We start from the raw sequence: 56,752 nt of genomic DNA on the forward strand, positions 1-56,752 counted from the left end.
ACGTCGGTGTGTTCATGAAGGCGTCCAACGCCATCTACGACGTTCCCGAGGGTCGGCCGGTGTGGAAGACGCTCCCGATCCGGATCGCCATCACGCTGGTCACCGGGGTGCTGTTGGTCGTGTCGGCGTTGATGGTCGTCTTCACCGGACGCCTGGCCGAGCAGATCGGTAAGGCGTTGGGCATCGGCTCGTCGGCCGTCACGGTGTGGAACGTCGCCAAGTGGCCGATCCTGGTTCTGATCATCAGCCTGCTTTTCGCCATCCTCTACTGGGCCTCACCCAACGCCAGACACGGCGGATTCCGGTGGGTCAGCCCCGGCGGCCTGCTCGCGGTGGTGATCTGGCTGGTCGCCTCCGGCGGATTCGCGTTCTACGTCGCGAACTTCGGCTCCTACAACAAGACGTACGGCAGCCTGGCCGCCGTGATCGTCTTCCTGATCTGGCTGTGGATCAGCAACATCGCGATCCTGCTCGGCGCCGAGTTCGACGCGGAGCTGCAACGCAGCCGCGCCATCCAGGCGGGCCACTCCGAGACCGACGAGCCCTACGTGGAGCTGCGCGACACCCGCAAGCTCAAGCGGGGCTGACAACCCGTCGAGCGATCGGAAGTTTCGGAGACGCTCGGCAACAAACCAAGACGTAAATGCGCTTGATCGGTACGCGCGGATCCCACCTAGTGGCCGGAAGTTTCCGGAACTCGTTGACGCCCCCGAAACCCCGCTGCAATACTCCGAATCCATCCCGATCGATGCAAGGGAGCAAGCGAAGGAGGACGCAAGCGGATGAACGACACCCCCACGAGACCGGCAGGACGCGGCCGAATGCGGCTGCTCGTCGGCACCACGTGCGCCGTGGTGCTGGCCGTCGTGAGCACGGCGATGGCCACGAGCGCGTACGCGGAGGCCGACCGAACCGTCAGCTCGAACACGACCGGTACGCACAACGGGTTCTTCTTTTCGTTCTGGAAGGACAGCGGCAACGCGAGCATGACGCTGCGCGCCGACGGCCGGTATTCCAGCCAATGGGGTAGCGGCACCAACAACTGGGTCGGCGGCAAGGGTTGGGCCACCGGCAGCCGGCGGACGGTCACCTATTCAGGCAGCTACAACCCGAACGGCAACAGCTACCTCGCCCTGTACGGGTGGACGCGCAACCCGCTCATCGAGTACTACGTCGTCGAGAACTTCGGCACCTACAACCCGAGCACGGGCGCCACCCGGGTCGGGTCCGTGACCACCGACGGCGGCACCTACGACCTCTACCGCACCCAGCGGGTCAACCAGCCGTCGATCGACGGCACCGCCACGTTCTACCAGTACTGGAGCGTTCGCCAGCAGAAGCGGACCGGCGGCACGATCACCACCGCCAACCACTTCGACGCCTGGGCCCGGGCCGGCCTCAACCTGGGCAGCAACTTCAGCTACCAGATCATGGCCACCGAGGGCTACCAGAGCAGCGGCAGCTCCGACATCACCGTCCGGGAAGGTAGCGGCGGCGGCACCACCACCCCGCCGCCGCAGGGCGGCAACTGCACCGCGACCCTGTCCGCCGGCCAGCAGTGGGGCGACCGGTTCAACCTCAACGTCGCGGTCAGCGGCGCCAGCAACTGGGTCGTCACCCTCAACCTCAACGGCGGCCAGACCCTGCAGAACAGCTGGAACGCCTCGGTCAGCGGCACGAGCGGCACGATCACCGCCAGACCGAACGGCAATGGCAACAACTTCGGCATCACCGTCATGGCCAACGGCAACTGGACCTGGCCGACGGTCACCTGTCGAACCGGCTAGCCCGGGCACCCCGCCAGGGTGTGCTTGACGGATCGCCCTCCTTCCGGTCAACCCCCGCGGAGGAGGGCGGTCCGGTGTGGAGCGTGCGGGGGCCACGGCGGTGTGCCGCCGAGCGCGCAACCGCGGCGGAAGCCGGTCAAAGCTCCGGTCTGTTGTCCAGGCAGCAGCGGACGAAGTCCTGGACGACCGGGTTGGTGTCCGCGGCGGGCGGCCAAGCGACGCCGACCTGGCTTGGGCTGACGCCGGTAACGGGCCGGTAGATGACACCGGGGCGCGCGTAGTAGCGCGCCGCGGATTCCGGAGCCAGGGCGATGCCGTGGCCGTTGGCGATGGCGGTCAGCCAGTCGTCGGGTTGACCGCTCCCGGTGACGGCTCCGATCCGGACCGGATGTCCCTCCCGCTCGTCGGCGGCCAGCCACCAGTCGCGCCACCAGCCGGTTTCGGCGGGCGCGGCCACGAACGGCTCGTCCCACAGATCCCGGAAATCGATCTGGTCGCGCGCGGCCAGCGGGTGGTTGGCGGGCAACGCCACCCAGCGAGGCTCGGTGAACAGCGCTTCGACGCGCAGGCTGTGCTGACCGGGAAAGGGCAGCCGCAGCAGGGCGACATCGGTCTCGCCCGCGGCCAGTCCGGCGGTGGGGTCGGTCCAGGCGGCGGCGCGCATCTCCACCTGCCAGTCCGGCCGGCTGTGGGCGAAGGCCGCGATGATCTGCTGGGTGGCCTCGTTGGCGGCGCCGGCCAGAAATCCCACCCGCAGCACCCGAGCGGCGCGACCGGCGGCGGTTCTGGCCTCCCGCAGCGCCTGGTCGACGCCGGCCAGCACGGCCGGTGCCCGGTCAGCGAGTGCCTGGCCGGCCGCGGTGAGCACCATCCCCGTCCGGGACCGGGTGAACAGCGGCACCCCGAGCTGGTCCTCCAACTGCCTGATCTGCTTCGTCAGCGCCGGCTGAGACACGAACAGCCGGTTCGCCGCGCGGGTGAGGTTCCCTTCTTCGGCGACGACGGCGAAGGAGCGCAGCAGCCGGGTGTCGAGGTCCATGCCAACAGGTTATTGAAGCGTGTATTGGACGCGCGGCAGGACCACGGCGAGGCTTGGAACGTAAGGACGATGCAGACGTACGAAAGGATCGAAAGGGTGTTCGTCGCTTACGTGATCGTCACCGTCGCCGCGCTGGTGGCCAACGCCTTCGTCGCGGTCGCCGACCTCGCGCGGGCCAGGTTCGTCCTGGCGAACATGGCGGAGGTCGGCGTACCGCGGACCTGGTTGACCCCGCTCGGGCTCCTCAAGGGCGCCGCGGCGGCCGGGCTCCTGCTCGGAGTCGTCGGGCTGCGACCCCTCGGTATCGCGGCCGCGGTCGGGCTCACCCTGTTCTTCGCCGGCGCGCTCGCGACCCACATCCGTGCCCGCGTTTACCACAACATCGCGATCCCGGGAGCGTTCTTCGCGCTGGCACTGGCATCGGCCGCGCTGGCCATCGCCGACCGCTGACGCCGGACCGACCTCTCACCCCGCCGGCTTCTCGGCATGGCCGCCGAAACCCTTCCGCATCGCGGAGAGGATCTGGTTCGCGAACTGGTCGCGTTCGCGGGACTCGAAGCGGGAGAACAGCGCGGTGGTGAGGGTCGGCGCCGGAACGCCCTCCTCGACCGCCGCGATGGCCGTCCAGCGCCCTTCACCGGAGTCGGAGACCCGGCCGGAGAACTCCTGCAAGGTCGGTGAGCGCAGGAGCGCCTGGGCGGTCAGGTCGAGCAACCAGGAACCGATGACGCTGCCTCGGCGCCAGACCTCGGCCACTTCGGTCAGGTCGATGTCGTACCGGTAGAACTCGGCGTGCTCGAGCGGCGCGGTCTCCGCGTCCGCGTCACGCCGAACCGCGCCGGCGTCGGCGTTCCGCAGGATGTTGAGGCCCTCGGCGTAGGCGGCCATCAGGCCGTACTCGATACCGTTGTGGACCATCTTGACGAAGTGGCCGGCACCGGTCGGCCCACAGTGCAGGTAGCCGTGTTCGGACGGGACGGGCTCGCCTTCGCGGCCGGGCGTGCGCGCGGCCGCCTCCACCCCTGGGGCGATGGACTCGAAGATCGGCCGCAGCCGGTCGACGACCGGTTGCTCACCGCCGATCATCAGGCAGTAGCCGCGGTCCAGGCCCCACACCCCGCCGCTGGTGCCGACGTCGACGTAGTGGATGCCGGAGGGCGCCAGCGACTTGGCGCGGGCGACGTCGTCCCGGTAGTACGAGTTGCCGCCGTCGATGATGACGTCGTCCGCGTCGAGGCGGGTCGACAGGTCGGCCACCGTGTTGCTCGTGATGTTGCCGGCCGGGACCATGATCCACACCGCCCGGGGCCGGGGCAGTTTGGCGGCCAGGTCGTCCAGCGAAACGGCGGCGACCGCGCCTTCCGACTCGAGGCTGCTGGCTCGCGACGGGTCCACATCGAACACGACGCACTCGTGGCCGGCGCGCAGGAGTCGACGAACGATGTTGGCGCCCATCCGGCCCAGGCCGACCATTCCCAGTCGCATCTTCGACTCTCCTCTCCCCCGACCAGTCAACACCTCCGCTCTGGAAGGCGGCTCGGGTTCGGCAAACATCGGGTCCGTCCGGTTCGCGCCTCAGCCCGCGTCCGGATCGACGGTGGCCGCGTTCCCGGTGAACTGCCAGGTGCCCGCCGCGTTCGCCGGCATCGGCCTGGCGAACAGGTGGCCTTGGGCATACGGGCAGCCGACGTCGAGCAGCAGGCGTCGGCAGGCCGGGTTGTGAACGCCCTCGGCGACCAGGCCGAGCCGGAGCTCCCCGGCGAGGCCGGCGACGGCCTCGACCAGCACACGGGTTCGCGGAGACTTCGGGTCGGTCAGGAAGGAGCTGTCGATCTTGATCAGGTCGAGGGCGGTCTGCCGCAGGTAGGACAGGGAGGCGTAGCCGGTGCCGTAGTCGTCGATCGCCACGCGTACGCCCTCGGTGCGCAGGTCGTCGAGGTCTGCCCAGGCCCGCTCGTTCTCGCCGACCAACTCTCCCTCGGTGATCTCCAGGACCAGCCGGTCCGGCGTCACCCCGGCGTGCGCCAGCTGTCGGGTGACCCGCTCGCCGAAGTCCGGCAGTCGCAGTTGACGCGGTGCCACGTTGACCGCGACGTACCGGTCCGCCCCGGAGGGGCGGTTGAGCCTTGGTACGTCCTGCAGCGCCCGGGCCAGCGCCCAGTCGCCGATCTCGGCGACGAGCCCGGTCGACTCGGCGACCTGGAGGATCTCCTCGGCGGAGATCGGCGGCCCGCCGTCCCGCAGCCGCAGCAGTGCCTCGAAACCGGTCGGCTCGGCCGTGGCGGTGTCCACGATCGGCTGGTAGTGCAGTGCGAGCGTGTTCGACGCCAACGCCCGCGTCAGGCGGTCCCGTAGGCCCAGGTGTTGCCGGGTGGGTGCCGGCATGCCCGGCCGGAACTGACGCCAGCGGCCCTTCCCCGCCGCCTTCGCGCTGTAGAGGGCGCTGTCGGCCTGCCGCAGCAGCACGTCGGGGTCGCTGCTGTTCGCGACGTACGCGAGCCCGATGCTGGCCTGCGCGTCGACGCGGATGCCGCCCACGACGGCCGGTTCGGCCAGGGTGTCCGAGATGCGCTGGGTGATCGCCCGCGCCCGCCCCGCGTCCACGTCGCGCAGCAGCACCCCGAACTCGTCACCACCGAGCCGGGCGACCAGGCCCGCATCGCCCACGCACGCCTCGATCCGGCGGGCGATCAGGACCAGCAGGCCGTCACCGATCTGGTGCCCGAACGTGTCGTTGACGGCCTTGAAGTCGTCGAGATCGACGAAGAGCGTGGCCCGTCCACCGGTGCTGCGGCGGCCGTCACGCATGTCCTCGCGGAACCGCTTGGGGTTGGCCAGTCCGGTCAGCGGATCCTGGTTGGCGCGGCGTTCCAGATCGCGGCGCAACGCCCGCTCCTGTGTGACGTCCCGCAGCGTCGTCACCACTCCCCTGACGGTGGGGTCGGCGGTCAGGTCGCGCCGATATACCTGCACCACCGACGTACCCACGCCCGGGCGGTCGACGACTCCCTCGGCGCCGTCCTCGAGGCTGCCCCACCCCGCCCGGTCCGCCTCGGCGGGCGTGACCAACCGGTCGAACCGCTCGCCGCGTACGTCGTGACCGAACATCCGGGTCGCGGACGGGCTGACGTACTCGATGCGGTCGTCGTGGCTGATCATGATCACGTCAGTGCTCGTGGTCACGATGCTGCGGAAGTACCGCTCCCGCTCGCTCTCCCGGAGCCGGCGGAGCAGGTCGATCCGGTCCAGGGCCAACGCCGCCTGGTCGAGGATCGCCTGAAGTGCCTGGTAGTACTCGTCGAGCAGGGCAACCGGCGCGGTCACCACGGCCACTCCCCCGGCGGTCGCCACGCCCTCGTCCGCCGCGTCCGAGGCGACCGCCGCTGCGCTGTCGAGCGGGTAGACGAGTTCGCCGGGTTCCGCGCGGGGATCATCCGTCGCCCGGGCCCGCACCTCCGGCGTCACGCCGCGGCGCCCGTCACGGACGAGTTGGACGTCGCTCACGGTGCCGTCGGGCAGCATCTCCCGCACGGCGGCCCGGACCGAGCCGCGTACCTGCCCTTCGTCGGTGGCGATGGCGAGCTTGCGCAGGGTCTTGCGAACCACCGACGTCACGCCCGCGCGGCGGCGGCTGGCGTGCGCGTAGAGCACCACCCTGGCCAGGATCAGCGCGGCGATGACGACCGCGACGATCCCGATCAGGATTCCGGTCTGTACGTTTCCCCGGCTCGCTTCGACGAGCAGCGCGGTGGGCGCTGCCACGAGCCCGATCGAGATCACGCAGATTCCGACCAGCCCGAGCCGCCGACCGGCCCGCCGGGCGTCGTGGGCGGTCTCCCGCATCGGCAGCAGTGCCGCGACACCGCACGCGGCCACGGAGACCAGCAACAGGAAGGCACCGGGTGCCGACAATCCCCACGTCCCGAGCACGCGGGCGCGGATGTAGAGCAGGTCGGCGAACAGGAACACCGCCGTGCCGACACCGATCAACAGGATCGCCGGGCTGCGGCCCACGGCGATGAGGGCACCGATGGCGGCGGCGACCACCGCGACGTAGCCGACCACGGTGGAGACGGCGACGGTCGTGGCCAACGTGCCCGCTTCGGGCGCGTCGATCGCGGGGCGCAACACCAGGATCCAGGCGACGAGCGAGCCGGCCAACGTGAACACCGAGACGTCGAGGACGAGCAACGGGTTGCGGGTGGCGGAGGTCGGCTGCGCCAGCCACAGCACGCCGACCGTCAGCGGCAGGTACGCGCTGAGGAAGATGACGTCCGGGACGTTCGGGAAATCGCCCGACCGGATGACGCCGGTGGTGGCGGTGGCGGTGAACGCGTCGCCGGCGGTCAGTAGTGCCGCGGCCAGAGCGATCAACAGCCAGGCGCCACCGCGGCGCACGGTACCGCGCCGCACCGCGACGACGATGGCAAGCACGCTGGCGCCGCCGACGATCGCCACCGCGACCGTCCGGGTCGGCCCGAAGACGAACAGGACCGGGGCGACCACCGCGATGATCGCAAGATAGACCCCACGCCAGGGAGTGAGGTGCGCCACGACGGCGCCCATCCAGGCGGGAGAGCGCCCTGACAGACGCCGCGCGGCAGTCACGACGTGGGGGTACCCATCGGCTTCGCCGCCAAACGGACAAGGACGGCTAATCGGTCGTATAGGGCCTCCCACCTGCGCGTCTTGCTCGACCGATCGGTGGAGTCGCTACGTCGGATGAACGAGCGGCAAGGTCCACCGCCGCCCCAGCGGATCGGGCGATCCGCCGATTCGCCCCCGCTGCGATGCTGAGCTCCGGCGGGGGAACGATGACACGGAGGCGAATCGGCATGAGTGGTGTGCTGCGGCGTGATGCGACCAGCAGCGCGGGTGCCGACGGGCACGTGACCGAGCCTGACGACCGCCTGCCGGTGCTGGTCTGGATCATCGCCGCGGCGTTCGTCGGCGTCGAGTTGGCCTTCAGCGCCGGCTACGGCTTCCAGCAGGACGAGCTCTACTTCATCCAGGCCGGCCGCCACCTCGCGTTCGGCTACGTCGACCAGCCTCCGGTCGCCCCGCTGCTGACCCGGTTGGTCACGATGATCGGCGGCATCGACCCGACGGCCGTACGGACGCTCCCGGCGCTCGCGGGCGGCGCGATCGTCGTGCTGGCCGCCCGGCAGGCCGCGATCCTCGGCGCCGGACGCGTCGGTCGCGTGCTCGCGGCACTGTGCCTGGCCAGCGCGCCGGTGCTGCTCGGCGCGGTCCACATCGGAAACACGACGCCACCGGCGCTGCTGGCCTGGACGCTGGTCGTGCTGTGCGTGACCACCGCGATCGGGCGCGACCGGCCACGCTGGTGGCTCGGCGCCGGCCTCGCCGCCGGCCTCGGACTGCAGACCAACAACCTGGTCGCGCTGCTGTTGCTGGCCCTCGCCGTCGGCCTGCTGGTCACCGGCCGCGCCGACGTCCTGGCCACACGCTGGCCGTGGCTGGGCGGCGCGGTCGCCGCGATCATCTGGGCGCCGAATGTGATGTGGCAGGCGACGCATGGCTGGCCACAGTTCGAGATGGCCGCATCACTGCACCGGGAGAACACGTCCCAGGCCGCCTACCTGGGTGGGCTGCCGGCGCAGATCCTCTATGGTGGCCTGCTCACCGCCCCGGTGCTGATCGCCGGCGTCGTGTGGCTGTGGCGCAGCCCGCGGATGCGCTACCTCGCGGTCACCGTCACCGTGGTAGCCGTGTACGTCCTGGCGTGGGTGCCGGGAAAGCCCTACTACACCTCGGGTCTGCTGCCGGCCGTGCTGGCGGCGGGGTCGGTGGCGACCGAGCGCTGGTTCGCCCGGGGTCGGCGACCGTTCGGCCGGCGTACGCTCGTCGTCGGCGCGATTCTGGTCGCGACCGTGGTCGAGCTGCCCACGTTGCTGCCCGTCTGGCCGGTGCGTGACCTGCACGCGCACACGACCAGCGGCGACCTGGCCGACACGGTCGGCTGGCCGCAGCTGGCCCAGTTCGTCGCGACCGAGAACGCCACCCTCGCCGCTTCCGGCACGCCACCGACGTCGATCTTCACCGGGAACTACGCCGAAGCGGCGGCGCTCGACGTCCTCGGCCCGGCCGGCCTACCTCCGGTGCTGTCGGGGCACAACGCGTACGGCATGTGGGGACCCGGTTCGGCCTCCGACGCGAGGGTGCTCGCGGTCGACGCCGCCGACGAGCTCCGGCCCTACTTCGGCAATTGCGCGAAGGTCGACACCTTTGTCGCGCCGTACGATGTGGACACCGACTTCAACCATCTCGACCTGAGCCTCTGCTCCGGCCCGACAACCGACTGGGCCGGACTGTGGCCCCACCTGACGCACGACGACTGATCGGAGCGGCCGGAACCGGCCTGGTAAGGGAGAACCCCCAGGCGGAATCGGGAGTTTCCCGCATAGTCGCGTCGAGTGCGGGAGGGATAGCGTGCTGACGCATCGGGCCGTGGGTGCCCGGAGCACCGCGATCCGGCGGGGGGTCAGATGAATGCGTTGACGCGCGCGCTGAGCGGCGTGCTGGCCGTGGCTCTCGCGTCCTATGCCAGCCTGGGCTCATCACAGGCGTCAGCGGGACCCACCCACAGAGCCGCGGTCCAGCGGGTACTGGACCGGTTGACCGGCGAGGACGGCGGGCCTGGCGCACTCGCGGAAATACGTGATCGCACCGGCGTCACCAAGCTGACCAGCGGGCTGGCGGACCTCCGCACAGGTGCCCCGATGACCGACGACGTCAGGTTCCGCATCGGCAGCATGACCAAGCCGTTCGTCGCGACGGTCGTCCTCCAACTCGTCGGGGAACACCGCGTCGCGCTCGATGCCCCGCTGGAGCGCTACCTGCCCGCTGTCGTCCGCGGGAACGGCAACGACGGCCGGCGCGTCACCGTACGGAACCTGCTCCAGCACACCAGCGGGCTGCCCGACTACCTGACCTACCTGACGCCGCCGGACATCCTGGCCGACCGCTACGCCCATCACGACCCGACCGAGCTGCTCGGAATCGCGCTGGCGCATCCGCGGCTGTTCGAGCCGGGCGCGAAGGGCAGGTGGAGTTACTCCAACACGAACTACCTGCTGGCCGCGATGCTGATCGAGAAGGTGACCGGCCACGCGTACGGCGCGGAGATCAAGCGGCGCATCATCGTGCCCCTCGAACTGGACTCCACCTCGGTTCCCGGAGACGCGTTCGATATCCCCGAGCCGCACCCGCGTGGCTACGCGCGACCCGCCCCCGGCGCCGAGCCGATCGACGTGACCGAATTCAACCCGTCGGTCGCCGCCGGATCCGGCGACATGATCTCCGATGCCACCGACGTGTCGCGGTTCCTCGACGCACTCCTGCGCGGGCGGCTGCTGCACCCGGCACAACTGGCCGAGATGACGCATACCAGGAAAACCGGACTTGCGGACCACAGCTCGTACGGGCTGGGCCTGTTCGCCTGGCCCCTGCCGTGCGGTGGGGTCTACTGGGGACACCCGGGCGACGTCCTCGGGTTCCAGACGACGACCGGCATCACCACAGGCGGCCGGCAGGCCACGGTCATGGTGAACCTCGACCCGGGCGGCACGGACGCACAGGACGCCGACATACAGGCCGCGGTCACGACCGCCTTGTGCGCGCCGACAAGGTCGTGACCGAGGCTACCCGCCACGGCCACTGTCACGGGCGCACGGCGAGCGCGAGGACCTCGTCGAGGGCCAGGCTCGCGCCCTCGGTGGTCAGTCGGCGATAGGGGTCCGTGCCCGATGAGCCCGAGCAGCTCGTCCGGTTTCGCGAACGTCCGGTAGGAGACGCCGCTGCGGGTGCTGCCCCGCGTCGTCAGCTGACCTTTAAGCTCACGTGCCATGACTCGCACCACCCCGCCGCGGCCCGTGGACCTCACGGAGCTCTTCCCGCAGTTGCGTGACCACTCGGCGACGGCCACGCGACTGCATCCTCGGCCGGGCACGCCCACGACCGGCGATAGTTCGGTGGGCGGCCCACTGCTGTGGTCCGCCGACGAGCCGTGGCCGGTATGTATGGACGGCGACGCCCACTACGTCGACACACTCATGACACCGGCGACGGTCCGCCGCAGCCGGGAGATCTACACGGCGGCGCAGGCGCGGGCCGCTGCCACCGGCACCCCCTATGAGCTGACCGACGAGGAACGGGCGCAGGTCCCGGCCTACGACTTCTCCGAGCCACACACCCTGTTGCTTCAGCCGATCCCGCTGGTCCCGGTCGCGCAGCTCTACCAGCGGGACATACCCGACTTCGTCGGACCGGACGGCGCCGACGTGCTGCAGGTGCTGTGGTGCCCGCTGGACCACCCGGAAGACGGCTACAACCCCAGGGTGCGGCTGATTTGGCGACGCAGCACAGATGTCACCACGCCGCTGGAACAAGCCCCGGAGCCGCCCGTGGTCAACGACTCGTACCTACCGGTGTCCTGTGTGGTGCACCCGGAACGCGTCCGTGAGTACCAGTACGGCGATCTGTTGCCCGACGAGCTCGGCGAGCGGATAACCGCCTGGGAGCAAGCCCAGGAACGGACGGAGGACGACCACATCGCGCGCGACTACCAGTCCGACCTGTCGCTGGCACCCGGATGGAAGGTAGCTGGCTTCGCGAGCTGGTCGCTGAGCGATCCGCAGCCGATGAACTGCACCGAGTGCGGCAGAGCGATGACGCTGCTGTTGACCGCCGACTCCGGCGAGTGGGACGGCACCGAATGCAGTTGGCGCCCCGTCGAGGAGCCGGCGGACGCCTCACCGGACCCTACCGGCGTCACGATCGGCCGTGGCTATGCCCTTTACGTGTTCCGCTGCCCCGCCTCCTTTGACCATCCACCCGCCACAGCCATGCAGTGATCGTCGGGCCGCCCACGCTAAGAACGGCGATCTGGGCGCGACGACACCAGCACGACGAGTCCGAGCGCGGCGAGCAGTCCACAGATGACGAGGGCGGATCGGTAGCCGAGCGCCTGGGCGGTGGCGCCGGCCAGCACGCCGGATACGAGCGATCCGATGGTGAGCGTGTTGGCGAACAGCGTGGTCGCGCGTCCGGTGGCGTGCGGCGCGAGATCCTGGACGTACGTGATACCAAGCGTTCCCACCGTCGCGATGGCGACACCGCGAGCGAGTTGGGTGGCGATGAGCGTCGGCATGCTGGAGCTCACCGCCACGAGGAGAAAGTAGACGCCGAACAGTGCCATGCCGACCAGGATCACCGGACGCTTGGGGAATCGTGCGGGTAGCAGCATGATGCCCAGTGCGGCGGGAATCTCGATCAGCGCGCATACGGTGAACAGCAGGCCGACGTCGCCCGCACCCTGGTGCAGGGTTCTGGTGACATAGAGCGGCAGGACGACCGAGCCGGACAGCATGGCGGTGTGGAACAGGGTGAAGCTCCCGGCCGCCACGAGCATGGTCCGGCTGATTCCCTTTCCGTCCGCCTCCGCGTCGACTGGTTGCTCGGTGCGTGGTGTCCGGCCGATCAGCAGGAGCGGCACCGCGACCAACGAGAACGCGGCGGCGGTGAAGAGCAGCAGCCCGTCGTAGCCCTGGCGGGACAGCACAGCGGCGCCGATCATGGGTCCGACGGCCCAGGCCAGGGACCACACCGACCGCAGCGCGGGCGTTCCTCGGCGTGCGATGGACGTGTCCTCGCGGTCCAGATGGGTCCGGGCCAAGCTGAACAGTTGCGGGAATGCGGCCAGCCCAGCACCGAGAAGCCCGACTCCGATCAACAGCACCATCGGGTAGTCCGTGGTGGCCGTCAGCGCCAGATATCCGGCTGCCGGGGCCGCCACCGCGACGACGGCGGGCCACCGGCTCGCCGAGCGGTCATAACGGCGGCCGAGCCAGCTGCTCACCACCAGCCCGCTGACGGAAATGAGCGAGAGGAAGGCGCCGACCTGTAACGGCGACAAACCGGCCTCATTCGCGGCGAAGAGCACCAGGTAGGGTCCGACCACCGAATCGGCTATTCCGAGCAGTAGCACGCTGACCAGTAGGGGCGGGAAGGCCGAGCGCTGATCGATGCGGGTCGTAGAGGCCATGCGGATGTCGCTACCCGCCACCGCCGCGGCGTAAGCGTCGTTCGGTCCAGCCAGCGGTCGATGACAGGGCGGTTCAGCGCGTCGAATGCTGCGGTGTGTAGCGTCGCAGGACCGGGCGCTCCACGGCGCCGATCAACGCGTAGAGGCCGACCGAGACCACGACCACGAGCACGGCGCCGGCCCACAGGGTGCCGAAGCGCGAACTGCTGTAGGCCACGACGAGCAGGCTGCCCAGGCCCTTGCCGGTCGCCAGCCATTCGGCCAGGGTCGCGCCGCCGATCGCCGCGGGCACGGCGATCCGGGCCGAGGCGAACAGGGCCGGCAGGGCGTACTGGATGCGCACCTTGGTCACCGTGTGGAACGCGGAGCCGCCCATCGAGGTGACCACCTCACACGCCGGCGTGGGTGCGGCGCGCAGCCCGACCGTGAGGTTGACCAGGGTCGGGAAGAAGACGACGAGCGCGACGATGACCGTCACGCCCACCAGGCCCCGGCCGAAGACCAGGGCGATCAGCGGCGCCATGGCCACCAGCGGGACCGAGCGCATGACGACCGCGACCGGCATCATCGTCTGTTCGACGGCGCGCACGGTCACCACGACGATGGCCATCAGCACCGCCACCGCGGTGCCCACCAGATAGCCGACCGCCGCGTCGACCAGCGTGACCTTCAGCGCCGCCAGCAACTCGTCGCGGTGCGCGCCGGCGTCCGCGTCGGAGAAGGCGTAGTGGAAGACGTCGGCCGGTGTCTTGGCGAAATAGCCGTTGAGGTCGAACAGCCGCAGCAGGGCGTACCAGCCGAGCAGGGTGACCGCCACCGACGCCAGCAGGAAACCGGTGGTCTCCAGCGCCCGGGCAAGACGGCCGGACCTCCGGGTGGAGGTGTCACCGGTGCCCACGTCGAGCAGCCGGCCCGCCCACGGTGTCAGCAGCCGGGCGATCACCGACGTGGCGGCGTAGAGCAGGCCGGCCAGCGCGGAGATGACCAGCGCGATCCCCCACGTGCGGGCCACTTCGAACGACGACTGGGCCTGCACGAGCGCGACGCCCAGACCTTGGCTGGCACCGAGATACTCGCCGATGATGGCGCCGAGCAGCGCGGCCGGCGCGGCGATGCGCAGCCCCGCGAACAGGCTCGGCAGAGCCGCGCGGATCCGGACCAGCCACAGCGTCTGCCAGGCCGACCCACCGTAGGCACGCACCAGGTCCACGGCCGTCGCGTCACTGGATCGCAGGCCGACGACGGTGGCGACGAGCGTCGTGAAGAACACCGACAGCGCGGCGAGTGTCTCCTTGGGCGCGTCGCCGGGCAGCACGACGACGAGGATCGGGGCGATGGCCACGAGCGGGACGCAGTAGCTCGCGATCGCCAGCCGCAGCAGCACCCGCTCGACGGCCGGCAGGCGGACGAAGAGCACCGCGAGCACGATCGCGGCGAGGTTGCCCCACAGGTAGCCGACCATGGCCTCGCGCAGTGTCACGCCGATGTTCGACGCCAGGGCGGAGCGGTCGTCCCAGATCTGACCGACCACGTCGACCGGCGACGGGATGGCCCGCAGGTCGGCGAGGAGGCCCGACAGCGCGAACCAGACGACCAACACCAGGGCCAGGCCGACGGCGCCGGGCAGCACACGCTTGATCACAACTCGGCATCCTCTGTGGACTGTGCGAAGAGCAGCTCACTCAGCCGGTCACAGAGCGTGTGGAACTCGGCGCTGCGCAGGATCTCCGGGGTCCGCGGCCGCGGCAGGTCGACCTCGACCGTGGCGATGACCCGCCCGGGCCGCCGCGCCATGACCACGACCTGATCGGAGAGGAAGACGGCCTCCGCGATGGAGTGGGTCACCAGCAGCGTCGTCGTCGCCCGTTCCATCCAGATCCGCTGGAGTTCGAGGTTGAGCCGCTGCCGCGTCATCTCGTCGAGCGCGCCGAACGGCTCGTCGAGCATCAACACATCAGGATTGATCGCGAGGGTACGCGCGATCGCCACCCGTTGCCGCATCCCGCCGGAGAGCTGGCCCGGCCGCGCCTTCTCGAAGCCGTCGAGCCCGACGAGCCTGATCAGGTCCCGGATCTGCGCCGGATCCGCCGACCGGCCGGCGATCTGGAACGGCAGCCGGATGTTGGCCTCGACGCTGCGCCACGGCAGCAACGCCGAGTCCTGGAACGCGACACCGACCCGGTGCTCGCGACGCAGCCGGTCCGGGGCCTGGTCGTGCACGAGCACCTGACCCGCGGTGGCGGTCTCCAGGCCGGCGAAGATCCGCAGGAGGGTCGACTTGCCACAGCCCGACGGGCCCAGCAGCGCGGTGAACGAGCCACCGGCCGTGGCCAGGTCGACGTTGTCGAGCGCCTGGACGGTCGACCGGCCGAGCCGGAACGACTTCGTCACGCCCGCGGCGACGAACCCCGGCGCCGTCGTCACGACGCCAGTCATCCGCGCGCCGCCGTCGCCTCGGCGACCAGCCAGTCGCGGTAGGTGGTGTCGCGGTCCGGAACCTCGTTGTGCACGAGCGCGCCCGTCTCGAGGAAGTGCAGCAGGTCGCGGCCCATCTCCTGACCGCGCCGGGTGTGCATGTCCAGCGCGTGGTCCGGGATCACCGGCAACCGCTGCCCGCTGTCGACGACCCGCGCGGCCCAGTTGGCGAGTTCGTCGGAGGTGCGGTCCTTGGTGGCGGTGACGAGCAGGCGGATGGCGTGCACGGCGAAGAGGAACCGGTCACCCCGCCCACGCGGTACGCGCGTGTGCATGCGGTAGACCGAGTCGACGACGACCGGCTCGAGGAACGATCCCGAGCCGACGTCTTCGACCGAGATGACCTGGAGCCGGTGCCAGAGGCACTCCTCCAGTTCCGCGCTGGTGGCGTACATCTCGTAGGCGAGCAGGGTCGCCTCCTCCAACTCGCCGCGCCGGACGGCCTTCTGGAACGCTGAGATGACCTCGTCGGCGGGCAGGTCATGCAGGGTCCGGACCCGCGTCCAGGGGTCGAAGGCTTCGGTCGTCATCGGTTACACCGTCGCCTTTCCCTGGAAGACGTCCGCCAGGATCGTGGTGTCGAACAGCTCGTCGGCGGAGGTGGTGATGCCCACCGAACCCATCGTCTTGATGTTGGACTCGATGCCTTCCTTCGACATCGTCAGCAGCCCGTTGGTCTTCGTCTCCGGCGTGGCGATGAGCGGCACGAACGACTGCGCGGTCAGCAGCTGCTCGTCGGCGTTGAGCTGCAGGCTCTTGCCGTACTTCTCGACCGCGAGCTTGGCGCCGCGGGCCGGATCCGCGACCGCGTCCTGCCAGCCCTGCACGCTCGCGCGCAACACGTTGACCAGCAGCGCCCGCTTCTTCTTGTCGGCGAGCGTCTCCTCGCTGACGACGAAGGCGTCGGCCCAGAGCCCGTACCCGAAATCCGCCAGCAGGAAGGCCTCGGTCTCGACACCCTGCCGCTTGAGCTGGATGGGCTGCGACGTCAGGAAGGACGCGAAGGCGTCGACGTCGCCGTTGACCAGCGGAGCCGGGTCGAACTGGACCGGCACGTAGGTGACGGACTTGGGGTCGACGCCGTTGGCCTTGAAGAACGCGTTGTAGATCTCGGTGCCGGACTGCTGCACGCCGAGCCGCTTGCCGACCAGGTCCTGCGGGGTGCGGATCGGGTTCTTGGCCAGCGACATCACGGCGGACGGGTTCTTCTGCAGGGTCGCGCCGACGACCTTCAGCGGTGCGCCTTCCTTGCGCGCCCGGGCGATGGTGTCCACCGAGTCGAGCCCGACGAACGCCTTGCCGCTGGCGACCAGCGGGCCGACGGACACCGACGGTCCGCCCGGGACGATGGTGGTCTTCAGCCCCGCCTTCGTGAAGTAGCCGCCGTCGTCGGCGATGTAGATGCCCATGTTCTCCACGTTGGCGAGCCAGCCGAGCTGGAACGTCACCGGGCTGATCTCGGTGGAGCCGCCCGCGCTCGGTTCGTCGCTGGAGCAGGCGGCGAGTGCGCCGCCGGAGACGGCCGCGAGCGCCCCGCCACCGAGGATCCGCGCGGTCACGGTCAGAAAATCACGGCGAGTGGTCATCAATGTCCAATCACGAGAGGGGTTTTCGGGTGGCCGTGGCCGGCCGAGCGGTCGAACCACGTACCAGAAGCCTGGTTTCCAGGACGATCCGGCGCGGCGTCGCGTCTCCGCGGTCGCGCAGCCGGTTCAACAGCAGCCGCATCGCCAGCGAGCCCTGCTCTTCCATCGGGCGCTCGACGACCGTGAGCGGCGGCATCAACAGCGCGGCGAGGTCGAGGTCGTCGAACCCGACGATGGAGACCTGGTCGGGAACGCGGGCGCCGATGTCGTGCAGCGCGCGCAGGGCGCCCACGGTCATCAGGTTGTTGGTGACGAAGATGGCGGTGGGCGGGTGCTCGAGGGCGAGCAGCCGCAGCACGGCCTGATAGCCGCCCTGCTCGCGGAAGTCGCCCACTTCCTCGAGGATCTCGGCCGGCTCGACGCCCCGCGACGTCAGCGTTTCGATGAAGGTTTCGCGGCGTTGCCGCCCGGGGGTCGAGCGCATGGTGCCGTTGACGATGGCGATCCGCCGGTGCCCGAGGTCGAGCAGATGCTCGGCCGCCCGCCGGCTGCCGCCGACATTGTCGACCAGGACCGCGTCGAACATCGCGGAACCGCCGATCTCACGGTCGAGGAAGACGATCGGCAGGCCGGCCCGGTGTGCGCGCAACGGCGCCTCGTCGGACTCGACGGTCGGCGCCAGGATGACCCCGTCGACGCGGCCGACGAGGTCCGCGAGGACGGCGGCCTCCCGGTCGACGTTCTCGTCGGTGTTGGACAGGAACAGGTGGTATTCGTCCTGCCGGGCCACCGCTTCGGCGCCCTTGACCACGGCCGCGAAGAACGGGTTGGTCACGTCGGGGACCACGACCGCGATCGACCGGGTACGCCCGGAGCGCAGGCTGCGCGCCACCGGACTCGGTCGGTAGGCGAGGTCGGCCACGGCCGTCCGGATCGTGTCGGCCGCGCGGACCGGCTGGCCGGCGAGAAACCGCGAGACCGTGGTGACCGAGACGCCGGCCCGTCGCGCCACGTCGCCTATCGTCGCCTCGGACATCGCTGGTCACAGCCCCTGGAATCGAATTCTGGTATCGATTGCACTGGACCGTAGATCCGTGCGAGCATCCCGTCAAGCAGCCAGGAAGAGGAACCGCGCAGCATGAGCAGTGTCGAGCGGGCGAGCATCGTGGTCATCGGCAGCACCATGATGGACATGATTTCGTACATGCCACGCATTCCGGACGCCGGCGAGACGCTGTTCGGCGACCGCTTCGCCCTGGGTTTCGGCGGCAAGGGCGCCAACCAGGCGGTGATGGCCCGGCGACTCGGCGCTGACGTCTGGATGGTCGCCTGCCTCGGCACCGACGTCTTCGGCGACATGACGGTCGACAACTTCCACGCGGCCGGCATCGACACGACCTACGTGACCCGCACGCCGGAGGCCAGTTCCGGGGTCGCGCCGATCTGGGTCGGGGCCGACGGCCAGAACCGGATCGTCTGTGTCGCCGGAGCGAACGCCCGGATGACCGAGGAGCAGGCGGAGAACGCGGTCTCGTCGATCCCCCGCGTCGACGTCGTCGTCGGTCAGTTCGAGGTGCCACAGGGCGTCACCGCGGCCGGCTTCCGGGTGGCCAAGGAACGCGGTGCCGTCACGGTGCTCAATCCCGCGCCCGCGGCCGAGGTCAGCGCCGAACTGCTGGCGGTCACCGACTGGCTGATCCCCAACGAGGTCGAGTTCGGGTCGCTGACCCGCGGCTGGGCGGTCGACGCGAGCCCGACGGACGAGGCCATCATCACGATGGCGAAACGCTTCGACGTCAGCGTCGTGGCAACCCTCGGCGAGGCCGGTGCGGCCATCGCGGGCGGTGCCGGTCCGGTCCTGCGGATCACCCCGCCACCGACGACCGTGGTCGACACCACCGGGGCGGGCGACGCGTTCGTCGGGGCCTTCTCGTACGGCTTGGCGGCCGGCCGAACGCCCGTCGCCGCGGCCCGCCTGGGATGCGCGTGCGCCACGTCGAGCGTCTCCCGCACCGGCACCCAGTCGTCGTTCCCGCAGGGCACCGACCTCGACACCGCGCTCGCCTGGGCCAGGGGCTGAGCCAGCCGCGACCGGAGCGGCGCGACTGAGCCGGGGCACGGGTCACGCCGCGGTGGTCGGTGGGGTTGGCGAGTTCACCGGCAGCAGCTCGAAGTGGACGGTGCGGCCGGTCGTGCGGCGTCCCAGCCGGTGGGTCAGCGGCACGAGGACCCCGTGCAGCAACGGATACTTGGCCCGCAGCGCGCGGGCCGCGGCGACATTGTCCGCGCCGGTCAGCCGGTGGGCCACGGCGTGCACCGCCGGCCCGGTCGGCACGCCGCGGATGGTCGACGGCGCGACCAGGACGGCCGGGTTGTTCCGGATGCGGCGGGTCTTCCAGGCCTTCCCGTAGCTGCGTACGAACGCGCGTTCGCCTGCCACGACGATGCTGACCGGCGTCGTGACCGCCGTGCCGGCCCGACGGTACGTGGTCAGCGCGACCGTCTTCTGCCTGACGAACGGCGCCCAGGCCGGCGCGGGCGAGCCGTCGACCCGGCCCAGCACCCAGCCCAGCTGACGCCACCGTTCCAGCAGGGCGACGGCGGCCAGCACGGCGGCGACCGCGACCAGCACGGTCTGACCGGTCGCGCCGCCGAGGTTTCGGTCGGCGATGTGCGACGCCGTGTGCGCGACGCCGCCGGCCAGGTAGCCACCGAGTGCCACCGTGAAGCCGTCGGCCCATACGAGCGCGAGCAGCAGCGCCGCCCCGAGGCCGAGCTGGAACGCCCCCGCGTCGTGCACGAAGTGCTCGCTGGGCGGGAAGTTCACGAACGACGCGAACGAACCGGGAGCGATCAGCCCCCAGAAGCCCGCGGCGAGGGTGAGTAGCGCCAGGAGAACGGTGATGACCCGAATCATGCGTCTCATACCCGGTGGACGGGGCAGAGCCCGGGCATGTGACGCCGATAGTTGTGAGCCGCGCTACGACAGCGGCTCTTCCGTGGGGACACCGCGGCGGACGGCCGCGAACAGCGGTGGGGAATACCAACCCGATCCGCCGCCGAACCAGCGCTCCAGCGACGGGGTGGGCGGGCGCACGCCGCCGAGAACGTAGAGCGCGACCGCGAGCAACGTACCACCGCCGGATAGGCCGAGGCAGATCCACAGCGCGGTGCGGATCCCCGATGTCGGGCTCGATCCGACGGTCACGGAGATGTAGACGAGGATCGGCGCGATCATGAACGCCGCCACCGCGCGCAGCAGTTCGATGATGGCGAACACCCGCTGGAGGGCGGCGTTGCGCAGCGAGAAGCCGGCGATGAACAGCGCCGGGGTGACCGAGGCGCCGACGCCGATGCCGACCAGCCCCGTCCCGATCAGCGTGACGATGGTGCTCGGTGGGAGGGCACCGGCGATCAGCGCGATTCCCGCACTGAGACACAGGAGGCCGGCCAGCGCGAAATAGTGCAACGCCCGGGTGGTGAACAGCGCCGCGAACAGGATCGCGGTGATCACCGCTCCGCCGAACTCGGGCAGGTACAGCAGTCCCAGCTTGAGGGCCGAGTAGCGGTCCTGGAGCAGGATGCTGGTCAACGTGACCGCGGAGACCGAGGCGGCCGCCGCGGACATCGCGACCACGACGCCGGCCACCGGCATCGTGGTCGTCAGCGGGCGCAGGATGAGCAGCGGGCGCTTGGAGTGGTATTGCTGCACCAGCAGGAACATGATCACGATCACGCCCCCGATCAGGGGGCCCAGCGTCTTGGCTTCGATGGTGCGGTGGGTCAGCAGCTGCGCGGCGCCGTAGAACGCCGCGACGCAGCCGATCGCGGCCAGGCCCACCGCGACCGGGGAGCGGGTCGAGGTGAGGTCCGCCGGCGGCGAGTCCTCGAAGGTCAGCACCACCAGCAGCAGAGCTACGACGGCGATGCCCGCGATCACCCAGAAGAGCGGCCGCCAGGCGTTGGCATCGGCCTGGACGCCACCGATCAGCGGACCCAACGCGACCGCTCCGAAGATCGACAGGTTGAGGATCACCGCCGTTATCCGCAACTTGGACGGCGGGAACCCGGTGACCAGCGGCGGCACGGCCGCGATGAGCAGGAGGCTGGTGCACAGGCCCTGCAGCACGTGTCCGGAGATGAACATGACCGGCCCGTTGGCGGCCGCGGCGAGGATCGACCCGATCACGAGTACGACGGCGTAGATGATCAGCATCCGGCGCTGCGGTAGGTGCTGGGCGAGCTGAACCGACAGCACCGTGCCCATCGCGTAGCCGGCGTTGGCAAGGCCCAGCGCGAGGTTGACCTCTTCGGTGGTCATGTGGAGCTGCGCGGAGATGATCCCGGTGAGCGGACCCAGCGCCGCCGAGAGCACCAGGTAGGGAATCAGCGCGAGGACCACCATCGTCGCCACCGCGGCGTAGTAGCCCGCCAACGGACCGCGCGCCGGTCTCAAGGGAGCCTCGACCACTCCGGGTGCTTCGGCGCTCATCGTGTTCTCCTCCCCACCACGGCGAACGTACCGCGCATATGGTGATAGGCAGGTCGAAATAACGATCAAACACCACAAAACTGGTCTGGCGTACGCGAACCGCACTCGGGTGGGCACCAGCCCGAGGCGATCATCATGGCTGTGACGTGGTGGTGCGACGGTGCCGGCCAGTTTCCCGGGCGGTCGGCGAGCGCGGGTGCGGGATCGGGAGCCGGCCACCAGCACCGCCCCGCCCACCTGTTGTGCCGCATCAGGTCATGTCGAGGATGATGCCCTTCAGTTCGTTGAGGGTTTCGATCCGGTAGCGCGCCCGCGAGAAGTCCTGTGCTTTCGTGAATTCGTTGTGGACAATGGCACAGTCGATGCCGGCGGCCACGGCCGAGTTCAGCCCCCGGGCCGAATCCTCGACGACCAGCGTCTCTTCTCTGCTGGCGCCCAGGCGCTTGAGGCCGGTCAGATACGGTTCCGGGTGCGGCTTGGCGAACTGATAGTCCTCGCGCACCAGAACGAAATCCATGAACTGTCTTATGGTGCGCTTTTCATGGATGAGGTCGAAGTCCGCGCGTTTGGCGGTCGTCACGATGGCCATGCGGGCGTATGTGGACAGCTCGGCAAGGGTTTCGACGACGCCTTCGATCTCGATGGCCGCTGTTCTGAGATAGTCCCGGTAGTAGTCGTCGCGGACCACGCGCTGCCTGCTGATGGTCTGCTCGTCGATGCCGGCCGCCCGGGCTTGGGCCCAGGTGCCCAATCCCCGGCTCATGTCGCGGAGGTATCGAGCCTTGTCCAGCGTCAGACCAATGTCCGCGAGGGCCCGCTCCCCCGCTTTGTAATACCAGAATTCGGTATCCACCAGCACACCGTCGTGATCGAAGAGGATGTGCTTCTTCACCGGCCGGCCACCCCCTCTCGGTCGAGAACCTACTGATCACCGTCGCGTCGACCGCGTGTCAGCGGCGTGTCAGGCCGGCGACCGCACCGTGTCAGCGCGGACGGCGACGGTGGACGCCATCAACGGTTCGGCGACGCCACTCCGGCGAGATCGAACCCGGTCGGTTAAGGAGATCATGATGGCACCTGGTAGTAGCGGCTTCTCGAAGGCGGGGCTGGGCCGGCTCAGCGACGTCCTGAACCGGCACGTCGACTCCGGCCGGATTCCCGGCCTGGTGGCCCTGGTCAGCCGCGGCGACGAAACACACGTCGAGACGATCGGGACGATGCGCCACGACGGCGGCGCCCCGATGCGCCGGGACACGATCTTCCGGATGGCCTCCACGTCCAAGCCGGTCACGATGGCGGCGGCGATGGTCCTGCTCGACGAGTGCCGGCTGCGGCTGGACGAACCGGTCGAGCCGTGGCTGCCGGAACTGGCCGACCCTCGGGTGCTCACCCGGATCGACGCCGCCTTGGACGACACCGTGCCGGCGCGGCGCCCGATCACCGTGCGGGACGTGCTGACCTCCACGTTCGGGCTCGGCATGGACATGACCTCGCTCGGCACGCCGATCATGGGCGCGATCTTCGAGCAGGGCCTCACCCCCAACCTGCCGGAGCCGATGCCCGAGCCGGATGAGTGGATGCGTCGCCTCGGCACGCTTCCGCTGATGCACCAGCCCGGTGCGCGCTGGCAGTACCAACTCAGCAACGACCTGGTCGGCGTGCTCGTCGCCCGGGTCACCGGCCAGTCGTTCGAGACCTTCCTGCGCGAACGCGTCTTCGGCCCGCTGGGTATGACGGACACCGGCTTCCACGTGCCCGCCGAGAAGATCGACCGGCTGCCCACCCTCTACGCCCCTGATCCGCGGACCGGCGAGTTCCACGTGTGGGACGAGTCCGCGGGCGGCCGGTGGAGCCAGCCCCCGGCGTTCCAGGGCGGCGGCGGTGGACTGGTCTCCACCGTCGACGACTATCACGCCTACTTCCGGATGCTGCTGAACCACGGCGTGCACGACGGTGAGCGGATCCTGTCGCGGCCCGCCGTCGAGCTGATGACCACCAACCGCCTCGATCCCGAGCAACAGGCCGCCCGGCACGCCATGGCCGTCGACAACGTGCACATCTCGTTCGGCCAAGGCCAGCAGGGCGGCTGGGGCTTGGGCATGGCGGTGCGCACCTACCGCAGTGACTACGCACCGATCGGCCAGTTCGGCTGGGACGGCGGCAGCGGCACCGCGACCTACGCCGACCCGGTCAACCAGCTCACCGGAATCCTGCTCACCCAGGTCGGCGCCTCCACTCCGGACCAGGCGCGGGTGATCCAGGACTTCTGGACCACGCTCTACCAGGCCATCGACGACTGACCCGGCCCGCCCGCGGTTGCCTCGCGGGCGGCGGGTGGCCCACCAGGTACGGAAGTCGTCACTGCGGGTGCTCAGCTCGCCGACGAGGTCGGTCAGGCCACGGTCGTACGGGTTGCGGCCGGCCTCCGTCCGCAAGGCGAGGCGTGTTCTGTGAATTTCGGGGAACCAAGCTCCCCGTGGGAGGCGATCAGCCGGCGGACCTGTTCGCCGCCGCGGTGACCTCGGGAGCGCTCGACCTGCCGTTGCCGGGCGGCGGGCGCACCCGCGAGCGCTGGGCGGCGTTACGCGCGCTGGGTGAACAGGACCTGGTGCTGGCCCGCCTGGCCGAGGGGCACACCGACGCACTGGCGATCCTCGCCGAACTCGGCGGGCACCCGCCGGTCCCGCCGAACAGCCGGTGGGGGGTGTGGGCGGCCGTTCCGGGGTCGTTGACGGCGGTCGAGGAAGCCGGCGGCTGGCGCCTCACCGGCGAGCGTCCCTGGTGCTCCGGCGCGGTCGTGTGCACCCACGCGCTGGTGACCGCGTCGGCGCCCGACGGCATCAGGCTGTTCGCGGTGGCGAACCCGAACGATCCGGTCGACGGCACCTGGCCGGCGGTCGGCATGGCCGCCAGCGACAGCCGCACGGTCCGGTTCACCTCCACGCCGGCGGAGGCGGTGGGCAAACCCGGCGACTACGTCGGCCGGGCGGGTTTCTGGCACGGGGCGATCGGGGTCGCGGCGTGCTGGCACGGCGGCGCCGTCGGGGTGGCGCGGGCGTTGCTGGACTCCGACCGGACCGCGTCGGATCCGCACGCGGCGGCGCACCTGGGCGGCGTCGACGCGGCCCTGCACGGCGCCGGCGTCGCGCTCGACGCGGCCGCGGTGGTCATCGACGCCGAGCCGGGCGGTGACGCCCGGTGGCTGGCCGGCCGCACCCGGGCCATCGTCGAACGGGCGGCCAGCGAGGTGCTCGAGCGGGTGGGTCGGGCGTTGGGCGCCGGACCGCTGTGTCTCGACGCGACGCACGCCCGGCGGGTCGCCGACCTGACCGTCTACTTGCGGCAGAGCCACGGCGAGCGGGACCTGGCCGTGCTCGGTGAGCAGGTCGCCCAGTCCGGTGACCCCCGATGGTGACCGAGATCGCCGGGCTCGGCACTCCCGAGTCGCGCTGGCGGCCGTGGTTGCAGCAGACCCGGTGGCCCCGCGTCGACCTGTCCGGCGCCGACGAACCGATCGTCGTGGCTCCACATCCGGACGACGAGATCCTGGGCGCCGCCGGCCTGCTGGCCCTTGCGCGGGGCGCGGAAATCGTCGCGGTCACCGACGGCGAGGCGTCCCATCCCGCGCTCGATGCCGCCGCGCGGGTCGCCCTGGCCGACCGGCGCCGCGCCGAGACGGGCGCCGCCCTGCGAGCATTGCGGGTCGACGTGCCGATCCACCGGCTCCGGCAGCCCGACGGCGGCATCGACGAGGACGCGTTGACCCGGTTCCTCGTGCTACGGCTGAGGCCGGGCCGCTGGTGCGTGACCACCTGGCGGGGCGACGGACATCCCGATCACGAGGCCGTCGGGCGGGCCTGCGCGCGGGCCTCCGCGGCGACCGGTGCCCGGTTGGTGGAGTTTCCGATCTGGACGTGGCACTGGGCCACGCCCGGCGACGGCCGCGTCCCGTGGGCACGCGGCCGCATGCTGCCCCTGCCGCACGGCGTGCGGCTCGCCAAGGCGGCCGCGATCGCCGAGTTCCGCAGCCAGACCGACCCGCTGATGCCGGGTCCGGACGGCGCGCCGATCCTCCCGCCACACGTCATCGCCCGGTTCCAGCGACCCCACGAGGTGTTCTTCCTATGACCTTGCCGGCCGGCTATTTCGACGAGATGTATGCCGCCGAACCCGACCCCTGGGGCTTCACCACCCGCTGGTACGAGCAACGCAAGTACGCCCTGACCATGGCCGCGCTGCCCCGCCCCCGCTACCCGTCGGCCTTCGAGCCCGGCTGCTCGATCGGGGTGCTGACGGCGCTGCTGGCCGAGCGCTGCGACGCGTTGCTCAGCACCGACATCGCCACCGACGCGGTCGCCGCCACCCGGGAGCGCGTCCGCGACCGCACACACGTCACCGTCGAGCAGCGGCGGGTGCCCGACGAGTGGCCGCCCGGCGGGTTCGACCTGATCGTGCTCTCCGAGATCGCCTACTACCTGGGCGACGACGACCTCGACCTGCTCCTCGCCCGCGCGGAGGCGGCGCTGACGCCCGGCGGCGACCTTGTCGCGGTGCACTGGCGCCGGCGCATCGACGACTATCCGCAACCCGGTGACGAGGTCCACCGCCGGCTCGCTTACGACCGCCCCGAACTCGCGGTCCTGGCCAGGCACGAGGAGGCCGACTTCCGCCTCGACGTCTACACCAAGGTCCCGCCCGCGCCGCGGTCCGTCGCCCAACGCGAGGGATTGTGCTGAACCGCGTCGCCGTGATCGTGCCCGCGCACAACGAGGAAGAACTGCTCCCTCGCTGTCTGGGCGCCATCGACGTGGCGGTCGCCGCGGTGCCGCACCTGCGGGTCGAGGTGGTCGTCGTGCTCGACGCGTGTACGGACGGGACCGCAGCCGCGTGCCGACGCGCGGGGGTGCGGACGGTCGTGGTTGACGCGCACAACGTCGGCCGGGCCCGCGCCGCCGGCGCCGCCTATGCGCTACGTAGCGGCGCCGCCGGCCTGTGGCTGGCCACCACCGACGCCGACTCCCGCGTCCCCGACACGTGGTTGGCGCGGCAACTCCGGCACGCCGCCGCTGGCGCCGAGGTGGTGGTCGGCACCGTCACCGTCGACGACTGGTCGCCCTGGCCGCCGCTGCTGGCCACCACCTACCGCACGGCGTACGACCGGACGGAGGGCCACGTACACGGGGCGAACCTGGCCGCGTCGGCGACCGCGTACCTGGCCGCGGGCGGCTTCCCACCGCGCCCGCTGGCCGAGGACCGGGCGTTCGTCGCCGCCGCGCGACTGGCCGGCCGGCGCATCGTGCACGCCCTGGACCTTCCGGTGTCGACGAGCGGCCGCCGGGTCGCCCGCGCCCCCGGCGGCTTCAGCGCCTTCCTCGCCCGCCTGAGCTGGATCGACCCGCGCCACCTAGCGGGCGGTTGGCCGGTGGGATCGTTCGACGATGTTGGCGAGCCGGCGCAGTGACTCGGCGTTGCGCCGGCTCAGCACCATGTCGTTGACGCGGTTGCGCACGGCCAGCAGCGGCCCGCCGGTGAACTGCTCCTCGAGCACGATGCGCGTTCCGCCGGCGTCGGCGTCTGTCAACGTGATACGCACGGTGGCCTCGCCGAAGGGCCACAGTCGCGGCCGCATGACCAGCCGGCGCGGCGGTTCGCACTCCAGCGAGACGGTCCGTTCCCACAGCGACAGCGGCCACGGGCCGGCCTTGTGGTGGATCTGGCCGCCGGCCTCCGGCCACGTCGCGTCGACGTCACGGATGTGGGCGGTGCCGACCACCCAGTCGCTGTAGGTCCACCCGTTGGCCAGCACCGCGAAGACCTGCTCGGCGGACGCGGCGATCGTGTGTTCGGTGCGGGCCATCGCTGCTCACCTTCGCGTGACGGGTCGGTTCGCCGTACTATTGAAGCGGAATGCCCGTGATGGGGCAGTTGAAACTCACGATGTCGCTGGTCGTGGCGTAAGCCGGGCATCCGTGGGTAGCCGCGCTGCATGGCAGCTAGTGCCCGACGGCCGCGGGCCGTGGTGGTGACCGGTGCGTCCAGCGGCATCGGCCGCGCCGCCGCCCTCGCGTTCGCGCGCCGCGGTGACGATCTCGTCCTGTCGGCTCGCGCGGCCGGGGTGCTCGAGCAGGTGGCGGACGAGTGCCGGGCCCTCGGCGCGCGGGTGCGGGTGGCACCGGTCGACGTCAACGACGCCGCGTCCGTGGCGGCGCTGGCGGGCAGCGGTGACCGGATCGACGTCTGGGTGCATACCGCGGCGGTGATGGCGTACGGCCGCTTCGAGGACCTGCCCGCCGGCGTGTTCGAGCAGGTGGTCCGGACCGACCTGCTCGGTGCCGCCACCGTCGCCCGCGCGGCGCTCTCGCGCTTCCGCAGCCAAGGGTCCGGGGTGCTGATCCTCGGTGGCTCCGTGCTCGGTTTCGTCGCCGCGCCCTACATGAGTGCCTACATCACCAGCAAATGGGGGATGCGCGGCCTGGCCCGCGTCCTGCGGCAGGAGACCCGCGACGCGCGGCACATCCATGTCTGCGTCGTCGACCCCGGTGGCGTGGACACGCCGATCTATCGGTCCGCGGCCAATTACGCCGGGTGGGTCGGCCGGCCGCCGCCACCTGTCGACGCTCCGGAGAAGGTCGCCGCGGCGATCGTGCGGTTGGCCGAACGGCCGCGCCGCACCGTGTCGGTGGGCCTGGCCAACCGCGTCATGCGAATCGGCTTCGTCGCCATGCCTCCGGTGTATGACCTGCTCGTCGGCCCGCTGATGCGCGCCGCCGGCCTGTCACGTGACCCGGTCGAGGCGCACCCGGGCAACGTCTTCGCCCCACTGCCCGAGCTCGACGACACGTCTGCCCGATGGGGTCGGCACTGGCTCAGGCCAGCCGCTGTCGCCGGCGCCGCCACGCTGACCGCCGCGGCCGTGGGATGGCGGGCGCGGGCTTCCGGACGACCATGGGGCCCCATCCGAACGCGCCGCTAGGTCGCGGTGACCGGGGCGCGGCGGAGCGTCGTCGCGGCCAGGCCACCCGCCGGGATGATGAGCCAGCAGGAGAGCAGGCGGTAGATCAGGACCGCGGCGCCCGCGGTCGCGCTGCCGGCGCCCGCGGCCGTGAGCCCCGCGATCAGCGCGATGTCGACGACGCCGATCCCGCCCGGCGTGAGCGGAACCTGGCGGACGACCTGGACACTGAGGTAGATGGCGGCGATCGTCGTCAGCGAAACCGGCAGCCCGAGGGCCCGGACGGCGGCGACCAGGCACATCAGGTCGGCGAACCACTTCGCGGTCGAGTACGCGAGCGCGGCCGCCCAGTCGCGGGCGTCGACGTCGGCGCCGGTGCGCCATGCCTTCCGCACCGAATTCAGCGCGGTTCGCGCCCAACGGGCCGCTCGGGTGCCACCGCTCGTGCCTTCCTCCGGCGCCGGTCTGCGTAGCTGCCGGCGGCCGATCACGGTGGCGACGACCGTGATAGCGGCCAGCCCCACGACGACGAGCAGCGGCCGCCAGTTCATCACGTGCGTCGGGCTGCCGGCCAGCAGTGTCAGGCTGCCGAGCACGTAGAGCAGGGCCACGCCGCCGATGGAGGCCAGCCCCGACACGATGACCGACGCTGCCGCCGCCTCGCGCGTGGCACCGGCGCGCTCGTACTCGCGGACGGTGAAGACCGTGGACACGGCGGCGCCCGCCGGGACCCCGATCGCGACCGCGGTGGCGGCCAGGGTGATGGCGAACACCCGGCCGGGCCGCACGCGTACGCCCAGGCTGCGCAGCAACAGTTGCTGCTGGAGCACGAAGGCGCCGAGCGAGGCGACCTGGAGGACCACCGCGACCAGGACCCAGCCGTAGTCGGCGTCGGCGAACGCCGCCAGCACGTCGCCCAGGTCGGGAAGGCGGCCGCGCAGGCCGAACACGGCGAGCGCCGTCACGACCGCCGCGATGACGAGGAAGCGTATCCACCGGCGGGTGCCTCTGGAGCGCTCCGTGGACCCCGGCATCTCGTCAGGAACGACCGTGGTTCGCGGTTGCCCTTCAGGCATGCGGGGATCCTCGCGACCCGGTCGTGGCCATTCACGCATGGTAAAGCGCGGGCCGGTGGCCCAACGCGGCGACCTGGACATCGAAGATCGCCGACCACCCCGATGATCACGGAGAGCCACCAAGCGTCAGTCGCCGAGGCGGCGCCGCAACACCTCGATCATCATGGTGGCCGCGGCCAGCTGGTATTCCAGGCTGACGATCCGGACGGCGGCGTCCAGCCGCATGCCGTCGTCGACCAGGTGCCGGGCGCGGTCCGCGCGCTGCAGGTCGTCGCGGCTGTAGCGGCGGTGGCCGCCGCCGGAACGGTGCGCCTCGAACAGGCCCGCCGTCTCGACCGCACGCAGGAACGCCGGGGTCACACCGAGCGCGTCGGCGGCCGCGCCCATCGCGTAAGCGGGATAGCCGGCGTCGTCGAGCGCGCCGGCGCCGGGAGTGTCGTCGCCCATGGGTGGCCTCCTGCCCGGCGGACCCGCCGGGCTCGCGGCGGGTCCGTCCGATGTCGGTCTCAGGCGCTCGCCCCTTCGAGAACATTGTGGTCGGCGCCCGCGCGGGTGACCTCGATGCGGCGCGGCTTGGCCCGCTCCGCCACCGGGATGGTCAGGCTCAGCACACCGTCGCTGTAGTCGGCGCGGATCGCGTCGATGTCGAGGCCCTCGCCGAGCACGAGTTGGCGACGGTAGGTGCCGGACGGCCGCTCGGAGACGAGGTAGGTCGCGTCGTCGGGGTCGTGCCGGCGGCGCTCGGCCGACACGGTGAGGGTGTTGTGCTCGGCCGAGACGTCGAGGCTGTCGACATCGATGCCCGGCATGTCGAAGCGGACGACGAAGGTGTCGCCCGTGCGCAGGCAGTCCATCGGCATCAGCGACGGCGTGCGGGCCGCGCCCAGCACCTCACTGGCGAGCCGGTCGAAGTCACGGAACGGGTCGAAACGCATCATGATCAGCACACCTCCAAGGCGGAGTATCGGTCAGTCACGGGAGAGATGTTGTGCTTGCTGACGCATTAATTCTATACCCAGCGGTGCAGATTTCAACCCTCGCTAGTCGATGTTCTCCAGAAGATCCAGCAGCCTGGTTTGCCGATCCTTGTTGGGGGCTTTGCCGTACGTGTACAGATACGGCCATTGAATCCCGGTGAACGAACCGCCCACCCAACCCAGCCGCTGGCAGAGGCCGGCGCCGATCATGAACGTGCTGATCGCGACGCCGAGCAGGTTCATGACGCTGGCATCCTGCGCGACCTGCAAACCGTCGACGGCGACACCGGCGGCTCCCACGACGGACGTAACCACGCTGGGCGGACCGTCCAGGAGGGAGCCGAGCCCGCGGCGGCTGCCCTTGCGCACCTCGTTCTGGAGGTGGCGCAGGAGTTCGCCCTCGAACCGCGTCGGGTCGGTGCCCTTGAGCAGATCCGCGACGGTCCTGAACCACGCGACCAACTCGGCGTGACCACCGTTGCCGATGAAGCGCATCAGCCCGCCCCGACCGCGCACGTCATCCAGGCGAGCCAGCACTTCGAGCAGTTGAGCCGCCAGGAACTGCTCCTGCCCCGGTTCGGGAGCTTGACGCGGCGCCGGCGGCCCGACCGCCGGCTGTCCGTCGATGCGCGCCTGCGCCATCAGGTTCAGGAACCGCGCATCGGCCGGGCGCAGCAGGAAGTCCATCTCCGACCCGGCATTCGCCAGCGCCTGTCCGTGGTTGCGGGCCGAACCGAGGAGATATTCGACCGCGCCGCGGGGGTCCCATGGCATCTTCTGGATCGATTCGAAGGTGCCGGCCGGAATCCGGTCCTGCGGCCGATCACCGACGATCACGCCCTCCCAGAACCCGAGCTGCTCCGGATGCTCGTCCAGAAACCCCGCGGCCCACTGGCGGCCGCCCGCGTCGGGCGCGACCGCCACCCGCGGATGCCGTCGAGCGCCACCACCAAGATGATCCTCGTGAAAGATGTCCCTGATCGCGCCGTCGATCTTCGGGTCCCACCGGGCGCCATCCCAGTGGTGGCGGTCCCGAAAGCTACGGTCCAACAACCACGACTCCCGCCCGACGATCCGAACGGTTCCGTTCTCCACGAGCTTGACGAAGTCGTCCGGGCTGACCGAGCACGCCTTCGACCGCAACAGGACGCTCGACGGCGACCACAGCGTCAGCGGTTGGCTGATCGCGATCATGCGGTGAAGGCGCCGGTAGCCGTACTCGCCGAAGTCGCTGATGTGACAGAAGGTGGGCAGCTGGGCGGCAGGATCCGCGGTCATGTCGCCAACCTTGGGGGGTGAGGCGGGGCGAGCTGTGGTGTCATTGTCCCACTGCCGAGCCCGACTCAGTCGGTCGCCGCGAGCACGCGGTGCAGCAGGGAGTTGAGCTGGCGGGCCTCGGTCGCGGTGAGGCCGAGCGCTTCCGGCTGGTTCATCCGCGCGATCACCGGCCAGGCCCGGCCGAGCAACTCCTCCCCCGCGGCCGTGAGGCGCAGCGACAGCGGCTGGCCACGCCGCGGTTCCGGGTGCTCGACGAGGCCGTCGGCGGACAGCCCGCGCAGCAGCGAGCCCATGCTCTGCGGCGTGACCCGCACCTGGCGGGCCAGGTCGGCCGAGGACATGCCGGGGTTGCGGTGGAGGGTGGCCAGGATGCCGAACAGATGCGGCTTGAGGCCGACGGCGGCGAGCTCGGCCGTGAACACGCGGCTCAGGGCATGGCTGGCCCGCACCACCGTCCACGGGACGACGGCGTCGTCGTCGAAGTCCATGTTTGGCAGCGTAGGCTGCCGGCTAACCATAAGGCTCCTTATACCCCGGAACCCCAGGGCGGCGACGATGTGGACCAACTGGATCCTGCGCCATCGGCGACTGGTGATGCTCGGCTGGCTGCTGCTCGCGGTCGTCGGCGGCGCCCTGGCGCCACGCGCGATCGATCGGCTGAGCTACGAGTTCAGCTTCCCCGGCCAGCCGGCGTACGAGGCCAACCAGCGGATCGAGCGCACCTTCGGTGGCGGCGGCGACGTCGACCCGCTGGTCGTCACCGTCACCCTCCCCGCCGGTCGGGCGGTGACCGACCCGGACGTACGCGCGGAGTTGGGCGCCGCGCTCGGCCGACTGCAGAAGCCCGGCTGGCGGATCGCGTCCGCGCTCGACGTGGCCGACCCGGTGCCGTTCCTGTCGGCCGACGGCCGCACCACCTTCGCCCTGGTCTATCCCCCGTTCACGCCGGGGCCCGAACCCTACGCCGCCGCGTTGCCGCAGATCGAAGGCGCGATCGGCGATCTGCGGATCGGCGGGGCACCGCTGCTGGTGACCGGGGTCGACCCGCTCAACGAGAGCGGCGGCGGCTCCGACCGGCCGATCATCGTCGAGATCGCGCTGGGCGCCGGCGGTGCGCTGGTCGTCCTCGCGCTCGCGTTCGGCTCGCTGCTGGCGTTCGTACCCCTGCTGATGGCCGCCGTCGCCATCACCACGACGTTCCTGCTGGTCCTGGCGCTGACCGCGGGCCTCGACGTCTCGTTCATCGTGCAATACCTGGTCGGCCTGATCGGCCTCGGCGTCGCGATCGACTACGCGTTGTTGATCGTCATGCGCTGGCGTGAGGAGCGCGCCAACGGCAACGACAACGAGACGGCGGTACGCACGGCGATGGCCACCGCCGGCCGCGCGGTCGTCTTCAGCGGCGTGACGGTGGCCATCTCCCTGCTCGCGCTGGTCGTGCTGCCGCTGCCGTTCCTGCGCAGCATCGGCGTGGGCGGCCTGCTGATCCCGCTGGTCAGTGTCCTGGTCGCGATGACGCTGCTGCCCGCGCTGCTCGCGTCGGCGGGCCCGAGGCTGGAGTGGCCGCGCCGCCGCCCGCCGAAGACGGAGAGCCGGGCCTGGCTGGCCATCGGCCGCTCCGTGGTCGGGCACCGCTGGGTCGCCGCCGCACTGGCCACCGCCGCGCTGGTCGTCCTCGCGCTGCCGGTCTTCGGGCTGCGCCTGGGCTCGCCGGAGATCGCCGCCATCGCGGGCGGTGACAGCCCCGCGGCGATCGGCTACCGCAACCTGGTCGACGCCGGGATCTCCCCCGGTGTGCTGCGCCCCGTCGAAGTGCTGACCACCGGCGACGCCGCGGCGGTGGCCGGGGTCGACGGCGTGCGGGCTGTCGTCACGCCGACCGGTCCCGGCTGGACCGTCGGCGACGAGCGGCTGCTCCCCGTGCTGCTGGACGCCGACCCGGCCAGTCCGGCGGGCGCGGCGACGGTCGAGCGGATCCGGGCGGTCGCGCCCGGCGAGGTCGGCGGCACGGCGGCACAGGACGCCGACTCGGTCGACGCCATCTACGGCGATAGCTGGTGGGTGCTGGCCCTGGTCGTGCTGGTCACCTTCGCCCTGTTGGCCCGGGCGCTGCGCTCGATCTGGCTGCCGGTCAAGGCGTTGCTGCTCAACGTCGTCTCGATCGCCGCTGCGTACGGCCTGACGGTCCTGATCTGGCAGCAGGGCCACGGCAGCGAGGCCCTGTTCGGCACGGAGGCGAGCGGCTCGATCACCGTCTGGGTGCCGATCGCGGCGTTCTCGTTCCTGTTCGGACTGTCGATGGACTACGAGGTCTTCATCCTGTCCCGCATCCGCGAGGGCCACGACAACGGCCTGTCCACCGACGAGGCCACCGTGCACGGCATCGGCTACACGGGCCGGCTGGTCACCTCGGCCGCGCTGATCCTGGTGCTGGCCTTCATCGCCCTCTCCACCGTCCCGGTGGTCGACGTCAAGATCTTCGCGACGACGCTCGCCCTCGGCATCGCCCTGGACGCCACCATCGTCCGCGGGGTCCTGACCCCGGCCCTGGTAGCGGCGTTCGGCAGGGTCAACTGGTGGTGGCCAGTGCGGGCCCGGCGCACCTGACGACGGACGTCGGCCAGGTCGAGCTCGTCGTCGCTCAGGTTGAGCCGGTAGCCGCCGGCCGTACGGATCACCGTCCGACGCGGACCGGTCTCGTCCGGCTGGAGTGGCGGCACACAACCGGGGACCGGTAGGTCCGCACCGCCCGGGCCGGGCCGGCGGCGGTTCGGCGCCGGCGTTCCCCGGCAGGCAAGATTGCGATCTGTTGACGGGCGTCACGGATGCGTTATCGTTTAGCCGGGCCGTAGGTGCCGACCCGGGAGGGACCGCCGGTGGTCGAGTTTCGCCTCAGCGCCGAGCACCAGCGGTTCGTCGGCTGGGCTCGGGCGACGGCGGCCGAGCGGCTTGTCCCGTTGGCCCGCCACGACGGCCGGGTCAACCGGCCGCTGCTCCGCGCGATGGGCGATCTCGGGCTGCTGCGCGCGGCGTTCGGCGGCACCGGTGACCAGCCGCGCGACGCCGCGGCGCTGCAACTCTGCCTGCTGCGCGAGACGCTCGCCCAGGTCAGCGCCGAGGCCGAGACCGCGCTGGCGCTGCAGGGCCTGGGCTCGTATCCGATCCTGCAGTCCGGCACGCCCGGGTGTGTGCGTGAGTGGATCCCACGGGTCGTCTCGGGCGAGGCCGTGGCCGCCTTCGCCCTCTCCGAGCCGGGCGCCGGCTCCGATGCCGCGGCGTTGACGCTGCGGGCCGAGCCGGACGGTGCCGGCTGGCGGCTGACCGGCGAGAAGATGTGGATCTCGAACGCGCCGGACGCCGACATCTACTCGGTGTTCGCCCGCACGACGCCCGGCGCGAAAAGCAAGGGCGTCACCGCGTTCGCCGTGCCGGGCACCGCCGACGGCCTGTCCGGCGAGCCGCTCGACATGCTCTCCCCGCACCCCATCGGCCGGCTGGTCTTCGACGGCGTGCAGGTCGGCCCGGAGGCGGTGCTGGGCGAGGTCGACGGCGGTTTCGCCGTCGCCATGCGCACCCTGGACCTGTTCCGGCCGAGCGTCGGCGGGTTCGCGGTCGGGATGGCCCAGGCCGCCCTGGACGCCACCGTCGCGCACGCCCGGACCCGGCAGGTGCACGGCGGCCCACTGGCCCGGCAGCAGGCGGTCGCCCATCGGATCGCCGACATGGCCACCCAGGTCGAGGCGGCCCGGCTGCTCGTCTACGCCGCTGCGGCCGCCTATGACGCCGGCGACGACCCGCGCGAACAGCGGCGCCGGTCGGCGATGGCCAAGCTGTTCGCCACCGAGGCGGCGCAGCAGGTCGTCGACGGCTGCGTGCAACTGCACGGCGCGGTCGCGCTGCGCAGCGGCCACCTGCTCGAGCAGCTCTACCGGGACGTACGCTCCCTGCGCATCTACGAAGGCGCCTCCGAGATCCAGCGCACCATCATCGCCCGCGAGCTGATCGGCATCAGATGACGACGCCATACCGGTTCCACGCCTCGCCCGAGCTGACCACGTCGTGGCACAACTTCCGGTTCGCCAAGGCCGACGGAGTGGCCACGGTGACGCTGGACCGCCCGGAGAAGCTCAACGCGCTCACCTTCGAGAGCTACGCCGACCTGCGCGACCTGCTCGCCGAACTGCCGCACCACCAGGACGTGCGGGCGCTGGTCATCCGCGGCGCCGGCAAGGGGTTCTGCGGCGGCGGCGACGTCAACGAGATCATCGGCGAGCTGGTCACCATGGAGCCGCGCGACCTGATGCGGTTCACCAAGATGACCGGCGACGTCATCCGCGCGATGCGCGAGTGCCCGATCCCCATCGTCAGCGCGATACACGGCATCGCCGCGGGCGCCGGTGCGGTCGTCGCGCTGGCGTCCGACTTCCGGGTGGTCAGCACGTCCGGCCGGTTCGCGTTCCTGTTCACCAAGGTCGGGCTGTCCGGCGGCGACATGGGCGCCGCCTACCTGCTGCCGCGGGTGGTCGGTCTGGGCCGGGCGACGGAACTGCTGATGCTCGGCGCCACGATCGACTCGGCGACCGCCGACCGCTACGGCCTGGTGTCCCGGCTCGTGTCCGACGACGACCTCGACGCCGCGGTGGCCCAACTCGCCCGGACCCTCGCCGACGGGCCGACGCTGGCGTTCGCACAGACCAAGTCGCTGCTCACCCGCGAGCTCGACATGCCGATGTCGGCGGCGATGGAGCTCGACGCGATGACCCAGGCCCTGCTGATGACCACAAAGGACCATGCCGAGTTCCACGCCTCGTTCACGCAGCGGCGCCCGCCCCGCTGGCAGGGACGCTGATGGACGGGCGGGTCGCGCTGGTCACCGGCGCGAGCCGCGGCATCGGCCGGGCGGTCGCGCAGCGGTTGAGCGACCAGGGTCTGCGCGTCGCTCTGCTCGCCCGCGACGGCCGCCGGCTGGACGAGGCGGCCGCGGGATGCGCGGGGCCCGTGCTGGCCGTCCCGGCCGACGTCACCGATCCCGAGCAGATCGAGTCCGCGTACGGCATGGTCGAGCGGACCTGGGGACCGGTCGAGGTGCTCGTCGCCTGCGCCGGCGCGGGACACTCGGCCCGGCTCGACCGCACCACCGACGCCGACTGGCAGCGGATGCTCGACCTCAACCTGACGGCGCCCTTCCGGTGCGTGCGCCGGTGCCTGCCGGCGATGCGTGCGGCGGGCTGGGGCCGGGTGGTCGTCATCGCGTCCTCGGCGGCCCACGTCGGCGAGCCCTACATCGCCGCCTACACCGCCAGCAAGCACGGCGTGCTGGGCCTGGTCCGGTCCGCGGCCGCCGAGCTGGCCGGCACCGGCGTGACCGTAAACGCGGTCGCTCCCGGTTACGTCGACACCCCGATGACCGACGTCACCGTCGACACGATCGCGTCGACCACCGGGCGCAGCCCGCAGGAGGCCCGGCGACTGCTGGAGCGCAAGCAGCCGATCGGCCGGCTGATCCAGCCGGCCGAGGTCGCCGACGCGGTCTGGTTCTGCCTCGCCAACGGCGCGGTCACCGGGCAGGCCATCAATGTGGACGGAGGCGCGGTGCAGTGACGCTGGAGCGGGTGAACCCGCCGGAGCTGGCGCGGCCGCGCGGCTTCTCGCATGCCGTGGTGGGCCGGGGCACGGTCGTCTTCCTGGCCGGGCAGACGGCGCTCGACGCGCAGGGCCGGATCGTCGGTGCCGACGTGGTCACACAGTTCGAACAGGCGCTGACCAACCTGCTGACCGCGCTGCGCTCGGCCGGCGGGCGCCCCGAGCAGCTCGCGAGCCTGACCGTCTACGCGACGGACCTGGCCGACTACCGGGCCCGGGCGGCCGAGATCGGCCGGGTCTGGCGGCGGCTGGTCGGCACCGACTACCCCGCCATGGCCGGCATCGGCGTGTCGCGGCTGTGGGACGTCGAGGCGCTCGTCGAGGTGCAGGGATTCGCGGTGGTCTGACCGGTCAGCCCACCCGCACGTCGGCCCGCACCGAGTCGACGAACCGGTGCGCGGCCCCGCCGAGCCGCTCGTGCAGGGCGAAGAAGACGTCCGCGGCCCGGACGCCGTTCCAGTCCGGCGGGAGGGTCTCGAGCGGCAGGCCCGGTTCGAGGTAGGGCAGCCGGCGCCAGTCCGTCAGCGCGTTGACGTAGTCGGCGAACGCCTGCGCGTCGTCGAGTCGGGTGCGCCGGCGGTAGGCCTTGGCCATGGGTTCGTACCGGCGCAGGAAGTCGTCGTTGAGCCGGCACAACCGGGGCAGGTCCCACCACTGCGCCACGCGTGCGGCGGTGTCGGCGAACGCGAGGTGGTCGCCGCGGAACAGTTCGACGTAGACGGCCAGGCCGTCACGCTCCAACGTCTCCCGAGTCTCGTCGTAGAGGTGCGCCGGCGCGATCCAGACGCCGGCGGACACCGTGCCGAAACCGAGCCAGGCGAGCCGCGAGCGCAAGACGTGCCGCTGGTCCCGCTTGCTCTCCGGGACACTGAACACCGCCAGGATCCAGCCGTCGGCCGGCGTCGCGCGCCGGCGATCGAAGATCCGCCGGTCCCCCTCGCGGAGAATCTCGCGGCCGTCGTCGGACAGTTCGTACCCGGCGACGCCGTCGACCCTCACCGCGTCGAGCAGGCCGCGGCGCTTCAGGCGGAAGATCGCGGAGCGGACGGCCGGCTCGTCGACGCCGCACTGGGCCAGCAACCGGATGATCGACGCCACGCTCATCCGGCCGCCGGCCTCGCGCGCGTACAGGCCGTACACCGTGACGATCAGCGCCCTCGGTTTTTGGCCGCGACCGCCCGAATCGTCCGTCTCCACCACCACGGAGAAACCATATCTGATGCGTTCTCTTGACTGTCGTCATGGGATGCGAATACTTGGGGAATGACGTGGGACAATGCGACCGCGCTCAAACCGTCCGCACACGTGGACACGTTCTGCCGCGACCACCTCCCGCCGTTCGACCAATGGCCGGAGATGATCTTCGAACTGGCCGAGGTGCGCTACCCCGACCGCCTCAACTGCGCCGTCGAGTTGCTGACCGCCGTGATCGCCCGGCTCGGCCCCGACCGGCCCTGCCTGCTCACCCCCACCGGCGAGACGTGGACCTACGGCGAGCTGGAACGGATGTCGAACCGGATCGCCACGGTGCTGACCCGCGACTTCGGCGTCGTGCCGGGCAACCGGGTGTTGCTGCGCGGCCCCAACAACCTGTGGCTCGCGGCGTGCTGGTTCGCCGTGCTCAAGGCCGGCGGCGTGGTGGTCACCACGATGCCCCTGCTGCGCCCGGCGGAACTGACCGCCGTCGCCGAGATCGCCCGCGTCGACCTCGCCCTGTGCGACGCCCGGTTCGTCGACGACCTGCGACTGGCCCGGCTCGGCGATGCTCCCGTCGTGACCTACGACGCCCTGGGGCCGGGCGTCGAAGCGGTCGACGACGGGTTCACCGCGATCGACACCTCGGCCGACGACGTCGCGTTGCTGGCCTTCACCTCCGGCACGACCGGGCGCCCCAAGGCGACGATGCACTTCCACCGCGACGTGCTGGCGATCGCCGACACCTTCTCCCGCCACCTGGTGCGGCCGCGGCCCGACGACATCGTCACCGGCACTCCCCCGCTGGCCTTCACGTTCGGGCTCGGTGGCCTGCTGGTGTTCCCGCTGCGGGTCGGCGCGGCGACCCTGCTCGTCGAGAAGGCCACCCCGGACCAGCTCGCCGACCTGATCGCCCGGCACGGGGCGACCGTCTGCTTCACCGCGCCGACGGCCTACCGGGCCATGCTGCGCGCCGGCCGGCCGGAACGGCTGCGCAGCCTGCGCCGCGCCGTCTCCGCCGGCGAGCACCTGCCGGCCGCGACCTGGCACGACTTTTTCCAGACGACCGGGGTACGGCTGATCGACGGCATCGGGTCGACCGAGATGCTGCACGTATTCATCTCCGCCGCCGACGACGACATCCGCCCCGGCGCCACGGGCCGCGTCATACCCGGCTACCGCGCCGCCGTGCTCGACGACGCCGGCGACCCGGTCCCGCGCGGCACTCCCGGCCGGTTGGCCGTCAAAGGCCCGACGGGGTGCCGCTACCTGAACGATCCGCGACAGTCGGCGTATGTCCAGAATGGATGGAACTTCACCGGCGACACCTACCTGCAGGACGAGGACGGCTATTTCCACTACCTCGCCCGGCGGGACGACATGATCGTCTCGTCGGGCTACAACATCGCCGGCCCCGAGGTCGAGGAGGCGCTGACGGCCCACCCGGCCGTCGAGGAGTGCTGTGTCGTCGGGGCCCCCGACCCGCAGCGCGGCCAGATCGTCAAGGCCTACGTGGTGCTGCGCCCGGGCACGGCCGGCACACCTTCGCTGGCGGCGGAGCTGCAGGAGTTCACGAAACGGCAGATCGCGCCTTACAAATACCCGCGCGCGGTCGAGTTCATCGCGAGCCTGCCGCGGACCAGCACGGGCAAGGTCCAGCGATACGTCCTGCGGGCGCAGGCCTCCGTCCCGACCATGGCGGAGCCGGCATGAGGGTCGGCGAGGTGGCCCGGTGCGGATCGCGGTGATCGGCGGCGGTCCCGGCGGCCTCTACTTCGCGGCCCTCGTCCGGCAGCTGGAGGTGGCCGACGAGGTCACCGTCTGGGAGCGCAACGCCGCCGATGACACGTTCGGCTTCGGCGTGGTGTTCTCGGACGAGACGCTCGGCGGCATCGAACACGCCGACCCGCGCATCTTCGAGCAGATGCGGCGCGAGTTCGCGCAGTGGGACGACGTCGACGTCCACTTCCGCGGCGAGGTGCACACGAGCGGGGGGCACGGGTTCGCCGCGATGGGCCGCAGGCGCCTCCTGGAGGTGCTCCAGCAGCGCTGCCGCGAGCTGGGCGTCGACCTCAGATTCTCGACCGCCGCGCCCGACGTCGAGCTGCTGCGGGAGTCCTACGATCTCGTCGTCGCCAGCGACGGCGTCAACTCGACCGTGCGCGGCCGCTATGCGGAGGTGTTCCGCCCGTCGGCGGAGACCACGCGGTGCCGCTACATGTGGCTCGGCACCGACCGGGTCTTCGACGCGTTCACGTTCTACGTCAACGAGACGCCGCACGGCGTCATGCAGGTACACGGCTACCCGTTCGACGCGCGGACGAGCACGTTCATCGTCGAGATGAACGAGCAGGTGTGGCGCCGCGCCGGCTTCGACAGCTTCGCGGCGCGCTCGTTCCTGCCGGGCGAGTCCGACGAGAAGTCGGTGGAGCTGGTCCGCGACCTCTTTCGCGACGCCCTGGGCGACGCCGAGCTGTATGTGAACAACTCCCGGTGGCTCACGTTCGTGACCATCCGCAACGAACGGTGGCGGCACGGCAACGTGGTCCTGCTGGGCGACGCCGCACACACCGCGCACTTCTCCATCGGCTCCGGCACCAAGCTGGCCATGGAGGACGCCCTGGCGCTGGCCGCGTGCCTGCGCGAGCAGCCCGGCCTGGACGCGGCGCTGACGTCCTACGAGGCGGAACGCAAGCCCGTGGTGGTCTCGACGCAACGGGCCGCGCAGGCGAGTCTCGAGTGGTTCGAGAACCTGGGGCAGTACACCGGCCAGGACCCGCGACAGTTCGCGTTCAACATCATGACCCGCAGCCGCCGGGTCACCTACGAGAACCTGCGCGTGCGCGACCCGCAGTTCGTGGCCGGGGTCGACGCCTGGTTCGCCGGCGACGGCGAGGTCCGGCCGCCGATGTTCCAGCCCTTCCGGCTGCGCGGTCTGGAACTGGTCAACCGCGTCGTCGTATCGCCGATGGACATGTACTGCGCACAGGACGGGCTGCCCAACGACTTCCACCTCGTCCACCTCGGCGGAAAGGCGCTCGGCGGCGCGGGCCTGGTGATGACCGAGATGGTGTGCGTCTCACCCACCGGTCGGATCACGCCCGGCTGCACCGGTCTCTACACCGACGAGCAGGCGGCGGGCTGGCGGCGGATCACCGAGTTCGTGCACGGGAACTCGGCGGCCAGGATCGGTGTCCAGTTGGGACACTCGGGCCGCAAGGGGTCGACCAGGTTGATGTGGGAGGGGATGGACGAGCCGCTCCCGGAGGGCAACTGGGAGGTGGTCGGGCCCTCGCCGTTGCCCTACCGGCCAGGTGTCAGCCAGACCCCGCGCGAGCTCGCGGTCAGCGACCTGAGCGAGCTCACGCGGCAGTTCGTGGGCGCCACCCGGCGTGCCGCCCGGGCCGGCTTCGACCTGCTGGAACTGCACTGCGCCCACGGCTACCTGCTGTCCTCGTTCATCTCCCCGCTGACCAACCACCGGACCGACCGATACGGCGGGAGCTTGGCCAACCGCCTGCGCTTTCCGCTCGAGGTCTTCGCGGCGATGCGCGACGCGTGGCCGGCCGACCTGCCGATGAGCGTGCGGATCTCGGCCACCGACTGGTGCGCCGACGGCGTCGACGCCGACGATGCCGTCGAGATCGCGCGGGCGTTCGCTGCGGCCGGCGCCGACATCGTCGACGTCTCCACCGGCCAGGTCGACCCGGCGGAGCGACCGGCGTTCGGCCGCTCCTACCAGACACCGTTCGCGGACCGCATCCGCAACGAGGCCGGCATCGCGACCATGGCCGTCGGCGCGATCTCGTCGTACGACGACGTCAACTCGATCCTGCTCGCCGGCCGCGCCGACCTGTGCCTGATCGGCCGGGCACATCTCTATGATCCACACTGGACACTGCACGCTGCCGCGGAGCAGGGGTACGCCGGCCCTGGCGCTCAGTGGCCACAGCCCTGGCAGGCCGGATCACGCCGGCCGCGAAGTGGCCGCACGGACGGCCCGCGACCGCGACTCGACCTCATCCGCGCCGGCGAGCCCGGCACCCGCCACCGCCGCTGGCGACCGGGTCCGGCCGGCACCCCTGACGGCCAGCCCGGCCCGCCGTGATCCCGAGACGCCGCCAGGCGGCGTCTGGGCCCGTCGCGAGCCGGGATGATCGGCAGGAGACGGTCTACTCCGTCGCCGCGAGGCCGCATTCGTAGCCGAGGATGACCGCCTGGACCCGGTCACGAAGGTCCAGTTTGGACAGGATGCGGCCGAGGTGGGTCTTGACCGTGCTCTCGGAAAGGACCAGGGCGGCCGCGATCTCGGCGTTCGACATGCCCCGGGTGACCAGGGTGAGCACCTCCCGCTCGCGGCCGGTGAGGGCGGCGAGCCGCTCGGCGGAGGTGGGCGGCGCCGGTGCGCGGCCGACGTAATGGGCGATCAGGCGGCGGGTGACGCTGGGCGCCGCCACCGACTCGCCGGCCGCCACCACCCGCACCGCGGAGACCAGGTCGGCGGCGAGGGCGTCCTTGAGCAGGAAGCCACTGGCACCGGCGCGCAGGCCGGCCAGCACGTACTCGTCGAGGTCGAAGGTGGTCAGGATGATGACCCTGGCCGGGTGTTGACTGGAGCGGATGCGGCGGGTGGTCTCGATGCCGTCGAGGCCGGGCATGCGCACGTCCATCAACACGACGTCGGGGCGGGTCAGTGCCACCACGTCGAGCGCTCGCGGCCCGTCCGCGGCCTCGCCGACCACCTCGATGTCGTCGGTCTCGTCGAGGACGAGCCGGAAGCCCGTGCGCACCAGCGTCTGGTCGTCGACCAGCACCACCCTGATGGTCATCGCCGCCCCCCGATCGGGACCGCCGCGTCGAGCCTGAGACCACGGGACACAGCCCTCATCCTAGGAACGGCGGGCCCCGACGACGTCAGACCCAGGTACCACAACGCGGTCAGCGCAGGGTGTGCCCGGGGCCGGTGTCGAGAAGCCTGAGTTCGGACCGGGTCGGCAGGCCTTCCCAGTCGCCGGGTGCCGCGACCGCGAAGGCGCCCGTGATCGCCGCGCGGTCGAGCCGGCCGGCCAGGTCCAGGTCGTCGAGCAGCCCGGACAGGTAGCCGGCGACGAACGCGTCACCGGCTCCGACCACGTCGACGACGCGGATCCGCCGGGCCGGCACGTGCACGCTCTCCCGCCTGGTGTGGCCGCTCGCTCCGGCCGCGCCGCGTTTGACGACCACCTCGCTCACCCCGGCGTCGAGCAGGGCCGAAACCCGGTCGCGTTCGGTCGTGGCCGAGGGCGGCGCGAGGAGGTCCAACTCGTCGTCGGACGCGACGACCACCGACAGGGAGGAGACCAGCGGGCGCAGCGCCGCAGCGGCCTGATCGCGGTCCCAGAGGCGGCCGCGATAGTTGACGTCGAGGCAGACCCGTACGCCCGACTCCACCGCCGCCCGGACCGCCTGCGCGGGCGCGGGGCCCAGGGCCGGGGTGATGCCCGTGACGTGCAGCAGCCTGGGCGGTGGGTCGAGTGCCGGCAGGACGTCAGCCGGCGAGAGGTACGACGCCGCGGAACCGGACCGGTGATAGGTGACCCGGACGAGGTCGCCGACCCGGCGCTCGAAGAGGACGAGTCCGGTCGGTCCTCGCTCGTCGACGCGGGCGTGACCGACGTCGACCCCCTCGGCCCGCAGGGTGCGCAGCACGAGTTCGCCGGTCTCGTCGCCGCCGACCAGGCCGGCCCAGCCGACCCGATGGCCCAGCCGGGCGAGCCCGATCGCCACGGTCGACTCGGCGCCGGCGACCGTCAGCCGCATCGTCCCGCCCAGCCGGATCGGGCCGTCGGCCCGCAGCGCCGCCATCGTCTCGCCGAAGGTGACGACGTCGACCACGCTCACCGCGCCGCCCGGAAGGCGCGGATCCGGCCGCGCAGGTCGTCGAGGCTTCCGCCGGCGGCGGCGTCGCCGACCAGTGGCGAGCCGACACCGACCGCCACCGCGCCGGCGGCCAGGTAGTCGGTCGCCTCCGCGACGCCGACGCCGCCGACCGGCACGAACGCCACCTCCGGGAACGGGTCGCGCAGGGCGCGCAGGTGACGCACGCCGCCGAGCGACGCGGGAAACAGTTTGATCGCGGTGGCCCCGGCCCCCAGCGCCGCCACCACCTCGGTCGGGGTGAGCGCTCCGGCCAGGACGGGCAGGCCCAGCGCGCGTCCGGCCGGCACCGCCTCGCTGACCGCCGGAGTGACGAGGAACGAGGCGCCGGCCTCGGCCGCGGCGTGCGCGTCGGTCGCGGTCACCACCGTCCCGGCCCCGAGGTCGGCTCCCGCGCCCAGCGCCGCGCGCACGTCGCGGATCACCGTGAGCGCGTCTCGGGTCACCAGGGAGACCTCGACCAGATCCACGCCCTCGTCGAGCAGGGTGAGCACGGTGCGGGTGGCCGCGCGCGGGTCCGGTCCCCGCACGATCGCCAGCAGGCGGCGGGCCGCCAGGGTCTCGAGGAAGGTCATCCGTCCATCCGTTCCGCGGCCAGCACGAGCCGCCAACTCAGTTCGCCCGACGGCGGGACGACCGCCGCGTCGTCGGGGCCGGCTTCCCCGAGGTCGAAGACGGCGCCGAGCATAGGCTCGACACCGATGCTGCGGTACGGCGAGCCGTCGGGGAAGCCGCCGAGGTTGCGCCACAGCGCGGTGCCGACCGGGACGCCCGGCGGCGCTTCCACCCGCAGGTCGAGCACGTCCGCCCGGTCCACCACCCGCACGGCGGCGCAGCGCAGCACGGCACCAACGGCGGTGCCGTCGTCGGCGCCGAACCGGTCGAGCCGCAGGCCGTGCGGCGCGGGCCACGTGCCGTCCAGGTATGCGGCGGCAGCCGGCCAGGGGCGGCCGAGCAGTGGGGCCGCTTCCGGATAAAGACGCGTCACGGTGCCCTCCGGCGCGACGATCCGCGCCCCCTCGCCGAGGTCGAGCAGGGCGTGGGCGGCCCAGACGAAGCGGAAACCCGGGTCCGCGGCCAGCCGGTAGGTGGCCACGACCGCACCGGCCTCCTCCGCGATCCCGCGCCAGAGTTCGAAGTCGGCGCAGCGCACCTGGCTCCGGGCCGCGGTGCCGGTCCACGGCCGGCTCCACACGTCGCCGTGGTCGGGGAGCCCGCGGACCGTCGGAAGGCACTCTTCGATCCCGCCGGCGTCGACGAAGGGTGCTCCCGGGCCGACCGCGGACCGCGCGGGATCGGGGCGTGACCACAGCCACTCGCGGCCGCCGCCGGCCAGCGACGTCCAACGACCACCCTGGCCGAGGTCGACACGGGCGGTCAGGACGATCCGGCCCGTCACCATTCGGCGAACCCGCCGTCGTCGTGCCGCCAGACCGGATTGCGCCACGCGTGCCCGGCCTGATCCGCTCGCCGCACCGCGGCCTCGTCGATCCGCACGCCGAGCCCGGGCGCGGTCGGACGGGCGACGTGCCCGTCGGTGAAGGCGAACACGCTGGTGTCGGTCACGTAGTCGAGCAGGTCGGCGCCCTCGTTGTAGTGGATACCGATCGAGTGCTCCTGGATCAGGAAGTTGGGCGTCGCGAAGGCGACCTGGAGGCTGGCCGCGAGGGCGATCGGGCCGAGCGGGCAGTGCGGGGCCAGCTTGGCGTCAAACACCTCGGCGAGGGCCGCGATCCGCCGGGTCTCGGAGATGCCGCCGGCGTGGGACAGGTCGGGCTGCACCACGGCCACCCCGGCCTCCAGCGCCGGCCGGAAGTCCCACCGCGAGTAGAGCCGCTCGCCGGTCGCGATCGGCACGGTGCTGGCGGTCACGACGTCGCGCAGCAGGTGCGGCCGGTCGGGCAGCACCGGTTCCTCGGCGAACATCGGGTGGAACGGCGCGATGAGCGGCAGGATGCGCCGGGCGTCGGCCGCCCCGACCCGGCCGTGGAAGTCGACGGCGACGTCGCGGGTCGGGCCGAGGACCTCGCGGGCCAGCGCCACGCGGTCGACCACGCCGGTGATGTCGGCGACCGTCGCCAGCGCGGGCATCCGGCCGGTGGCGTTCATCTTGACGGCGGTGAAGCCCTGCTCGAGCCGGGCGCCGATGTTGTCGGCCAGTTGGGCCGGGTCGTCGCCGCCGACCCAGGCATACATGCGGACCCGGTCGCGGACCGGGCCACCGAGCATCGCGTGCACCGGGACGCCGTAGGCCTTGCCCGCGATGTCCCACAACGCCTGGTCGAGGCCGGCCAGGGCGCTGGACAGCACCGGGCCGCCCCGGTAGAAGCCGCCGTTGGCCATGACCTGCCAGTGATCCTCGATGCGCGCCGCGTCCTGCCCCACCAGATAACCGGCCAGCACCTCGACGGTAGCCCGCACGGCCTCGGCGCGACCCTCCACAATGGGCTCGCCCCAGCCGACCACGCCCTGGTCCGTCTCCACCCGGCAGAACAGCCAGCGCGGCGGCACGAGGAACGTCTCGACGCTGACGATCCGGCCCGCGGCCGTCATGCGGAGTCCTTCACGGCCGTCCAGCCGCCGTCGACGACGAGGCACGCGCCGGTGATGTAGGAACTCTCGTCGCTGGCCAGGAACGTCACGGCGGCGGCGGCCTCGTCGGGCCGGCCGAGCCGCCCGGCCGCGGTGGCCGCGGCGCTGCGCAGGCGGTCGGACTCGCTGATGTCGTCCCAGACGGAGGTGAGAATCGGTCCCGGTAGGACGGTGTTGACCCGCACGTGCGGTCCGTATTCCACGGCCAGTTGGCGACCGAGCGCTACGAGGCCGCCCTTGGCGGCGGCGTATGCGGGATGCCCGGGCAGGCCGGCCAGCGCGTGCACGGAGGAACTCAGCACCACGGCGCCGCGGGCCTCGCGCAGGAGCCCGACGCAGTCGTGGATCGCCAGGTAGGTCGCCTTGAGGTTGACGGCGATCTGCCGGTCCCAGTCGTGCTCCGACAGTTCGTGGGCCGGCGCCCGCACCACGACGCTCGCGTTGCTGTGCAACACGTCGAGCCGGCCGTACTCGGTGCGCGCGAGGTCGGCGACCCGCCGCCAGGTCGCGGGGTCGGCGACGTCGCCGGTCACCGTGCACACCCCGGGGCCGGGGACCTGGTCGGCCAGGTCCACCGCGATCACCCGTGCGTCTTCGGCCAGGAACCGCTCGACCACCGCGGCCCCGATGCCGGAGGCCGCGCCGGTCACCACGGCGACCTTTCCCGACAACAATCCTCGTGCCATGTTTCCCACCTTGCTAGTCAACCCGCGCCCGGACGCGTGAGGAATGTCGGATGCTCGCGACCACCTGGACAATCCGATGGCACTTGCTGATACTGGGCCGATGCCGATGCAGGAGGGCTTCCGCAACCAGCGACTGACCGTGGTGCCGCGCCGGGTCGTGGTCGAGGCCTGCGCCCGCCCGGTCACCCGGCGGCTGCTGGTTACCGACACCGGTTACTACCCAGCAGCCACAGATCACCTGATGGAGCGGCCTTTCGGCATCGAGGAGTCGGTCCTGATCGTGTGCACGGCGGGCACCGGCTGGGCCAACATCGAAGGCACGCAACACCGCATCGGTTCGGGCATGGCGCTGGTGGTCCCGCGCAGAACGCCGCACGCATACGGCGCCTCGACCAACAATCCCTGGACGATCTGGTGGTGTCACCTGCGTGGCACCGACCTGACCGAACTGATCGAGGAGGTCGGTGCCAGCGCGGCCAGGCCCGTGGTGCCCATCCGCCGCCTCGACCGGGCGGTCGCCCTGCTCGACGAGATCGTGACCACGCTGGAGCGGGATCACTCGCCGGCGAGCCTGACCGGCGCGGCCGGTGCCGCCTGGAAACTGCTCACGCAGATCGTGGTCGACCGGGCCATGCCCACACCTGGCGATCCCCTGCAGCGCGCGATGGCCTATCTGGCCGAGCGGTTGGACAGCACCGTCCGGGTGGCCGAGCTGGCGTCGCTGGTCGGCGTCTCGGCCTCCCACCTCAGCGCGCTGTTCCGCCATGCGACGGGGGGCGGCGTGCTCGCGCACCACACCGCCCTGCGGATGGCCCAGGCCCGCAACCTCCTCGACACGACGGACGCGACCGTCGCCGCCATCGCCCATGAGGTCGGCTACCCGGACCCGTTCTACTTCTCGCGCCACTTCAAGCGGATGCACGAGGCCAGCCCCACCGAATACCGCAACCGCGCGAAGGGCTGAGGGCCGCCCGTCACGACGCGGCCACGACGTGCAACAGCACCGAGCGGTCGACGTCGAGCGACGGCGCCTCGATGCCGACGAGCCGCAACACCCGACCTGGCAGCACGACGCCTGGCCGCTGCCACGGTGGCAGCACGGCGCCGGCCGCGGGCGCGTCACCGGGATCGACCGCCTCCACGGCGTAGTCGCGCTCGTCGTCGAGGCCGGGCAGGCGGATCCGCCCCGGCGGCCAGGTCGCGGGGCGTTCGACGACGCTGAACGCGTAGAGCGCCTCGGCGCGGTCGGTTGCGACGACGCCCTCCAGGCGCAGCGCGGCGTCCGGCAGGTCGGCGTGGACGACGTCGCCCGAGTGCAACAGTGCCCGATGCCGTTTGTGGAAGGCGATCCACCGCGCGATGGCGGCGCGGGTCCGCTCGTCGGCGGTGAGCAGGTTGACCTCGACGCCGAGGTGCCCCCACAACGCCTTCTCCGCGCGATAGTCGAGCGGATGCGTCCGGTGGGTGGTGTGCGACTCCTCCGCACCGATATGGGTGCCCTGCATCTCCGGAGGCACCAGCAACCCGGTGAAGCGCTGGATCTCGAGCCGCTCGTGCGGGTCGTTGCAGTCGCTCGGCCAGACCCGGTCGGCGTACTCGAGGATCCCGAGGTCGACCCGGCCGCCGCCGCTGGCGCACGATTCGATCTCCAGACCGGGATGGGCGGCCTTGAGCTCCGCCATCAGCCGGTAGGTCGCCTCGACCTGGGCCCGCACTCCCGGGCGTCCGTCCGGCGTGTGGCCGGCGTCGAGCAGATACCGGTTGTGGTCCCACTTGATGTAGGAAATGCCGAGCGCACCCACCAGCGCGCTCATCCGGTCGAACAGATGGGCGTACGCGTCGGGGTGGCCCAGGTCGAGAACGTGCTGGTAGCGCGAGGGCGGGCCGGCACCGTGTCCCGCGTCGAATATCCACTCAGGATGGTCGCGGGCCAGGTCGGAGTCGAGGTTGACCATCTCGGGCTCGAACCAGAGCCCGAAGTCCAGGCCGAGTTCGCGAACCCGGGCGGCGAGGGGCTCGAGACCCTCGGGCCAGACGGCCGGGTCGACCGTCCAGTCGCCCAGCGACGTGGTGTCGTCACGGCGCCCGAGGAACCATCCGTCGTCCAGCACGAACCGTTCGGCGCCGACCTCCGCGCCCCGTTCGGCCAGCGCGGTCAACGTGTCGAGGTCGTGCTCGAAGTAGACCGCTTCCCAGGTGTTCAGCACGACCGGCCGGGGCGAGCGGGGGTGCCGCGGCCGTGACCGGAGGTGCCGGTGGAACCGGGCGGCGAGGTCGTCCAGCCCGACGCCCCATGACCCGTACTGCCAGGGGCTGCGGTAGGTGTCGCCGGGCCCGAGGACCATCTCGGAGGGCAGCAGCACCTCGCCCGCGCTCAGATGTCTCGTGCCCGCCGGTGTGCGCTCGGCGGCGAGGACCTGGTTGCCGCTCCACGCGAGGTGGGTCGCCCACACCAGGCCGTGCCGGAAGCCGAACCCCTGCTCGCCGGCGGCCAGCAGCAGCGTGTGCTCCAGACCGGGCTTGCCGCCGCGCGAGGTCCGGACCCACTCCCCGACGTGGAACGGCCGGCGCTGCGGCACCCGCTCGAGGGCCCAGCGCCCGGTCAGGTCGAGGATCTCGGTCGCCTCGGCCGGGACCGGAAGGGCCAACTCGAGGGCGTTGATCCGGTACGGCGCCGCCGCCTCGTTCCGGACCAGGGCCCGCTGGCGCACGAGCCCGCTCGCTGCGAGCACCTGGATCTCGATCTCCAGGGCGAGGCCGTACTCGGGGTCGCGGGCCGAACTCACCAGCGCGGTCCCGTCGACTCGCACCGTCGCGTCCCGGAACTTCGGTGCCCAGCGGCGCCCGTCGCTGTCGGCGACCAGTCCGGGTCGCCCGAGCCAACCCTCGGCGAGTTGTGGGAGCACCGGGACCGGCTGCGGGTAGGTGACCGCGCTGTCGCCGATGGCCGGCAGCGCCGCGAGCCGCAGATCGGCCAGGGCGCCGTCGCCGATCTCGCCGAGATCGTGCCCCCAGTGCAGGATGCGGGGAAGCCGGCCGCCGTCGACGGCCACGACCAGGCTGGTGCCCCCGGCCCGTAGGTGGATCGGCGTCATCCCTTGATCCCACTTCCCGCGATGCCCGCGAAGAACTGCCGTTGCAGAAACAGGAACACGGCGACCAGCGGGATCGAGCAGACGAACGCACCCGCCATGAGCGTCGGGTAGTCGGTGCCGAACTGGCCCTGCAGTCCCGCGAGGCCCACCGACAGCGGGCGGTTCTCGCCCGACGGCGAGACGATGAGCGGCCAGAGCAGGTCGTTCCACGAGTAGAGCCCGGTGAGCACGGCGAGGGCGGCGACGGTCGGCCGGGCCATCGGCAGCATGATGTGCCAGAAGACCTGGACCGGGTTGGCACCGTCGAGGCGGGCCGCCTCCTCGTAGTCGTCGGGCATGCCGCGGAAGGCCTGCCGCATCAGGAACGTGCCGAACGCGGAGAACAGGCCGGGAATGGCGAGCGCCGGCAGCGTGTCGAGCAGCTTGAGGTCGCGGATGAGCCCGTACTGGCCGATCAGGAAGAGCTGGCTCGGCACCATCAGCATGGCCAGGAACACGCCGAGGAGCAGGCCCCTCGCCCGGAACGGGATACGCGCGAACGCGTAGCCGGCCAGCGCCGCGACGATGACCTGACCGCCGACCCGCAGGACGAGCGCGCCGGCGGAGACCGCGAACATCGACCAGAACGGGACGGTCCTGAAAAACGTCTCGAACGAGTGCAGGCTGTAGCCGTGCGGCAGGATCGTCGGCGGGATCCTGGTCACCTCGGCCGTCGACTTGAAGACGGTGAGGATCTGCCAGACGAACGGCACCACCATGATGGCGGCCGCGATGGCCAGGATCAGGTGAAGGTGCCAGCGCCGCTGTGCCCGGCCGCGCCGGACGGTGGAGTCAGTCATAGAAGACCCAGGATCTCTGCAGACGGAACTGTAGCGCCGTCGCGATCATGATGACGACCAGGAGGACGACCGCGATCGCGGCGCCGTAGCCCTGGTGGAACTGGACGAACGCCTTCTCGTAGAACAGGTAGACGATGGTCTTCGAGTCGGCCAGAGCCGTGTTGTTCACCCCGCGCAGCATGATGAAGTTCAGGTCGAACATCTGCAGCGCGCCGATCACGGTCAGCACCGTGACGAAGAAGATGCTCGGGCTCAGCAGCGGCAGGGTGATCCGGAGGAACTGCCGGACGCGGCCGGCACCGTCCAACGCGGATGCCTCGTACACGGACTTGGGTATCGCCGAAAGGCCCGCACCCAGGATGATCAGGTTGATGCCCAGGCCCATCCAGATGCCCACGACACCGAACGCGTAGATCGTGAACCGCGGATCGGCCACCCAGAACTGGCCGTCGACGCCGACCCAGGACAGCACGGTGTTGAGGAGCCCGAAGTCGCCGTTGTAGATGAACCGCCAGACCATTCCGATGGCGACGGGCAGGGTGACCACGGGCAGGAAGAAGAGCACGCGGTAGATCGCGCGGCCCCGGCCGACCTGCTCGATCAGCGCGGCCAGCACGATAGCGACGGGAACGCCGAGCAGGGCGATGGCGGTGTAGAGCGCCGAGTTCCCGAACGCCTTCCAGAACTCCGGGTCGTGGACCAGCGCCGTGTAGTTGTCCGCACCGACGAACGTCGCCGGCCCGAACGCCGGCACGTCCTGGAAGCTGTCGACCAGGGTCGACAGGAACGGCCACACATACAGCACGCCCAGGCCGATCGTCGCCGGGGCGACGAACGCCAGGCCCCACCAGCCGCTGGGCTTGGTGACGCCTCTGCGGCGGCCGGTCGGCCGCCGCAAAGGTTTCGTTGCCAGGTCTGTCATTTCTTGGCGAGGACCTTGTCCACGGCGGCCTGGTATTCCGTGGCCGCGTCCTGGACGGACTTCTTGCCGCTCCACGCGGGGCTCAGGTACTGCGCGGCGAGCCCCTGCCATTCGGAGGCGTTGCCGGCGACCGGAAGCGGAACGCTGTAGCCGATGGCGTCGATGAAGACCTGCAGGTGGTATTCCGGCATCGAATCGAGCCACGGCTGCTGCGTGCCCTTGTAGGCGGGCAGCACCGTGCCGGTGGCGGCCTGGATCTCGGCGGCCTTGGTCCCGCCGAGGAAGGCGAGGAACTTCTTGAGCTCCGCCGGGTGCTTGCTACCGGCGTACCCCGCGTTGCCGATCCCGCTGGTGACGGTGGCGCGCTTGACACCCTGCGGCAGCGGCGCGACGTCGACCTTGCCCTTCAGCGCGGCGTCGTTGTGGAACCGCAGCGCCCAGTAGGCACCCGAGAAGTACATGGCGACCTTCTGGTTCTCGAACATCGAGACGGCCTCGGTGTCCGACAACTGCTCCAGTGTCGGCGACGCCTTGGCCGCCTGCAGGTCGGTCCAGAACTTCAGGCCGGCGACGCCCGCCGGGCTGCCGAAGTCGGACGCGGTGCCGTCCTGGTTGATGATCGAGCCACCGGCCTGCAGGATCGTGTTGTAGAAGCCGCCCTGCCCGTCGATCGGCGCCGCGATGCCGAACACGCCCTTGGCCGGGTCGGTCAGCTTCTTGGCCGCGTCCTGCGCGTCCTGCCAGGTCCAGGTGTCGTCGGGATACTTCACGCCCGCGGCGTCGAAGAGTGCCTTGTTGTACCAGATGCCGTTGGTGTCGAAGTCCTTCGGCAGGGCGAAGAGCTTGCCGTCGTACGTGTAGGAGTCCGTGACCGCCTTGGGGTAGACGCTCGTGTCGATGTTGTTGGACTTCACCGTGTCGGACAGGTCGAGCAGCTGACCGCCCTTGGCGTACTCGCGGAAGTGGTCGGCGAGCATCCAGAACGCGTCCGGGGCGGTGCCGCCGGCCGCACCGACCTGGAGCGTCGACCAGTATTCCGTCCAGGGCAGCGTCTGCACCTTGATGGTGATGTCCGGGTTCGCCTTCTGGAACTCGTCGGCGATCTGCTGCATCGCCGGGGTCTGGTCCTCGCTCCAGTTCGCGTACGTGAGGGTGACCTTCTCACCCGGCGCGGCGGCGTCGGACTGCCCCGAGCAGGCGGTCAGCAGGGTTACGGCCGTGACCAGGGCCGCGGCGCCGATCCACTTACGTTTCATGGTGCTCCTCTGATGAAGGGGGAAGGGGAATTCAGCGGTGAAGAGGGACGTGAACAGTGGTGTCGACCCAGTCGACGTGGACGCCGGTGTCGTCCGGAGTGAGGGCATCGCCGCGCAGGCACAGCGTCCGCACTCCGTCGACCGGCAAGCTGAAGGTCGTGACGGGTCTGCCGGCCTCGACCACGGCCGTGAAGATCTCGCGGCCGTCGGCGAGCACGCTCACCCGGGCCCGCCCGGTCGACTCGTCGTCGACGCCGACGGCACCCGCGAGCGTCTCGGCCCGGCTGCCGAGGTGGAAGGTGGCCTCCGAAGCCGGCGCGGTGCCGAGGCCGCGATCGAAGCGCTGACCCGCGACGCGCATCGGCTGCCCGTCGCGGGGGTTGCCGCCGCCGTTCGACTGGTCGCGTTCGACCGGGCCGTCGGCGTTGGTGAACGCCAGCATCGGCAGGTCTGACAGCGGATAGGCACCCGGCGCCAGGGGACGCACGATCCGCGCGTGCGCGACGACGGGGACCACGCCGTCGCCGTCGTGCTCCACGGTGGCCACGCCGAGTTGTCCGGGCCGCAGCGACGAGTGCGGACGGATGACCCAACCGGTCTCGCCGACCCGCTCGGCCGACCAGCCAGGTGGAACTCGCAGGCGGGCACCGGGGCCGGTGGTGAGCGAGGCGGTCCCGTCCGCGCCGGTCTCGGCGACGGCCGGGTGCACCGCCGGCGCGGGTAGGTGCGGCCGGGGCGCGCCCCGGAACATCCGGCTGCCCGCGGGTGCCACGACCGCGACGAAGCCGCCGTCGCGGGCCACCGCGACCGAGAACGCGTCCGAGGCGGTGACGCTGGTCTCGGCGAGGCCGGGCGCCGGCGACGCGTCGCCGACGATCCACACCTGGGCGTCCGGTCCGACCGCGAGCCGGTCCAACGGCACGTGGATCCTGCGGGCGTCCCCAGCGGCGACGCACCCGACGAACCAGCGGTCGCCGGCCCGGCGGGCGATGACGGCGTGGCTGTCGGGGTCGCCGGCCAGCAGCACCGTCTCGTCCCAGGCCGGCGCCAGTTCCGACAGGAAGCGGGCGGCCAGGGGCCGCGAGGCGTACGCGTCGACGTGGTCGGCGAAATGGGTGATCCCGGCTTCGAACGCCACCGAGAGCCCGAGTTCGTGGCCGTCGCTCGTGGTCCGGTTCGGTGCACCGAACGCGACCGGCGTGGCGTCCATCCCGCCCACGATGTTGCGGGTGAAGGGCTGGATCACGTTGTGCGCGGCGGTGAGCGCCTGGTCCTCGAAGAAGACGTAATACTCGGCGCCGCGGATCGCTTCGTACCCGATGACCTGGGGGAAGGTTCTTGCCCATCCGCGCGGGATGACCGAGCCGTGGAAGTTCACCATGAGGCCGAGCCGGGCGGTCTCGGTGAGCACCGTGTCGTACCAGCGGTAGCGGTCCTTCGACTCGGACTCCATGAAGTCGACCTTGATCCCGGCCACGCCCCACGACCGCCACAGCGCCAGCTTGCCGAGGTCCTGCGGGTTGTTGAGGTCGCGCCAGATGGTCCACAGGTGCACCTGGATGCCGCGGCGGCTCGCGTAGGCGACGATCTCCGGGACCCAGGTCTCCTCCCAACCGCAGTCGATGAGCAGGTGCTCCCAGCCGAGGTCGGCGGCGACGTCGACGAAGTGCTTCTGCTTGTCGAGCTGTGCGCCCGAGTAGAAGTCCGACCACCACGACCAGGCCGCCCGCCCCGGCCGGACCCAGGTCGCGTCGTCCAGCTCGGGCGCGACCGCGGGCGCCAGCTCGTCGACCAGCAGCGAGGACACGAGATCGGGGAGGGTGCCGACCAGGATGACGCGCCATGGTGTGACCACGCCCCGGGCGACCTCCACGCTGTCGTCGGCGAGGGTGAACCGCACCGTCCGGCGGCCGTCCGGTTCGAGGTCACCCGCGACCGCGTGCGCGCCGGCGAACCGGCCGTCGATGCCCGACTCGGTGATCAGGATGTGCCCCGGCCCGTCGTCCAGGCGGGTCAGGAAAGGGAAACCGTAGGCGCCGGGTGCCAGATCGGCCGTGTCGACACCGAAGCGGGGCGTCTCGTACCAGGTCTGGTAGTCGAGCACCCAGTTGCGGGACCCCGCGGGGAGGGTGACGGCGGTGCTGTCCCCCGTGATGCGGGCGGTGCCGTCGAGCGCGGGCAGCGCGTAGCGGATCGCCACGCCGTCGCGCGCGGTGCGCACGATGGCCTGCCATTCGAGACCGTCGGGGGTACGGAATGTGTGGACGCTCTGGTGGTGCTCGTATGTATGGAATCCGGCGGATTTGCCGGAACGGAGCCGGAACCGATCACGGACGGTGGTTTCCTCGACGTCGACGAGTTCGGCTTTCGTGCCGACCTCTGCGCCGTTGACCGCGAAGCCGAGCGGGATCCGGTCGAGGACGATCTCGCCGCGCCAGGTCACGGCCAGCTGCACACCCGCGTCCGTGCCGCGCACCACGGCGCGTATTCCGTCGCTCAACACTCCTCCAGGTGATGCGGCCGGGTGGTGCACCTGACCTGATCACGTGCGACGGTATAGGTCCCGACACGCTCGCCCACATGGGGTTTCGTACTTGTTGCATGGACGATCCGACGATCTGACGGCGGGTAGTCAGACGGTCTTGCTGAGTCCGCCGTCGATGACCACGTCGCTCCCGGTCATCCACGCGGCGGCGGGGCCGGCGAGGAACACACGATCTCCTCGGGGGTGCCGAACCGGCCGAGCTTGTCCGCCGAGGCCGTCGGCCATCGTCCGCATCGCGCCGTCGCTGTCGGTGCCCATCGCCGGGGCGAGTCGCCCGGCGAAGGCGCGGGGCGCGGTCCAGAACGGTGTCAGTACCGGGCGGGTGAGACGGTGTTGACC

At 71.3% G+C, this 56,752-nt stretch carries 51 protein-coding genes and 1 pseudogene (1 of these 52 only partly in view); 21 read left to right on the plus strand and 31 right to left on the minus strand.

The features are described 5' to 3' along the window. Positions 1–587, plus strand: the 3' portion of a protein-coding gene (locus tag AB0J74_RS10360; protein WP_363446728.1) for a YihY/virulence factor BrkB family protein. The gene continues 430 nt to the left of window position 1, outside the view; the window shows 587 of its 1,017 coding nt (coding positions 431–1,017); its start codon lies off the left edge, out of view; it ends in the stop codon at positions 585–587. A 234-nt stretch (positions 588–821) separates the two neighbouring features. Beyond that, positions 822–1,787, plus strand: a complete 966-nt coding sequence (locus AB0J74_RS10365; protein ID WP_363446729.1) for a glycoside hydrolase family 11 protein — start codon at positions 822–824, stop codon at positions 1,785–1,787. 136 nt (positions 1,788–1,923) lie between these two features. Here the strand turns inward: AB0J74_RS10365 and AB0J74_RS10370 are convergent, their stop codons facing one another. Next, entirely contained in the window at positions 1,924–2,826 is a 903-nt protein-coding gene (locus AB0J74_RS10370) for a LysR family transcriptional regulator (protein ID WP_363446730.1), read from the minus strand. Positions 2,827–2,922: 96 nt separating this feature from the next. On the opposite strand from AB0J74_RS10370, the gene AB0J74_RS10375 reads away from it, so the two are divergent. Then, positions 2,923–3,276: a DoxX family protein gene (locus AB0J74_RS10375; RefSeq protein ID WP_363446732.1), complete on the plus strand. Its 354-nt coding sequence runs from the start codon at positions 2,923–2,925 to the stop codon at positions 3,274–3,276. A 15-nt stretch (positions 3,277–3,291) separates the two neighbouring features. Here the strand turns inward: AB0J74_RS10375 and gnd are convergent, their stop codons facing one another. After that, the gene (gene gnd, locus AB0J74_RS10380; protein ID WP_363446734.1) at positions 3,292–4,311 is read right to left on the minus strand and encodes a phosphogluconate dehydrogenase (NAD(+)-dependent, decarboxylating); all 1,020 of its coding nucleotides are present in this window, start codon (positions 4,309–4,311) and stop codon (positions 3,292–3,294) included. Positions 4,312–4,401: 90 nt separating this feature from the next. After that, positions 4,402–7,392, minus strand: a complete 2,991-nt coding sequence (locus AB0J74_RS10385) for an EAL domain-containing protein (RefSeq protein WP_363446735.1) — start codon at positions 7,390–7,392, stop codon at positions 4,402–4,404. Between the two features lie 269 nt (positions 7,393–7,661). On the opposite strand from AB0J74_RS10385, the gene AB0J74_RS10390 reads away from it, so the two are divergent. The 3 genes from AB0J74_RS10390 to AB0J74_RS10400 all read left to right on the plus strand — a co-directional run bounded on the left by AB0J74_RS10390 (position 7,662) and on the right by AB0J74_RS10400 (position 11,699). Beyond that, positions 7,662–9,185: a glycosyltransferase family 39 protein gene (locus AB0J74_RS10390; protein WP_363446737.1), complete on the plus strand. Its 1,524-nt coding sequence runs from the start codon at positions 7,662–7,664 to the stop codon at positions 9,183–9,185. Positions 9,186–9,332: 147 nt separating this feature from the next. Beyond that, positions 9,333–10,481 carry a serine hydrolase domain-containing protein gene (locus AB0J74_RS10395; protein WP_363446739.1) on the plus strand — a complete coding sequence of 383 codons (1,149 nt, stop codon included), beginning with the start codon at positions 9,333–9,335 and terminating at the stop codon, positions 10,479–10,481. A 210-nt stretch (positions 10,482–10,691) separates the two neighbouring features. Continuing rightward, on the plus strand, positions 10,692–11,699 hold the full coding sequence (locus AB0J74_RS10400) for a hypothetical protein (RefSeq protein WP_363446741.1): 1,008 nt from the start codon (positions 10,692–10,694) through the stop codon (positions 11,697–11,699). A gap of 17 nt (positions 11,700–11,716) precedes the next feature. Here the strand turns inward: AB0J74_RS10400 and AB0J74_RS10405 are convergent, their stop codons facing one another. Genes AB0J74_RS10405 through AB0J74_RS10430 form a run of 6 tightly spaced genes read right to left on the minus strand, consistent with a single transcriptional unit; the run spans position 11,717 to position 17,962 of the window. After that, the gene (locus AB0J74_RS10405; protein ID WP_363446743.1) at positions 11,717–12,910 is read right to left on the minus strand and encodes a sugar efflux transporter; all 1,194 of its coding nucleotides are present in this window, start codon (positions 12,908–12,910) and stop codon (positions 11,717–11,719) included. 52 nt (positions 12,911–12,962) lie between these two features. Next, positions 12,963–14,531 carry an ABC transporter permease subunit gene (locus AB0J74_RS10410; RefSeq protein ID WP_363446745.1) on the minus strand — a complete coding sequence of 523 codons (1,569 nt, stop codon included), beginning with the start codon at positions 14,529–14,531 and terminating at the stop codon, positions 12,963–12,965. Then, positions 14,528–15,325: an ABC transporter ATP-binding protein gene (locus AB0J74_RS10415; protein ID WP_363446746.1), complete on the minus strand. Its 798-nt coding sequence runs from the start codon at positions 15,323–15,325 to the stop codon at positions 14,528–14,530. Before AB0J74_RS10415 ends, AB0J74_RS10410 begins: the two co-directional genes overlap by 4 nt. Continuing rightward, positions 15,322–15,894, minus strand: a complete 573-nt coding sequence (locus tag AB0J74_RS10420; protein WP_363446748.1) for a hypothetical protein — start codon at positions 15,892–15,894, stop codon at positions 15,322–15,324. The genes AB0J74_RS10415 and AB0J74_RS10420 overlap by 4 nt, the downstream gene beginning before the upstream one ends. A gap of 3 nt (positions 15,895–15,897) precedes the next feature. Further along, complete coding sequence (locus tag AB0J74_RS10425) at positions 15,898–16,923, minus strand: ABC transporter substrate-binding protein (RefSeq protein ID WP_363446750.1); 1,026 nt, start codon at positions 16,921–16,923, stop codon at positions 15,898–15,900. Between the two features lie 37 nt (positions 16,924–16,960). After that, positions 16,961–17,962, minus strand: a complete 1,002-nt coding sequence (locus AB0J74_RS10430) for a LacI family DNA-binding transcriptional regulator (RefSeq protein WP_363446752.1) — start codon at positions 17,960–17,962, stop codon at positions 16,961–16,963. A 126-nt stretch (positions 17,963–18,088) separates the two neighbouring features. Between AB0J74_RS10430 and AB0J74_RS10435 the strand changes: the two genes are divergently transcribed. Further along, positions 18,089–19,030 carry a ribokinase gene (locus AB0J74_RS10435; RefSeq protein WP_363446754.1) on the plus strand — a complete coding sequence of 314 codons (942 nt, stop codon included), beginning with the start codon at positions 18,089–18,091 and terminating at the stop codon, positions 19,028–19,030. Between the two features lie 42 nt (positions 19,031–19,072). Here AB0J74_RS10435 and AB0J74_RS10440 read toward each other — a convergent pair whose 3' ends face one another. The 3 genes from AB0J74_RS10440 to AB0J74_RS10450 all read right to left on the minus strand — a co-directional run bounded on the left by AB0J74_RS10440 (position 19,073) and on the right by AB0J74_RS10450 (position 22,334). Next, positions 19,073–19,867, minus strand: coding sequence for a PPOX class F420-dependent oxidoreductase (locus AB0J74_RS10440; protein WP_363446756.1), 795 nt, complete (start codon positions 19,865–19,867; stop codon positions 19,073–19,075). Positions 19,868–19,930: 63 nt separating this feature from the next. Then, positions 19,931–21,442 (minus strand): MFS transporter, encoded by a 1,512-nt coding sequence (locus AB0J74_RS10445; RefSeq protein ID WP_363446758.1) that lies wholly within the window; start codon positions 21,440–21,442, stop codon positions 19,931–19,933. Positions 21,443–21,692: 250 nt separating this feature from the next. Next, on the minus strand, positions 21,693–22,334 hold the full coding sequence (locus AB0J74_RS10450) for an HAD-IA family hydrolase (protein ID WP_363446760.1): 642 nt from the start codon (positions 22,332–22,334) through the stop codon (positions 21,693–21,695). 178 nt (positions 22,335–22,512) lie between these two features. Here AB0J74_RS10450 and AB0J74_RS10455 point away from each other — a divergent pair, with 178 nt between their 5' ends. After that, a complete protein-coding gene (locus AB0J74_RS10455; protein WP_363446762.1) occupies positions 22,513–23,742 on the plus strand; it encodes a serine hydrolase domain-containing protein in 1,230 nt (409 codons plus the stop codon). 18 nt (positions 23,743–23,760) lie between these two features. On the opposite strand, the pseudogene AB0J74_RS10460 reads toward AB0J74_RS10455, so the two are convergent. Beyond that, positions 23,761–23,877, minus strand: a pseudogene (locus AB0J74_RS10460) (transcriptional regulator); the annotation flags it as partial. Positions 23,878–23,918: 41 nt separating this feature from the next. Between AB0J74_RS10460 and AB0J74_RS10465 the strand changes: the two are divergent. The 4 genes from AB0J74_RS10465 to AB0J74_RS10480 are packed head-to-tail and all read left to right on the plus strand — an operon-like array spanning position 23,919 to position 26,903. Then, positions 23,919–24,857: an acyl-CoA dehydrogenase family protein gene (locus tag AB0J74_RS10465; RefSeq protein WP_363446764.1), complete on the plus strand. Its 939-nt coding sequence runs from the start codon at positions 23,919–23,921 to the stop codon at positions 24,855–24,857. After that, a complete protein-coding gene (locus AB0J74_RS10470; RefSeq protein ID WP_363446765.1) occupies positions 24,851–25,570 on the plus strand; it encodes a PIG-L family deacetylase in 720 nt (239 codons plus the stop codon). Before AB0J74_RS10465 ends, AB0J74_RS10470 begins: the two co-directional genes overlap by 7 nt. Then, positions 25,567–26,178, plus strand: a complete 612-nt coding sequence (locus AB0J74_RS10475; RefSeq protein ID WP_363446767.1) for an SAM-dependent methyltransferase — start codon at positions 25,567–25,569, stop codon at positions 26,176–26,178. Before AB0J74_RS10470 ends, AB0J74_RS10475 begins: the two co-directional genes overlap by 4 nt. Beyond that, positions 26,172–26,903 carry a glycosyltransferase family A protein gene (locus tag AB0J74_RS10480; protein ID WP_363446769.1) on the plus strand — a complete coding sequence of 244 codons (732 nt, stop codon included), beginning with the start codon at positions 26,172–26,174 and terminating at the stop codon, positions 26,901–26,903. Before AB0J74_RS10475 ends, AB0J74_RS10480 begins: the two co-directional genes overlap by 7 nt. Here AB0J74_RS10480 and AB0J74_RS10485 read toward each other — a convergent pair. Beyond that, a complete protein-coding gene (locus AB0J74_RS10485; RefSeq protein ID WP_363446771.1) occupies positions 26,847–27,299 on the minus strand; it encodes an SRPBCC family protein in 453 nt (150 codons plus the stop codon). The two genes, AB0J74_RS10480 and AB0J74_RS10485, sit on opposite strands and share 57 nt — an antisense overlap. Before the next feature lie 129 nt (positions 27,300–27,428). On the opposite strand from AB0J74_RS10485, the gene AB0J74_RS10490 reads away from it, so the two are divergent. Next, on the plus strand, positions 27,429–28,415 hold the full coding sequence (locus tag AB0J74_RS10490; protein ID WP_363446773.1) for an SDR family NAD(P)-dependent oxidoreductase: 987 nt from the start codon (positions 27,429–27,431) through the stop codon (positions 28,413–28,415). Here AB0J74_RS10490 and AB0J74_RS10495 read toward each other — a convergent pair. From AB0J74_RS10495 to AB0J74_RS10515, 5 genes are all read right to left on the minus strand, one after another. Next, complete coding sequence (locus tag AB0J74_RS10495) at positions 28,412–29,470, minus strand: lysylphosphatidylglycerol synthase transmembrane domain-containing protein (protein WP_363446775.1); 1,059 nt, start codon at positions 29,468–29,470, stop codon at positions 28,412–28,414. The two genes, AB0J74_RS10490 and AB0J74_RS10495, sit on opposite strands and share 4 nt — an antisense overlap. A gap of 126 nt (positions 29,471–29,596) precedes the next feature. After that, positions 29,597–29,917 carry a helix-turn-helix domain-containing protein gene (locus AB0J74_RS10500; RefSeq protein ID WP_363446777.1) on the minus strand — a complete coding sequence of 107 codons (321 nt, stop codon included), beginning with the start codon at positions 29,915–29,917 and terminating at the stop codon, positions 29,597–29,599. A gap of 59 nt (positions 29,918–29,976) precedes the next feature. Beyond that, positions 29,977–30,408, minus strand: coding sequence for an Hsp20/alpha crystallin family protein (locus tag AB0J74_RS10505; RefSeq protein ID WP_363446780.1), 432 nt, complete (start codon positions 30,406–30,408; stop codon positions 29,977–29,979). Positions 30,409–30,510: 102 nt separating this feature from the next. After that, entirely contained in the window at positions 30,511–31,725 is a 1,215-nt protein-coding gene (locus tag AB0J74_RS10510) for a hypothetical protein (RefSeq protein WP_363446782.1), read from the minus strand. Between the two features lie 65 nt (positions 31,726–31,790). After that, on the minus strand, positions 31,791–32,213 hold the full coding sequence (locus AB0J74_RS10515) for a MarR family winged helix-turn-helix transcriptional regulator (protein ID WP_363446783.1): 423 nt from the start codon (positions 32,211–32,213) through the stop codon (positions 31,791–31,793). Between the two features lie 67 nt (positions 32,214–32,280). On the opposite strand from AB0J74_RS10515, the gene AB0J74_RS10520 reads away from it, so the two are divergent. The 5 genes from AB0J74_RS10520 to AB0J74_RS10540 all read left to right on the plus strand — a co-directional run bounded on the left by AB0J74_RS10520 (position 32,281) and on the right by AB0J74_RS10540 (position 37,715). Beyond that, positions 32,281–34,332, plus strand: coding sequence for an MMPL family transporter (locus tag AB0J74_RS10520; RefSeq protein WP_363446786.1), 2,052 nt, complete (start codon positions 32,281–32,283; stop codon positions 34,330–34,332). Between the two features lie 269 nt (positions 34,333–34,601). Continuing rightward, positions 34,602–35,741 (plus strand): acyl-CoA dehydrogenase family protein, encoded by a 1,140-nt coding sequence (locus AB0J74_RS10525; protein ID WP_363446788.1) that lies wholly within the window; start codon positions 34,602–34,604, stop codon positions 35,739–35,741. Continuing rightward, entirely contained in the window at positions 35,738–36,574 is an 837-nt protein-coding gene (locus AB0J74_RS10530) for an enoyl-CoA hydratase family protein (protein ID WP_363446790.1), read from the plus strand. The genes AB0J74_RS10525 and AB0J74_RS10530 overlap by 4 nt, the downstream gene beginning before the upstream one ends. Further along, positions 36,574–37,326 carry an SDR family NAD(P)-dependent oxidoreductase gene (locus tag AB0J74_RS10535; protein ID WP_363446791.1) on the plus strand — a complete coding sequence of 251 codons (753 nt, stop codon included), beginning with the start codon at positions 36,574–36,576 and terminating at the stop codon, positions 37,324–37,326. Before AB0J74_RS10530 ends, AB0J74_RS10535 begins: the two co-directional genes overlap by 1 nt. A gap of 11 nt (positions 37,327–37,337) precedes the next feature. After that, positions 37,338–37,715 carry a RidA family protein gene (locus tag AB0J74_RS10540; RefSeq protein WP_363446794.1) on the plus strand — a complete coding sequence of 126 codons (378 nt, stop codon included), beginning with the start codon at positions 37,338–37,340 and terminating at the stop codon, positions 37,713–37,715. A gap of 4 nt (positions 37,716–37,719) precedes the next feature. Here the strand turns inward: AB0J74_RS10540 and AB0J74_RS10545 are convergent, their stop codons facing one another. Next, positions 37,720–38,571, minus strand: coding sequence for a PaaX family transcriptional regulator C-terminal domain-containing protein (locus tag AB0J74_RS10545; protein WP_363446796.1), 852 nt, complete (start codon positions 38,569–38,571; stop codon positions 37,720–37,722). 60 nt (positions 38,572–38,631) lie between these two features. Here AB0J74_RS10545 and AB0J74_RS10550 point away from each other — a divergent pair, with 60 nt between their 5' ends. Continuing rightward, positions 38,632–40,275 carry an AMP-binding protein gene (locus tag AB0J74_RS10550; RefSeq protein WP_363446797.1) on the plus strand — a complete coding sequence of 548 codons (1,644 nt, stop codon included), beginning with the start codon at positions 38,632–38,634 and terminating at the stop codon, positions 40,273–40,275. A 19-nt stretch (positions 40,276–40,294) separates the two neighbouring features. Beyond that, a complete protein-coding gene (locus tag AB0J74_RS10555; protein ID WP_363446800.1) occupies positions 40,295–42,670 on the plus strand; it encodes a bifunctional salicylyl-CoA 5-hydroxylase/oxidoreductase in 2,376 nt (791 codons plus the stop codon). Positions 42,671–42,734: 64 nt separating this feature from the next. On the opposite strand, the gene AB0J74_RS10560 is transcribed toward AB0J74_RS10555, so the two are convergent. From AB0J74_RS10560 to AB0J74_RS10585, 6 genes are all read right to left on the minus strand, one after another. Then, positions 42,735–43,391, minus strand: a complete 657-nt coding sequence (locus tag AB0J74_RS10560) for a response regulator transcription factor (protein WP_363446803.1) — start codon at positions 43,389–43,391, stop codon at positions 42,735–42,737. 109 nt (positions 43,392–43,500) lie between these two features. Then, positions 43,501–44,442 carry a sugar kinase gene (locus AB0J74_RS10565; protein ID WP_363446805.1) on the minus strand — a complete coding sequence of 314 codons (942 nt, stop codon included), beginning with the start codon at positions 44,440–44,442 and terminating at the stop codon, positions 43,501–43,503. Continuing rightward, on the minus strand, positions 44,439–45,053 hold the full coding sequence (locus AB0J74_RS10570) for a bifunctional 4-hydroxy-2-oxoglutarate aldolase/2-dehydro-3-deoxy-phosphogluconate aldolase (protein ID WP_363446807.1): 615 nt from the start codon (positions 45,051–45,053) through the stop codon (positions 44,439–44,441). The genes AB0J74_RS10565 and AB0J74_RS10570 overlap by 4 nt, the downstream gene beginning before the upstream one ends. Further along, positions 45,050–45,880, minus strand: coding sequence for a hypothetical protein (locus tag AB0J74_RS10575; protein ID WP_363446809.1), 831 nt, complete (start codon positions 45,878–45,880; stop codon positions 45,050–45,052). Before AB0J74_RS10575 ends, AB0J74_RS10570 begins: the two co-directional genes overlap by 4 nt. Then, entirely contained in the window at positions 45,874–47,031 is a 1,158-nt protein-coding gene (gene dgoD, locus AB0J74_RS10580; RefSeq protein ID WP_363446811.1) for a galactonate dehydratase, read from the minus strand. The genes AB0J74_RS10575 and dgoD overlap by 7 nt, the downstream gene beginning before the upstream one ends. Then, entirely contained in the window at positions 47,028–47,756 is a 729-nt protein-coding gene (locus AB0J74_RS10585) for an SDR family NAD(P)-dependent oxidoreductase (RefSeq protein WP_363446814.1), read from the minus strand. The genes dgoD and AB0J74_RS10585 overlap by 4 nt, the downstream gene beginning before the upstream one ends. Positions 47,757–47,856: 100 nt before the next feature. On the opposite strand from AB0J74_RS10585, the gene AB0J74_RS10590 reads away from it, so the two are divergent. Next, a complete protein-coding gene (locus AB0J74_RS10590) occupies positions 47,857–48,720 on the plus strand; it encodes an AraC family transcriptional regulator (protein WP_363446816.1) in 864 nt (287 codons plus the stop codon). A gap of 10 nt (positions 48,721–48,730) precedes the next feature. On the opposite strand, the gene AB0J74_RS10595 is transcribed toward AB0J74_RS10590, so the two are convergent. Genes AB0J74_RS10595 through AB0J74_RS10615 form a run of 5 tightly spaced genes read right to left on the minus strand, consistent with a single transcriptional unit; the run spans position 48,731 to position 56,368 of the window. Next, a complete protein-coding gene (locus AB0J74_RS10595) occupies positions 48,731–50,851 on the minus strand; it encodes an alpha-galactosidase (protein WP_363446818.1) in 2,121 nt (706 codons plus the stop codon). Next, entirely contained in the window at positions 50,848–51,690 is an 843-nt protein-coding gene (locus AB0J74_RS10600; RefSeq protein WP_363446820.1) for a carbohydrate ABC transporter permease, read from the minus strand. Before AB0J74_RS10600 ends, AB0J74_RS10595 begins: the two co-directional genes overlap by 4 nt. Beyond that, positions 51,683–52,612 (minus strand): sugar ABC transporter permease, encoded by a 930-nt coding sequence (locus AB0J74_RS10605; protein WP_363446822.1) that lies wholly within the window; start codon positions 52,610–52,612, stop codon positions 51,683–51,685. Before AB0J74_RS10605 ends, AB0J74_RS10600 begins: the two co-directional genes overlap by 8 nt. Then, positions 52,609–53,868, minus strand: a complete 1,260-nt coding sequence (locus tag AB0J74_RS10610) for a sugar ABC transporter substrate-binding protein (RefSeq protein WP_363446824.1) — start codon at positions 53,866–53,868, stop codon at positions 52,609–52,611. Before AB0J74_RS10610 ends, AB0J74_RS10605 begins: the two co-directional genes overlap by 4 nt. 31 nt (positions 53,869–53,899) lie before the next feature. Beyond that, positions 53,900–56,368, minus strand: a complete 2,469-nt coding sequence (locus tag AB0J74_RS10615) for a glycoside hydrolase family 97 catalytic domain-containing protein (RefSeq protein WP_363446826.1) — start codon at positions 56,366–56,368, stop codon at positions 53,900–53,902. Positions 56,369–56,752: the final 384 nt, after the last annotated feature.

This window comes from Asanoa sp. NPDC049573 (genome assembly GCF_040676615.1).
Classification (GTDB): Bacteria; Actinomycetota; Actinomycetes; order Mycobacteriales; family Micromonosporaceae; genus Asanoa.

Coding starts and splice junctions, on each gene's coding strand:
- AB0J74_RS10365 (WP_363446729.1), top strand. CDS start 822: ATGCGGCTGCTCGTCGGCACCACGTGCGCCGTGGTGCTGGCCGTCGTG.
- AB0J74_RS10370 (WP_363446730.1), bottom strand. CDS start 2,826: ATGGACCTCGACACCCGGCTGCTGCGCTCCTTCGCCGTCGTCGCCGAA.
- gnd (WP_363446734.1), bottom strand. CDS start 4,311: ATGCGACTGGGAATGGTCGGCCTGGGCCGGATGGGCGCCAACATCGTT.
- AB0J74_RS10385 (WP_363446735.1), bottom strand. CDS start 7,392: ATGGGCGCCGTCGTGGCGCACCTCACTCCCTGGCGTGGGGTCTATCTT.
- AB0J74_RS10390 (WP_363446737.1), top strand. CDS start 7,662: ATGAGTGGTGTGCTGCGGCGTGATGCGACCAGCAGCGCGGGTGCCGAC.
- AB0J74_RS10395 (WP_363446739.1), top strand. CDS start 9,333: ATGAATGCGTTGACGCGCGCGCTGAGCGGCGTGCTGGCCGTGGCTCTC.
- AB0J74_RS10400 (WP_363446741.1), top strand. CDS start 10,692: ATGACTCGCACCACCCCGCCGCGGCCCGTGGACCTCACGGAGCTCTTC.
- AB0J74_RS10415 (WP_363446746.1), bottom strand. CDS start 15,325: ATGACTGGCGTCGTGACGACGGCGCCGGGGTTCGTCGCCGCGGGCGTG.
- AB0J74_RS10420 (WP_363446748.1), bottom strand. CDS start 15,894: ATGACGACCGAAGCCTTCGACCCCTGGACGCGGGTCCGGACCCTGCAT.
- AB0J74_RS10435 (WP_363446754.1), top strand. CDS start 18,089: ATGAGCAGTGTCGAGCGGGCGAGCATCGTGGTCATCGGCAGCACCATG.
- AB0J74_RS10440 (WP_363446756.1), bottom strand. CDS start 19,867: ATGATTCGGGTCATCACCGTTCTCCTGGCGCTACTCACCCTCGCCGCG.
- AB0J74_RS10445 (WP_363446758.1), bottom strand. CDS start 21,442: ATGAGCGCCGAAGCACCCGGAGTGGTCGAGGCTCCCTTGAGACCGGCG.
- AB0J74_RS10455 (WP_363446762.1), top strand. CDS start 22,513: ATGGCACCTGGTAGTAGCGGCTTCTCGAAGGCGGGGCTGGGCCGGCTC.
- AB0J74_RS10470 (WP_363446765.1), top strand. CDS start 24,851: ATGGTGACCGAGATCGCCGGGCTCGGCACTCCCGAGTCGCGCTGGCGG.
- AB0J74_RS10475 (WP_363446767.1), top strand. CDS start 25,567: ATGACCTTGCCGGCCGGCTATTTCGACGAGATGTATGCCGCCGAACCC.
- AB0J74_RS10485 (WP_363446771.1), bottom strand. CDS start 27,299: ATGGCCCGCACCGAACACACGATCGCCGCGTCCGCCGAGCAGGTCTTC.
- AB0J74_RS10490 (WP_363446773.1), top strand. CDS start 27,429: ATGGCAGCTAGTGCCCGACGGCCGCGGGCCGTGGTGGTGACCGGTGCG.
- AB0J74_RS10495 (WP_363446775.1), bottom strand. CDS start 29,470: ATGCCTGAAGGGCAACCGCGAACCACGGTCGTTCCTGACGAGATGCCG.
- AB0J74_RS10500 (WP_363446777.1), bottom strand. CDS start 29,917: ATGGGCGACGACACTCCCGGCGCCGGCGCGCTCGACGACGCCGGCTAT.
- AB0J74_RS10505 (WP_363446780.1), bottom strand. CDS start 30,408: ATGATGCGTTTCGACCCGTTCCGTGACTTCGACCGGCTCGCCAGTGAG.
- AB0J74_RS10510 (WP_363446782.1), bottom strand. CDS start 31,725: ATGACCGCGGATCCTGCCGCCCAGCTGCCCACCTTCTGTCACATCAGC.
- AB0J74_RS10515 (WP_363446783.1), bottom strand. CDS start 32,213: ATGGACTTCGACGACGACGCCGTCGTCCCGTGGACGGTGGTGCGGGCC.
- AB0J74_RS10520 (WP_363446786.1), top strand. CDS start 32,281: ATGTGGACCAACTGGATCCTGCGCCATCGGCGACTGGTGATGCTCGGC.
- AB0J74_RS10530 (WP_363446790.1), top strand. CDS start 35,738: ATGACGACGCCATACCGGTTCCACGCCTCGCCCGAGCTGACCACGTCG.
- AB0J74_RS10535 (WP_363446791.1), top strand. CDS start 36,574: ATGGACGGGCGGGTCGCGCTGGTCACCGGCGCGAGCCGCGGCATCGGC.
- AB0J74_RS10550 (WP_363446797.1), top strand. CDS start 38,632: ATGACGTGGGACAATGCGACCGCGCTCAAACCGTCCGCACACGTGGAC.
- AB0J74_RS10560 (WP_363446803.1), bottom strand. CDS start 43,391: ATGACCATCAGGGTGGTGCTGGTCGACGACCAGACGCTGGTGCGCACG.
- AB0J74_RS10570 (WP_363446807.1), bottom strand. CDS start 45,053: ATGACCTTCCTCGAGACCCTGGCGGCCCGCCGCCTGCTGGCGATCGTG.
- AB0J74_RS10575 (WP_363446809.1), bottom strand. CDS start 45,880: ATGGTGACGGGCCGGATCGTCCTGACCGCCCGTGTCGACCTCGGCCAG.
- dgoD (WP_363446811.1), bottom strand. CDS start 47,031: ATGACGGCCGCGGGCCGGATCGTCAGCGTCGAGACGTTCCTCGTGCCG.
- AB0J74_RS10585 (WP_363446814.1), bottom strand. CDS start 47,756: ATGGCACGAGGATTGTTGTCGGGAAAGGTCGCCGTGGTGACCGGCGCG.
- AB0J74_RS10590 (WP_363446816.1), top strand. CDS start 47,857: ATGCCGATGCAGGAGGGCTTCCGCAACCAGCGACTGACCGTGGTGCCG.
- AB0J74_RS10595 (WP_363446818.1), bottom strand. CDS start 50,851: ATGACGCCGATCCACCTACGGGCCGGGGGCACCAGCCTGGTCGTGGCC.
- AB0J74_RS10600 (WP_363446820.1), bottom strand. CDS start 51,690: ATGACTGACTCCACCGTCCGGCGCGGCCGGGCACAGCGGCGCTGGCAC.
- AB0J74_RS10605 (WP_363446822.1), bottom strand. CDS start 52,612: ATGACAGACCTGGCAACGAAACCTTTGCGGCGGCCGACCGGCCGCCGC.
- AB0J74_RS10610 (WP_363446824.1), bottom strand. CDS start 53,868: ATGAAACGTAAGTGGATCGGCGCCGCGGCCCTGGTCACGGCCGTAACC.